The 56,664-nt window shown below is 70.7% G+C and carries 55 protein-coding genes and 1 pseudogene (1 of these 56 only partly in view); 34 read left to right on the forward strand and 22 right to left on the reverse strand.

The window, feature by feature from the left end:
* Nucleotides 1–103: 103 nt before the first annotated feature.
* Nucleotides 104–436, reverse strand: a complete 333-nt coding sequence (locus WFI52_RS07085) for a TIGR02391 family protein (protein WP_336626513.1) — start codon at nt 434–436, stop codon at nt 104–106.
* 41 nt (nt 437–477) lie between these two features.
* Nucleotides 478–1,218, reverse strand: coding sequence for a DUF5343 domain-containing protein (locus WFI52_RS07090; RefSeq protein WP_336626514.1), 741 nt, complete (start codon nt 1,216–1,218; stop codon nt 478–480).
* 92 nt (nt 1,219–1,310) lie between these two features.
* Here WFI52_RS07090 and WFI52_RS07095 point away from each other — a divergent pair, with 92 nt between their 5' ends.
* Nucleotides 1,311–2,210 carry a hypothetical protein gene (locus tag WFI52_RS07095; RefSeq protein ID WP_336626515.1) on the forward strand — a complete coding sequence of 300 codons (900 nt, stop codon included), beginning with the start codon at nt 1,311–1,313 and terminating at the stop codon, nt 2,208–2,210.
* Nucleotides 2,211–2,260: 50 nt separating this feature from the next.
* Here the strand turns inward: WFI52_RS07095 and WFI52_RS07100 are convergent, their stop codons facing one another.
* Nucleotides 2,261–2,638 carry a TIR domain-containing protein gene (locus WFI52_RS07100; RefSeq protein WP_336626516.1) on the reverse strand — a complete coding sequence of 126 codons (378 nt, stop codon included), beginning with the start codon at nt 2,636–2,638 and terminating at the stop codon, nt 2,261–2,263.
* Between the two features lie 335 nt (nt 2,639–2,973).
* Between WFI52_RS07100 and WFI52_RS07105 the strand changes: the two genes are divergently transcribed.
* A complete protein-coding gene (locus WFI52_RS07105; protein ID WP_336626517.1) occupies nt 2,974–3,843 on the forward strand; it encodes a hypothetical protein in 870 nt (289 codons plus the stop codon).
* An 85-nt stretch (nt 3,844–3,928) separates the two neighbouring features.
* Nucleotides 3,929–4,771, forward strand: coding sequence for a hypothetical protein (locus WFI52_RS07110; protein WP_336626518.1), 843 nt, complete (start codon nt 3,929–3,931; stop codon nt 4,769–4,771).
* Nucleotides 4,772–5,230: 459 nt separating this feature from the next.
* Here the strand turns inward: WFI52_RS07110 and WFI52_RS07115 are convergent, their stop codons facing one another.
* The 5 genes from WFI52_RS07115 to WFI52_RS07135 all read right to left on the reverse strand — a co-directional run bounded on the left by WFI52_RS07115 (nt 5,231) and on the right by WFI52_RS07135 (nt 8,795).
* Nucleotides 5,231–6,076: a universal stress protein gene (locus tag WFI52_RS07115; protein WP_336626519.1), complete on the reverse strand. Its 846-nt coding sequence runs from the start codon at nt 6,074–6,076 to the stop codon at nt 5,231–5,233.
* 93 nt (nt 6,077–6,169) lie between these two features.
* Nucleotides 6,170–7,579, reverse strand: a complete 1,410-nt coding sequence (locus WFI52_RS07120; protein ID WP_336626520.1) for an HNH endonuclease signature motif containing protein — start codon at nt 7,577–7,579, stop codon at nt 6,170–6,172.
* 75 nt (nt 7,580–7,654) lie between these two features.
* Nucleotides 7,655–7,834: a hypothetical protein gene (locus WFI52_RS07125; RefSeq protein ID WP_336626521.1), complete on the reverse strand. Its 180-nt coding sequence runs from the start codon at nt 7,832–7,834 to the stop codon at nt 7,655–7,657.
* A complete protein-coding gene (locus WFI52_RS07130) occupies nt 7,834–7,989 on the reverse strand; it encodes a hypothetical protein (protein WP_336626522.1) in 156 nt (51 codons plus the stop codon). The genes WFI52_RS07125 and WFI52_RS07130 overlap by 1 nt, the downstream gene beginning before the upstream one ends.
* Complete coding sequence (locus WFI52_RS07135; protein WP_336626523.1) at nt 7,986–8,795, reverse strand: HAD-IIA family hydrolase; 810 nt, start codon at nt 8,793–8,795, stop codon at nt 7,986–7,988. Before WFI52_RS07135 ends, WFI52_RS07130 begins: the two co-directional genes overlap by 4 nt.
* Nucleotides 8,796–8,837: 42 nt before the next feature.
* Between WFI52_RS07135 and WFI52_RS07140 the strand changes: the two genes are divergently transcribed.
* Nucleotides 8,838–9,794, forward strand: a complete 957-nt coding sequence (locus tag WFI52_RS07140) for an SDR family NAD(P)-dependent oxidoreductase (protein WP_336626524.1) — start codon at nt 8,838–8,840, stop codon at nt 9,792–9,794.
* A 161-nt stretch (nt 9,795–9,955) separates the two neighbouring features.
* On the opposite strand, the gene WFI52_RS07145 is transcribed toward WFI52_RS07140, so the two are convergent.
* Together WFI52_RS07145 and WFI52_RS07150 are read right to left on the reverse strand one after the other, a co-directional pair.
* On the reverse strand, nt 9,956–10,606 hold the full coding sequence (locus WFI52_RS07145) for a metal-dependent transcriptional regulator (RefSeq protein ID WP_336626525.1): 651 nt from the start codon (nt 10,604–10,606) through the stop codon (nt 9,956–9,958).
* A 9-nt stretch (nt 10,607–10,615) separates the two neighbouring features.
* The gene (locus WFI52_RS07150; protein WP_336626526.1) at nt 10,616–11,869 is read right to left on the reverse strand and encodes an Nramp family divalent metal transporter; all 1,254 of its coding nucleotides are present in this window, start codon (nt 11,867–11,869) and stop codon (nt 10,616–10,618) included.
* Nucleotides 11,870–11,947: 78 nt separating this feature from the next.
* Here WFI52_RS07150 and WFI52_RS07155 point away from each other — a divergent pair, with 78 nt between their 5' ends.
* Complete coding sequence (locus WFI52_RS07155; RefSeq protein ID WP_336626527.1) at nt 11,948–12,592, forward strand: TrmH family RNA methyltransferase; 645 nt, start codon at nt 11,948–11,950, stop codon at nt 12,590–12,592.
* 22 nt (nt 12,593–12,614) lie between these two features.
* Here the strand turns inward: WFI52_RS07155 and WFI52_RS07160 are convergent, their stop codons facing one another.
* On the reverse strand, nt 12,615–13,934 hold the full coding sequence (locus WFI52_RS07160; RefSeq protein ID WP_336626528.1) for an MATE family efflux transporter: 1,320 nt from the start codon (nt 13,932–13,934) through the stop codon (nt 12,615–12,617).
* A 56-nt stretch (nt 13,935–13,990) separates the two neighbouring features.
* Between WFI52_RS07160 and WFI52_RS07165 the strand changes: the two genes are divergently transcribed.
* From WFI52_RS07165 to WFI52_RS07180, 4 genes are all read left to right on the forward strand, one after another.
* Nucleotides 13,991–15,844 carry a lipase family protein gene (locus WFI52_RS07165; RefSeq protein WP_336626529.1) on the forward strand — a complete coding sequence of 618 codons (1,854 nt, stop codon included), beginning with the start codon at nt 13,991–13,993 and terminating at the stop codon, nt 15,842–15,844.
* A gap of 61 nt (nt 15,845–15,905) precedes the next feature.
* The gene (locus tag WFI52_RS07170; RefSeq protein ID WP_336626530.1) at nt 15,906–17,912 is read left to right on the forward strand and encodes a M13 family metallopeptidase; all 2,007 of its coding nucleotides are present in this window, start codon (nt 15,906–15,908) and stop codon (nt 17,910–17,912) included.
* Nucleotides 17,909–18,940 (forward strand): serine hydrolase, encoded by a 1,032-nt coding sequence (locus WFI52_RS07175; protein ID WP_336626531.1) that lies wholly within the window; start codon nt 17,909–17,911, stop codon nt 18,938–18,940. Before WFI52_RS07170 ends, WFI52_RS07175 begins: the two co-directional genes overlap by 4 nt.
* Nucleotides 18,937–19,338 (forward strand): DUF3054 domain-containing protein, encoded by a 402-nt coding sequence (locus tag WFI52_RS07180; protein WP_336626532.1) that lies wholly within the window; start codon nt 18,937–18,939, stop codon nt 19,336–19,338. The genes WFI52_RS07175 and WFI52_RS07180 overlap by 4 nt, the downstream gene beginning before the upstream one ends.
* A gap of 102 nt (nt 19,339–19,440) precedes the next feature.
* Here the strand turns inward: WFI52_RS07180 and purU are convergent, their stop codons facing one another.
* The 3 genes from purU to WFI52_RS07195 all read right to left on the reverse strand — a co-directional run bounded on the left by purU (nt 19,441) and on the right by WFI52_RS07195 (nt 23,674).
* Nucleotides 19,441–20,322, reverse strand: coding sequence for a formyltetrahydrofolate deformylase (gene purU, locus WFI52_RS07185; protein ID WP_336626533.1), 882 nt, complete (start codon nt 20,320–20,322; stop codon nt 19,441–19,443).
* 87 nt (nt 20,323–20,409) lie between these two features.
* Nucleotides 20,410–21,891, reverse strand: a complete 1,482-nt coding sequence (locus tag WFI52_RS07190; RefSeq protein ID WP_336626534.1) for a peptide MFS transporter — start codon at nt 21,889–21,891, stop codon at nt 20,410–20,412.
* A gap of 100 nt (nt 21,892–21,991) precedes the next feature.
* Nucleotides 21,992–23,674 carry a serine hydrolase gene (locus tag WFI52_RS07195; RefSeq protein WP_336626535.1) on the reverse strand — a complete coding sequence of 561 codons (1,683 nt, stop codon included), beginning with the start codon at nt 23,672–23,674 and terminating at the stop codon, nt 21,992–21,994.
* A 108-nt stretch (nt 23,675–23,782) separates the two neighbouring features.
* On the opposite strand from WFI52_RS07195, the gene WFI52_RS07200 reads away from it, so the two are divergent.
* The 8 genes from WFI52_RS07200 (at nt 23,783) to WFI52_RS07235 (ending at nt 30,575) form a co-directional block, all read left to right on the forward strand.
* Nucleotides 23,783–25,597, forward strand: coding sequence for a sensor histidine kinase (locus WFI52_RS07200; protein WP_336626536.1), 1,815 nt, complete (start codon nt 23,783–23,785; stop codon nt 25,595–25,597).
* On the forward strand, nt 25,588–26,241 hold the full coding sequence (locus WFI52_RS07205) for a response regulator transcription factor (RefSeq protein ID WP_336626537.1): 654 nt from the start codon (nt 25,588–25,590) through the stop codon (nt 26,239–26,241). The genes WFI52_RS07200 and WFI52_RS07205 overlap by 10 nt, the downstream gene beginning before the upstream one ends.
* A gap of 24 nt (nt 26,242–26,265) precedes the next feature.
* Complete coding sequence (locus WFI52_RS07210; RefSeq protein ID WP_336626538.1) at nt 26,266–26,979, forward strand: GNAT family N-acetyltransferase; 714 nt, start codon at nt 26,266–26,268, stop codon at nt 26,977–26,979.
* A complete protein-coding gene (locus WFI52_RS07215) occupies nt 26,979–27,368 on the forward strand; it encodes a hypothetical protein (RefSeq protein WP_336626692.1) in 390 nt (129 codons plus the stop codon). Before WFI52_RS07210 ends, WFI52_RS07215 begins: the two co-directional genes overlap by 1 nt.
* Nucleotides 27,369–27,489: 121 nt before the next feature.
* Entirely contained in the window at nt 27,490–27,900 is a 411-nt protein-coding gene (locus tag WFI52_RS07220; RefSeq protein ID WP_442927722.1) for a MarR family winged helix-turn-helix transcriptional regulator, read from the forward strand.
* Nucleotides 27,901–27,960: 60 nt separating this feature from the next.
* A complete protein-coding gene (locus WFI52_RS07225; protein WP_336626540.1) occupies nt 27,961–28,383 on the forward strand; it encodes an organic hydroperoxide resistance protein in 423 nt (140 codons plus the stop codon).
* A 133-nt stretch (nt 28,384–28,516) separates the two neighbouring features.
* Nucleotides 28,517–29,650: an o-succinylbenzoate synthase gene (menC, locus tag WFI52_RS07230; protein WP_336626541.1), complete on the forward strand. Its 1,134-nt coding sequence runs from the start codon at nt 28,517–28,519 to the stop codon at nt 29,648–29,650.
* A gap of 37 nt (nt 29,651–29,687) precedes the next feature.
* On the forward strand, nt 29,688–30,575 hold the full coding sequence (locus WFI52_RS07235) for a hypothetical protein (RefSeq protein WP_336626542.1): 888 nt from the start codon (nt 29,688–29,690) through the stop codon (nt 30,573–30,575).
* 3 nt (nt 30,576–30,578) lie between these two features.
* Here WFI52_RS07235 and WFI52_RS07240 read toward each other — a convergent pair whose 3' ends face one another.
* Nucleotides 30,579–31,946 (reverse strand): flotillin family protein, encoded by a 1,368-nt coding sequence (locus tag WFI52_RS07240; RefSeq protein WP_336626543.1) that lies wholly within the window; start codon nt 31,944–31,946, stop codon nt 30,579–30,581.
* A gap of 183 nt (nt 31,947–32,129) precedes the next feature.
* On the opposite strand from WFI52_RS07240, the gene WFI52_RS07245 reads away from it, so the two are divergent.
* Nucleotides 32,130–32,504: a DUF4870 domain-containing protein gene (locus WFI52_RS07245; RefSeq protein WP_336626544.1), complete on the forward strand. Its 375-nt coding sequence runs from the start codon at nt 32,130–32,132 to the stop codon at nt 32,502–32,504.
* Between the two features lie 12 nt (nt 32,505–32,516).
* Here WFI52_RS07245 and WFI52_RS07250 read toward each other — a convergent pair whose 3' ends face one another.
* Complete coding sequence (locus WFI52_RS07250; RefSeq protein WP_336626545.1) at nt 32,517–33,434, reverse strand: hypothetical protein; 918 nt, start codon at nt 33,432–33,434, stop codon at nt 32,517–32,519.
* A gap of 1 nt (nt 33,435) precedes the next feature.
* Complete coding sequence (locus WFI52_RS07255) at nt 33,436–34,455, reverse strand: SPFH domain-containing protein (RefSeq protein ID WP_336626546.1); 1,020 nt, start codon at nt 34,453–34,455, stop codon at nt 33,436–33,438.
* A gap of 87 nt (nt 34,456–34,542) precedes the next feature.
* On the opposite strand from WFI52_RS07255, the gene WFI52_RS07260 reads away from it, so the two are divergent.
* Nucleotides 34,543–35,226 (forward strand): NUDIX hydrolase, encoded by a 684-nt coding sequence (locus WFI52_RS07260; protein ID WP_336626547.1) that lies wholly within the window; start codon nt 34,543–34,545, stop codon nt 35,224–35,226.
* A gap of 8 nt (nt 35,227–35,234) precedes the next feature.
* Here WFI52_RS07260 and WFI52_RS07265 read toward each other — a convergent pair whose 3' ends face one another.
* On the reverse strand, nt 35,235–36,806 hold the full coding sequence (locus WFI52_RS07265) for a class I SAM-dependent methyltransferase (protein ID WP_336626548.1): 1,572 nt from the start codon (nt 36,804–36,806) through the stop codon (nt 35,235–35,237).
* 124 nt (nt 36,807–36,930) lie between these two features.
* On the opposite strand from WFI52_RS07265, the pseudogene WFI52_RS07270 reads away from it, so the two are divergent.
* Nucleotides 36,931–37,047: pseudogene (locus WFI52_RS07270) on the forward strand (aldo/keto reductase); the annotation flags it as partial.
* An 89-nt stretch (nt 37,048–37,136) separates the two neighbouring features.
* Complete coding sequence (locus WFI52_RS07275) at nt 37,137–38,525, forward strand: glycine--tRNA ligase (protein ID WP_336626693.1); 1,389 nt, start codon at nt 37,137–37,139, stop codon at nt 38,523–38,525.
* Between the two features lie 42 nt (nt 38,526–38,567).
* Here WFI52_RS07275 and WFI52_RS07280 read toward each other — a convergent pair whose 3' ends face one another.
* On the reverse strand, nt 38,568–39,152 hold the full coding sequence (locus tag WFI52_RS07280) for an HhH-GPD-type base excision DNA repair protein (RefSeq protein ID WP_336626549.1): 585 nt from the start codon (nt 39,150–39,152) through the stop codon (nt 38,568–38,570).
* 87 nt (nt 39,153–39,239) lie between these two features.
* Between WFI52_RS07280 and WFI52_RS07285 the strand changes: the two genes are divergently transcribed.
* Nucleotides 39,240–40,817 (forward strand): protoporphyrinogen/coproporphyrinogen oxidase, encoded by a 1,578-nt coding sequence (locus WFI52_RS07285; protein WP_336626550.1) that lies wholly within the window; start codon nt 39,240–39,242, stop codon nt 40,815–40,817.
* Between the two features lie 2 nt (nt 40,818–40,819).
* Here WFI52_RS07285 and WFI52_RS07290 read toward each other — a convergent pair whose 3' ends face one another.
* From WFI52_RS07290 to eccD, 3 genes are read right to left on the reverse strand one after another with little or no spacing between them, the layout of a single operon-like run.
* Nucleotides 40,820–42,157 (reverse strand): S8 family serine peptidase, encoded by a 1,338-nt coding sequence (locus WFI52_RS07290; RefSeq protein WP_336626551.1) that lies wholly within the window; start codon nt 42,155–42,157, stop codon nt 40,820–40,822.
* Nucleotides 42,154–43,479 (reverse strand): type VII secretion protein EccB, encoded by a 1,326-nt coding sequence (gene eccB / locus WFI52_RS07295; RefSeq protein WP_336626552.1) that lies wholly within the window; start codon nt 43,477–43,479, stop codon nt 42,154–42,156. Before eccB ends, WFI52_RS07290 begins: the two co-directional genes overlap by 4 nt.
* A gap of 5 nt (nt 43,480–43,484) precedes the next feature.
* Entirely contained in the window at nt 43,485–44,825 is a 1,341-nt protein-coding gene (gene eccD, locus WFI52_RS07300; protein WP_336626553.1) for a type VII secretion integral membrane protein EccD, read from the reverse strand.
* 102 nt (nt 44,826–44,927) lie between these two features.
* Between eccD and WFI52_RS07305 the strand changes: the two genes are divergently transcribed.
* The 12 genes from WFI52_RS07305 to eccCa all read left to right on the forward strand — a co-directional run.
* Nucleotides 44,928–45,350, forward strand: coding sequence for a YbaB/EbfC family nucleoid-associated protein (locus WFI52_RS07305; protein WP_336626554.1), 423 nt, complete (start codon nt 44,928–44,930; stop codon nt 45,348–45,350).
* Nucleotides 45,350–45,667: a hypothetical protein gene (locus WFI52_RS07310; RefSeq protein ID WP_336626555.1), complete on the forward strand. Its 318-nt coding sequence runs from the start codon at nt 45,350–45,352 to the stop codon at nt 45,665–45,667. Before WFI52_RS07305 ends, WFI52_RS07310 begins: the two co-directional genes overlap by 1 nt.
* A gap of 130 nt (nt 45,668–45,797) precedes the next feature.
* Nucleotides 45,798–46,115 carry a WXG100 family type VII secretion target gene (locus WFI52_RS07315; protein ID WP_336626556.1) on the forward strand — a complete coding sequence of 106 codons (318 nt, stop codon included), beginning with the start codon at nt 45,798–45,800 and terminating at the stop codon, nt 46,113–46,115.
* A 25-nt stretch (nt 46,116–46,140) separates the two neighbouring features.
* Nucleotides 46,141–46,431, forward strand: a complete 291-nt coding sequence (locus WFI52_RS07320; RefSeq protein ID WP_336626557.1) for a WXG100 family type VII secretion target — start codon at nt 46,141–46,143, stop codon at nt 46,429–46,431.
* A 128-nt stretch (nt 46,432–46,559) separates the two neighbouring features.
* Nucleotides 46,560–47,024, forward strand: coding sequence for a hypothetical protein (locus tag WFI52_RS07325; RefSeq protein ID WP_336626558.1), 465 nt, complete (start codon nt 46,560–46,562; stop codon nt 47,022–47,024).
* A complete protein-coding gene (locus WFI52_RS07330) occupies nt 47,021–48,268 on the forward strand; it encodes a S8 family peptidase (protein WP_336626559.1) in 1,248 nt (415 codons plus the stop codon). Before WFI52_RS07325 ends, WFI52_RS07330 begins: the two co-directional genes overlap by 4 nt.
* Entirely contained in the window at nt 48,265–49,737 is a 1,473-nt protein-coding gene (locus WFI52_RS07335; protein ID WP_336626560.1) for a hypothetical protein, read from the forward strand. The genes WFI52_RS07330 and WFI52_RS07335 overlap by 4 nt, the downstream gene beginning before the upstream one ends.
* Before the next feature lie 220 nt (nt 49,738–49,957).
* Nucleotides 49,958–50,332, forward strand: a complete 375-nt coding sequence (locus WFI52_RS07340) for an SseB family protein (RefSeq protein WP_336626561.1) — start codon at nt 49,958–49,960, stop codon at nt 50,330–50,332.
* Nucleotides 50,333–50,625: 293 nt separating this feature from the next.
* Complete coding sequence (locus tag WFI52_RS07345) at nt 50,626–50,850, forward strand: hypothetical protein (protein WP_336626562.1); 225 nt, start codon at nt 50,626–50,628, stop codon at nt 50,848–50,850.
* A 93-nt stretch (nt 50,851–50,943) separates the two neighbouring features.
* On the forward strand, nt 50,944–52,335 hold the full coding sequence (locus tag WFI52_RS07350) for a hypothetical protein (RefSeq protein WP_336626563.1): 1,392 nt from the start codon (nt 50,944–50,946) through the stop codon (nt 52,333–52,335).
* Nucleotides 52,332–53,996, forward strand: coding sequence for an FHA domain-containing protein (locus WFI52_RS07355; RefSeq protein ID WP_336626564.1), 1,665 nt, complete (start codon nt 52,332–52,334; stop codon nt 53,994–53,996). Before WFI52_RS07350 ends, WFI52_RS07355 begins: the two co-directional genes overlap by 4 nt.
* Nucleotides 53,993–56,664, forward strand: partial view of a type VII secretion protein EccCa gene (gene eccCa, locus WFI52_RS07360; protein WP_336626565.1) — the 5' portion only. 1,339 nt of this gene lie beyond the right edge of the window; only the first 2,672 of its 4,011 coding nucleotides appear in the window; its start codon is at nt 53,993–53,995; its stop codon lies beyond the right edge, outside the window. Before WFI52_RS07355 ends, eccCa begins: the two co-directional genes overlap by 4 nt.

A 56,664-nucleotide genomic window follows, 5' to 3' on the forward strand; every position in this document is an offset into this window, starting at 1 on the left:
GACGTGGATAAGCCAGAGCCCCGGCTGGCAGAACACGCACGCCCGCCCGCCGAAACAACTCAACGAAAAGCGAAACGCGGCTCAACCGAATCGCGACGGTGGATCAGGGCTGAGAGGATTTGGAGTTTCCAGCCGATATTCGCAGCAGTGGGTTGTTCGGCGAGAACACCGACGTCATCAGTTCGTCGCCGTCCTCAGTCCGACCTGTTCGTGCGCGCACAAGCTCGTTGAGAGCCTTGACTCCGGACTCAACGGCGTCCGCGTAGTGCTCGGTTACAAATCGACTTCGAGTCGCCGCCCGAAGGTCGGCGTCGAGAATCGTCGCGTCGTACGTGGCGTGCAGGTCACTTTCGGGAATCGAGTCAGGCGCTACCTGGCTCTCAGCCGGGGTGCTCGCTGGATCGATGAGGAGCAGGGTCAACTCCTGGCGAGCCATGGCGGCTCGCTCTGCAGCATCTCTTGCTATTGCAATCCAGCTCACTGTCGGTAAAGATGCTTGGCCATGCTCGCGAAGATCTGATCGATTTGATCGGCTGATGCCGCAGGCGGGATGTGCACCTGTATGTCTAGATGAATGGTCGGCGCAGAGTTGGCGCTTCCTGATCCAATCTGCGCATTCACCGAAGCTTCCTCGGGCTTGCGGTCCTCCGCCGCCCTCGACGACGTCGCGCCGGCAGGCGCCCGTGCCGCTCTGGGCTTCGCGCTGGCTGCCTTAGAACCGTTGGTCCCGGCGGGTGGCGAGGCGGGGGCCGGAGATTTCGAAGCGATCATCGCATATGTCGCCGCCATCTGTTTGGCGTTCGAGTCGCCTTGCCCCTGGTGCTGCAGCCAAGTCGCCACCTTCACGCGATCAGGCTGACCGCTGTCATCAGTAAGAGATCGCAACTCAGGCGGATAGACAGACTTCAGAATCTCTTCGCAGGCGTCCGCATACGAGGAGTCGATTCGCCACTTGTTTCCGCGATCGGTAAGTGCGCCGTCGTCCTCGATAAGTCCTAGTCTCCTTAGCGGACCAACGACATTGTCGGAGGCGCTCTTGGTGCCGGCCATCGACAGGAGAGCCGCGACCGTCGCCGGAGTGAATTTAGTCGAAGGAGCAGCGGCCGCCTTGGCGCGTAAAGCAAACCACGACTTCTCGCCCACCTTCGGGAGTGAGACAGATGCTGCCATTTCGTCACCTTTCGAGGAGAACGCAAGCGGTGAAATCATGGCAATCATGACACGCCTCGTCTCATCCGAGAGAGAGGAGATCACTTGGTCTGTTCGAGGCGCTCGTCGCGGAGGCGGGCAAGGTAGGACAGAATCGGCACGTGCCCCTCGCCGACTTTGCTGAGAAGACATTCGAGACCGCTTACGACATTGAGTTGGCGACGGGCATCGGTGGCAACCCCGCGGTGTTCGCGCCGTCGCAGGTCCTCGAGAAGCTTCTCGGATTCGATGCGGCCGCAAACCCCGACGCCAACCATGTGCTTTGGAGTGTACTGTCGGCATCCCGTCCGCCGGGATTAGTGCTTACGTCCGAGAGTTGGGCTGGCTCGGGGTTTGCCGCGCCCGAGCAGGTACACCTGCCCACATTTCCGATCAGCTACGTTGTCCAGTTCAAGCGTCCTGAGTATCTGAGGGGCAGTCGGGCTGCGCAATGGAAGTTGTGGCACGCGCCGTACTATCGGTTCCGGCGCGAGACGGACCAACAGAGGGTACTGAAACGGCTTGAGCTGAATCTTGGCAGCGAAGCGGTAGTCCGCTATGCCGCGCCCGCCTTTCATACGAACCCCCAGCTCGACGCAGCGCGCTGGGCGCGGACGATAATCTCACAGACTGGCCACGTGTCACCGACCACATTGGCTGATCACCAGGTCTGGACTTATCAAGCAGCCGGCCAACCCGGTCGCGGCAACCCGGCCGGACCACTTCGAAGCTTCGAGACGTTTGGCACGATCTTCCGATCGCTAGAGGCAATTCCAGGAGAGACTTCGCGCGATCTCATGCGAGGAGACGGGCTGGCTGCTCATGTCCGCGCGTTAGGACAAGTTGCGATGCTGCGTGAACCTCACCTTCGCCGAGTTGTCGGCGCTTGGGATGTGAGCCTCCGTGAGGCCGATGTGGGAGCGGGTCACCGTGCCAACGTGACGTCATTTGCAGCGTTCATGACACTTCTCACATGGCTCGGCGCGCGTTGGTGGCTACTCGACCGCGCCGCGCTCCGCTAGACCGCTTGCTTGATACTCTGTACTGCCTTCATGAGCTTCATTCCAGTGGTTCATGAGAGCTCGATGCCCTCGTAGTCGCAGCGATAGATATTTTGACGATCGGAGGGAACAGGTACTCGCTTGTCCCAAAGGAGTAAGACGAGCGTGTCATAGAGTACGAATGCCGCATCGATCTCAATGAGCACGTCCTGGTTGACGACGTACGACTCTGGGCCGGTGCCTTCCTCGGCGCTCGCACAGATGATTCCGGCGTTGGAGCGCCGCATGGCGCCGAACACCTTGTCGGGGACTGAAATCGCTGTCGACTCTTCTTCGACGGCGATCTCGACCTTGATCCCCGCGATCTCGAGAGTCGTCTTCACCTGGTCGACATCATCCGTGTTCTTCCCGTGGGATATGAAAACCCGGAGCTCTTCCTGCTCGATCACGACCTCTTGCGGCGCTGCTGGAGCCGATGGCTCAATCTCGGGAGCAACGGCAGTGGTCTCCGGAATCGGGGGTCGCCTGCTGCTCCTGCGTTGGATCCGACCCCCTCAGCATCTGTCTCCGCCGCCGGATCAACCCAGGGCGGCGCACGCCCACCTCTACCCGAGCGACTACGACGACCAGATCGCCCGCTTTGGGGTGTTCGTCCGGGCGTAGTTCACCCCGCCCCGGGCGAACCATTCAACTCAGTCAACTCGGAACTTCAACTCGCTGTCCTCGGTGAACTGTGTATACTGATAATTCAGTTGGAAAAGGACGATGAGTAGATGGGCGCGAGATGACCGATACGCAGGCCGAAGCCAGCATCGGCGAAGCTGAGAAGGTGAAGCAGACTCGTCGAGCCGCGGGGGTGGGCTTCCCCTCGATGCCGTTGGGCGATGCGGTTGCCCTGGTGAAGAAGATCGCCAGCTATGGCACTGTGCACACCGACGCTGCCGTTGCATCCTTCCTGGGGCACAGCACGGCGAACAGCGGCCCCTTCCGATCGAAGCTGGCAGCACTGAAGGACTACGGTCTGCTGAGCGGGAGGAGCACCGAGCTAGCGGTCACTCCGTTGGCGCTGGAGATCGTTCACCCCGGATTGGAAGCGGACCCGCACGAGTCGCTGAAGGCGGCCTTCCTGAAGTGCAAGGTCTTCGCTGCCGTGCTGGACGCGCTCCCGAAGGACCACGACCTGGAGGTTGCGGGACTCGCGAACACCGCAATGCACAACCACGGCGTGGCGCCGCAGTCCAAAGAGGTCTTCGCCGCGTCCTTTGTCAAGAGCGGGGTCCTCGCCGGTCTCATCGAAGAAGTAGATGCGGGCCGGATTCGGATTCCATCTGCTTCGGGTGGGTCATCGGCCGCGCCCACTCAGTTGGACGAGCAGAAGAATGGCGACACGGCGTCGGTTGTTCAGCCGAACCCCGCACCCAGCGGCGGAGTCTCACGGTCGATGCTGGCGGAGCCGACGAATGCTGTTGTCAGCCACAGCTGGCCTATTTCGGGCGGCGCAATTAGGTTCACGATCGAGAGTTCGGTGACGCTCCCGGCTTCGGCATACGCTGTCATCGGTTCCGTGATCGCAGCCGGGGACAAATTGGCGGAATTGCTGACCCCCGCGCCGGATTCCGACGCTACCGCGGGAGCGACCGCTGATCCCGAGTAAGGGGTGGGCGTCGTACGACGCGGCCATCCAATCCATCGGGGAGCTTCGTGGCGCTTCGGTAACTGACGAACTACATTTCCTCCGGGTGCTCGGACTTGCAGAGCAGTCGGACCCGCCGCGGTTGTCCGCTCTTGGCGCCACGTACTTCCAGGCCAAATTCGTTCGCGGAGACGAGGAAGCGGCAGTCGCGATCCTTCGTGATGCGTTGTTGACGCTGCCACCGGTCATCGCGGTCGCTCAACTTCTCGATGGAGTTGCAGGGCGAACCCGAGCGTCTATCGAAACGGTCCTACGAAGCCAGGGCTTCGGGAATGGGCTAAAGGATCGCGACGTCGGATTCTTCGTCGCGCTCCTGGCGCGAGCGGGGATCATCCGGTACACCAAAGCGACCGGTGCCGTGCAAGTCCTGGTCCACCCTGCAAGGGCGGAGGAAACGCCTCCCAGCGTCTTCATCAGTCCATCGACACCCTTTGGGAATCGGGTCTGGCTGCGCAGAGTGCTTGAGGAGGCGCGTGGTGACCTGCGCTGGTTGGACAAGCACTTCACCTCGGCAGCGTTTGAGCCGCTATGGGAGGCGGTCGACGGGAACAACGTTTCTCGTGTGCGAATCCTGTCGCTGTATCTCACGGACGCGCATGCCGGTCGCAAGGTGAAACGGGACTACGACGACCTCAAGACCGAGTTCGCTTCACGCGGGGTCGTGCTTGAGTGGAGAGCGATTGACAGTCGGCTGATTCGCGACACGCACGATCGGTGGGTGCTTGGCGACGCGACGGCCCGCAACATCCCGAACGTCAACGCGATCTTGTCGGGCCAGCACTCTGAACTTAACCAGAGCCAGCAGAATGAGGAGCTCGCTCGACTCTTCGAAGGCTACTGGACGCAAGCACAGCCGATCGAGGATGTCTGGGGCGGCAATAGCGCGTGACCGGCGACGCGGGGTTTTCGCGGGGGTTCTGTTGCAGGCCTCTCGGGGCGGTAGCCCGAGTTCCCCCAGAGGGCATGACGGGAATCGAACCCGCACCATCGGTTTGGAAGACCTGCTCCGCGGTGAGCGTCGGCTCTCGAAACGGCGGCGGGAATGGGTTGGCCACCGTTCGTCACCATGATCGTCCGCGGGTGGCCATGCCATGATCCACAAGCTTGAACGGAGGAGGGTCCTCTAACGTGCCCGTCAATCCGCTCGTCGGACCCGCGGGCCCGCTCAATCACGCGTGCCCGTATGACCCGACCCGGAGGATGCCCGCTGGACGGGCGCTCACCGGGCGGGCACCGAACTGCACCAGGCCGCGCCATCCTTCTGTGTGCGCAGGATCGCGGCCGATGCCGCACCAACGCCCGCTCGACGTCCCGGCCAGACACCCGGCGGCGCGCCCGCCGCAACCCCTCAGCGAACGACGGCGGTCACCGTTGCGAGGTGGGCGAGCACCTCCTGGCTGATCGAGCCGAGGAGGAAGCGGGCGATCGCGCCGCGGCCGTGCGTGCCCACGACCGTGAGCGTCGCGTGCTGGGCGTGCGCGTTGATCACCTGCGACGGGTAGCCCTGCTCGACGACCCGCTCGACCTCGAGGTCGGGGTAGTCGCTCGCGATGCCGGCGAGCGCCAGCGCGAGTACCTCCTCGGTGGCTGCCTGCATGTTCTCCAGGTAGAGGTCGGGGTACACGGCGAAGTCGTTCCGCGGCGCGACGACCGGCGTCCACACGCTCACCGCGATCAGCTTCTCGCCCAGACGGTCGGCCTCCGCGGCCGCGAAGCGCAGCGCGTGCTCCGAGACGGGCGACCCGTCGATGCCGACCACGACGCCGCTCCGGTCATCGGCGGCATCCACATCGGGAACCACCACGACCGGACAGTGCGCCCCCGCCGCGATCCGCACGCCGTGCGCGCCGCGCGCCGGCCCGGAGTGTGGCCCGCGGTAGTCGCTGCCGATCACCAGCAGCGACGCGAAGCGGGATGCCTCGATGAGAGCCGCGACCGGGTTCCCCGCCGCAGCGCGCGTCGTCACCTCGATGCCGTCGGCCGTGATGTCGCGGACCTTGTCGTCGAGCATCGCTTCGGTCGCGCGCAGCGCGTCGGAGATCACGGCGTCTTCACCCACCGCGCCGATCGCGCCCCCGACGACCGACAGCAGCTCGACCCGGCCGCCCCGGTCCGCCGCGCGTCGCACCGCCCAATCGATCGCCCGCTGCGAAACCGCGGCATCCGTGACGCCGACGATGATCGTGTCGTTCATGGCCCACCCCTCCGTCGGGAGTATCCGTACTCTCCACGATAGGCATTCACCGCTCCCCGCGCACCCGGTCGCGCCGTGACAAACCTGGCCGACTCACGTCGTCAGAATGCGCCTCTCGACCCGCTTCCGCAGACGCGTCGGCGACGTCGTCACCGCGCGCCACTCGCGGCGCGTGTCGTGCCACGGTGGAGCGAGCACCTCGGGGATGCCGTGGTTCATGCGGATGCGCCATCCGATCCGCTCGAGGAATCGATGGTGATACCAGCACAGCAGCACGCCGTTGTCGGTGTGCGTCGGCCCGCCCGACGCGTGCTCGGTCACGTGGTGGATCTCGCACCACCCGGCGGGTGTCCCGCACCCCGGGATCACGCATCCGCCGTCGCGCAGCGCGATCGCGCGCCGCTGGTGCCGGTTGAACACCCGCTCCTCGGTGCCGATCCCGACGATCCGACCCGCGCGCATCGCGACCCGCTGCACGACCCCGCCGCACGCGATGTGACGGGCGACCGCCACGCTCACGGGCTGGTCGCATCCCTGCGCGTGCGCATACCCTGTGCCGCGCGCGAGGTCGTCGGAATCCACCGACACGACGAGCGTCGGCGCGGCCCCGCCGATCGTCGGCAGGAGGCCCGAGGATGCCGCGACCTGCAGCGCCGCCGCGAGCGCGTCGTGCTGCCGCTGCGCCCGGGTGCGGTCGTCGCGCGCGGGGAGCGGGGCCTCGGCATCCGCCGCCGGGTCGTCGAACGCGACCTTCGGCGACAGCTGCGCGTCGAAGATCGTCTGCAGCTGCGCCGCCACCTCCGGCAGCAGCAGCCCCCGAACCGGCACCCCGTCGGGCGAGGCGACACCCATCACGACCGCGCGCTTGCGCTCGGCCGCGCGCTCGCGTGGCTCGGCGCCGTCCTGATCGAGCGCGAGCGCCCACGTCTGCGCGTGGATCTTCAGCAGGGCGGCGCATGCCGGCGGCGCGCCATCCGGCCCCTCGCCGCGCGCTTCAGCGACGACGATGTCGGCGGCGTCGCGCCGCGCACCCGCCGACACGCGCGGCGCCGTCGCCTGCAGCGGATCGGTGATCGCGAGGATGCCGTCGACGCCGATCGTGCCGTCGAGCATCGCCTCGCGCACGCTCGGGAACGGCGCGTCGAGCGCCTCGCCAGTCGTCTCGGACACGGCCGGTCGCACGGCGGCCGCCGCCCGCTGCAGGCGCGCGGCGATCTGAGGCCCGACGCGCGTCAGTGACTGGATGAGCTCGATCGTGTCGCGGCATCCGAGGTGCGACGTCATCCGCTCGTCGCGCACCGCCTGCGCGGAGCGCCGTGCCACCTCGCCGACCGCATCGATCAGGAGCGCCTCGGCGAGCCGGGCGAAGCCGGCGATCGCGGCCACTTGCGCTGCGAGCTCGGCCTCCGTGGCGCGCTCGAGCGCCCGCCCCGATGCCGCCTCGCCGACCAGCGTCGCGGCTTGCGCGTGCAGGTCGTCGAGCCGATGCGTGAGGAGGTCCATACCCCTCATTGTGACAGGGGGGTCGGACATCGAACGGGGTGAAAAGACCCGCTCAGGCGAGAAAAATCCGCCGCGTCAGCGGAACATCGGCAGCTGGGATGCCAGCGCCAGCAGCAGCCCCGCGAGGGTCAGCGCGAGGATGCCGCGGCCGTTCGGCAACGGGGTTCCCTGCGGGGCATCCTTGCGCCCCTGCACGAAGAGGGCGAGCGCGATGATGAGCAGGGCGAGGCCCGTGAGGATGAGGATGAGCGCCATCAGTCGCGTCCTCCCGAACCGTCTGAATCCGGCCCGCCGGACCCGCCTTCGCGCCGCCGCGACCGCACGTACTGCACGATGAACGTCGTCAGCGTCCCGAGCAGGATGACGATGCTCGTGAGGTACAGCGCGGTCTGCTCACCCGAGGAGATCACAGGCCCTCCGGCATCTCCGACTCGACCGGGTCCACCGACAGCAGGTCGGCGACGGAGTCGACGATCTCGTCGGGGCGGAACGGGTAGCGCTCGATCTCGGCGTCGTCGGAGATTCCCGTGCGCACGAGGATCGTGTGCAGACCTGCCTCGATGCCCGCCACGACGTCGGTGTCCATGCGGTCGCCGATCATGCCGGTGTTCTCGGAGTGCGCACCGATCCGGTTCATCGCCGAGCGGAACATCATCGGGTTCGGCTTGCCGACGACGTACGGTTCTTTGCCTGTCGCGTGTGTGATGAGGGCCGCGAACGACCCGGTCGCGGGGACGATGCCGGTGGGTGTCGGGCCCGTGGCATCCGGGTTCGTGATGATGAATCGCGCCCCGGCGTTGATGAAGCGGATCGCCTGCGTGATGCGGTCGAACGAATAGTTGCGTGTCTCACCGACGACGACGTAGTCGGGTTGCGTCTCGGTCATGACGAATCCCGCCTCGTGCAGCGCGGTGGTCAGGCCCGCCTCGCCGATGACGAAGGCCGTGCCGTGGGGGTGCTGCGAGCGCAGGAACTCTGCGGTCGCGAGCGCCGACGTCCAGATGCGGTCTTCGGGCACTTCGAGTCCCGACATGCGCAGCCGGGCGCTCAGATCGCGCGGTGTGTAGAACGGGTTGTTCGTCAGCACGAGGAACGGCGTCGCGGTGTCGCGCCATTGCGCGAGCAGTTCGGCCGCCCCCGGAATCGGCTTGCTCTCGTGGACGAGCACGCCGTCCATGTCGGTCAGCCAGCACTCGATATCGGCGCGTGTCCGCATGGGGCCCAGCCTAGCGGGGCGAATGCGCCTAGGGTCGGACACGTGGCACGCGACCGGTGGGATCCGACGCAGCTTTCCGACCTGGGCGGTAAGCGGTACCTCGTCACGGGGTCGACCGCCGGGCTCGGCTTCTTCTCGTGCCTGCAGCTCGCGAGTGCCGGAGCCCACGTCATCATGACCGGGCGCAATCCCAACCGCCTCGCCGCCGCCCGCGCCGCCATCCGGCGGCAGGTGCCGGATGCCGAGGTCGACACCCTCCTGCTCGACACGAGCAACCTCGGTTCGGTTCGCGCCGCCGCCGCCACCGCGCGCGGCCGCGCGGGGCTGCACGGCCTCCTGCTCAACGCGGGCGTCGTGCACCCGCCGCGGGAGCGCGAGACGACACCCGATGGGCACGAGGTCGTCTTCGCGACGAACGCCCTCGGCCACTACGCGCTCGCCGGCGAACTGCTGCTGCCGCTCGCCGCGGGACGCGGGCGCATGGTCTGGGTCGGCTCCATGTCGACATCGATGTGGCCCTACGACCCGATCGATCCCGAGCTCGAGAACGGGTACACGCCGTGGCGGGCGTACGTGCAGTCCAAGGTCGCCACGACGGCGCTGGGCTTCGAAGCCGATCGGCGGCTGCGAGCGGCGAACGTGCCGATCTCGAGCATCGTCGCGCACCCGGGGTACTCCGTGAGCGGTCGCACCCGGGGCATCCTCGGCGTCAACGAACCCTCACGCGCGACGCGCTTCTTCGGCAACCTGCAGGCGCCCATCACCCAGTCGAAGGAGCACGGCGCGTGGTCGCTCGTACGAGCCCTCGTCGACCCCGATGCCGAGAGCGGCTCGTTCTGGGGGCCGGCGCGGGTCGTCGGCGGCGCCCCGCGCCGTGCGGAGGCCGCGAAGATCACGCGCGACGAGCAGCTCGCGGCACGCCTGTGGAACTACTGCGAGCATGCGACGGGTGTCGAATGGCCCTATCTGAAGGCGAGCCGCAAGCGCCGGCGGAGGTGACCGGACCGCAGGCCGGGACATCAACTCCGCAGATGTGCGCGTACTCCGCATCCGTTCCCGCCCCGCCGTGCGGAGTTCGTGACATTCTGCGGAGTTCGTGACTCGGCTTTGCGCACCTGCGACGGTCCGCCCGAGCCCGAGCCCGAGCCCGAGCGCGCAGCTCAGGCGGTGAGCCAGACGGCGGATGCCGCGGCATCCGGCAGCCCGATCGACGACCCGCCGTCGACCTGCACGGCGCCTCTGCCCGTGACCGTGACGGAGTGACCGACATCGACGCCTGCCGCCTCGAGCGCGCGCAGGAGCGCCGGGTCGCGATCACTCACGCGCAGCACGCGCCCCGTGTGGCCGATGGGTGCGTCGCCGAGGAGCAGGAACGGGTCGCGGTCGACGGCACCCGCGGCATCCGGAATCGGGTCGCCGTGCGGATCACGTGTCGGGTGACCGAGCCGTGCCGAGATCCGCTCGAGCAGTCGATCGCTGATCGCGTGCTCGAGGACCTCGGCTTCGTCGTGCACCTCGTCCCACGCGTAATCGAACTCGCGCACGAGCCACGTCTCGATGAGGCGATGGCGGCGGATGATCGCGGCGGCGCGGAGCCTGCCGGCATCCGTCAGCGACACCGGACCGTACGGCCGGTGGGACACGAGGTCGGCCGCGGCGAGCTTCTGCACCATCTCCGTCACGGTGGACGGCGCGAGCCCCAGCGTCGCTGCGAGCTGAGACGGAGTCACCGGATCGTTCTGCCACTCGGTGTGGTGGTAGATCGTCTTCAGGTAGTCGTCGATCGCGGTCGAGGGGGCGGCGGCGGGCACGCGTCCAGGCTAGCCGCCGCTCAGCACCAGCCACAGAAGAACGGCGTTCAGCGCGATGAGCAGCACCGCCGCGACGGCGCCCGCCGCCGTCGTCCACCAGCGATTGCGGTGCGCGCCCAGGACGTCGGCGCGAGCCGTGAGCCAGACGAGCGGCACGAGAGCGAACGGGATGCCGAAGCTCAGGACCACCTGGCTGAGCACGAGCGCCCATGTCGGGTCAACGCCGGCTGCGAGGATCGCGATGGCGGGGACGAGCGTCACGAGCCGGCGCGCGAGGAGCGGAATGCGCACGCGCAGGAGGCCGTGCATGATCTCGGCGCCGGCGTAGGCGCCGACCGCGGTGCTCGCGAGGCCGCTCGCGAGCAGGCCGACGGCGAAGATAGTCGCGACGGTGGCGCCGAGCCCGGTCTGCAGGGCGGCGTACGCGCCTTCGAGGCTGTCGGTGCCGGGCACGCCGGCGAGGTTCGCCGCGGCCAGCAGCAGGATCGCGAGGTTCACGGTGCCCGCGATCGCGAGGGCGATCGTGACGTCCCACCGCGTGGCCGTGAGCAGCCGGCGTGTCCCGGCGGAGCGGTCGGCCGGTCGCGCCGTGTCGGCGGTGAAGCGGTCGCGGGCGAGGGCGGAGTGCGCGTAGATCGCATGCGGCATGATCGTCGCGCCGAGGATCGAGGCGGCGAGGAGCACCGAGTCGGTGCCGTCGAAGCGGGGGAGCAGTCCCGACGCCACCCCCGCGGGGTCGGGCGGGGCAATGATCACCCCGTACGTGAACCCGAGCGCGATGACCGCCAGCAGACCGATCACGACGAACTCGAAAGTGCGAGCGCCGCGCCGCTGCTGGACGAGTAGCAGCCCGATCGAGACAGCCCCGGTGAGGAGCCCCCCGATGGGGAGTGGCACGGCGAAGAGCAGCCACAACGCGACCGCCCCGCCGATCACCTCGGCGATGTCGGTGGCCATCGCGACGACCTCGGCCTGCAGCCAGTAGGCGCGGCGAGCCGCGTCGCTCCGGAAGCGCGCACCGAGAGTCTCGGCGAGACTGTGCCCCGTCACGATCCCGAGCTTTGCGGAGAGGTACTGGATGAGCCATGCCATCGCGTTACCGAGTACGACGACCCAGACGAGCAGATATCCGAAGCTCGCGCCGGCCGTCATGTTGCTCGCGACGTTGCCGGGGTCGAGGTAGGCGACGCCGGCGACGAGGGCGGGCCCGAGCAGCCACGCGGCGCGGGAGTGGTGCGTCGCGACGGCGGCTGTTTTCGGCATGCCGAAAAATATAGCAGTGTATTTTTCGGTGAACCGAAAACAGCGGGGTGGGCCGCTGTGCGGGGATAGCCTTGCGGAGTGGGGGAGAGCGGCCAGACCGGCGACACGACCGAGCCGGAACTGCCGGTCGGCGTCGGGCCGTGGCCCGAAGGGCCGGACGCATGGCCGGATGACCCGCGCTACGACCGCGACCTCCTCGCCGCAGGCGACCGCCGCAATGTCATCGACCGGTACCGGTACTGGACGATGGAGGCGATCGTCGCCGACCTCGACGAGCACCGCCACCCGTTCCACGTCGCGATCGAGAACTGGCAGCACGACATGAACATCGGGTCGATCGTGCGCAGCGCCAACGCGTTCGGCGCCGCGGAAGTGCACATCATCGGCCGGCGCCGCTGGAACCGCCGCGGCGCGATGGTCACCGACCGCTATCAGCACGTGCGCCACCACGACGACATCGCCGCCTTCGCCGCGTGGGCGGCGGATGCCGCGGTTCCGGTCGTCGCGGTCGACAACGTGCCCGGGTCGGTGCCGGTCGATCGCGCCAATCTCCCCGAGCGCTGCGTGCTGCTGTTCGGGCAGGAGGGGCCGGGCCTGTCCGCCGAGGCGGTGGCCGCGGCATCCACGGTCGTCGAGATCACGCAGTACGGCTCGACGCGCTCGATCAACGCCAGCGCGGCCGCCGCCGTCGTCATGTACGAATGGTGCCGCCGCTGGGCGTGAGCCGCCGGCGGACCGCGTCGCCTCACGCTCCGGCGGTGAGCCACTCCGAGCGCCGCACGCGCCAGCCGAGCGTGCCGAGGCGCGCGAGCATGTACACACCGAAGAAGGACGCGGCGAGCCAGGCGAGTCCCGTCGCCCCCGTCGGGTGTGTCAGCGCGACGATGACGAGTGCGGGCACGTACGGCACGAGGTTCAGCCCGCCCGCGAGTGCGAGGTAGCGGGCGTCGCCGGCGCCCATCAGCACCCCGTCGAGCACGAACACGATGCCGCACACAGGCTGCGCGATCGCGAGGACGAGCAGCGCCGGCTGGATCAGCGCGGCCACCTGCGGTGACCCGGTGAAGACGAGGCCGATCACCCCCGACAGGGCAGCGATGACGGCGCCCACGACGACTCCGAACCACGCCCCCCATGCCACCGTGCGTCCGAGCACGTGCCGCACGAACGGCTCGTCTCCCGCGCCGAGCCCGCGCCCGACGAGCGCCTGGGCGGCGATCGCCAGCGCGTCGAGCGCGAACGCCGCCGTCGAGAAGATCGTGAACGCGACTTGCCACCCGGCCAGTTCGTCGGTGCCGAGCCCTGTCGCGACGAACACCGTGAGCAGGAACGCCGCCCGCAGCGACACCGTCCGCAGGAACAGCCACCCGCCCGACGTCGCCGAGCCGCGGAGACCTGCGCGCTCCGGACGGAGCGATGCCGCGTGCGTGCGCGCCAGCCTTCCCACGACCACCGCGTAGGCGCCGACCATGCTCCACTGCGCGACGACCGTGCCGGCTGCGGATCCGGCGATCCCCCAACCGAACCCGTAGATGAACAGCCAGTTCAGCAACGCGTTGAAGCCGAAGCCGAAGCCTGCGATCCACAACGGGGTGACCGTGTTCTGCATGCCGCGCAGAAGCCCCGTGGCCGCGAACACGATGAGCATCGCCGGTAGCCCCCACATCGACAGCTGCAGGTAGATGACCGCCTGCTGCGTCACCTCGGGCGCGGCGCCGAAGAGCCCGGCCAGCCATGGCGTCAGCGCCGAGCCGACGACCGCGAGCACCACGCCCAGCCCGAGCGCGAGCCACAGCCCGTCGATGCCCGCCCGGACCGCGCCGGAATGCTCGCCCGCGCCGAAGCGGCGTGCGACCGCCGGCGTCGTCGAATAGGCGAGGAACACCATGAGTCCCACGATCGTCTGCAGCACGGCTGATGCGATGCCGAGCCCGGCGAGAGGAACGACGCCGAGATGGCCGACGAGCGCGGCATCCACGATGAGGAACATCGGCTCGGCGATGAGTGCGCCGAGCGCCGGGACCGCCAACCGGAGGATCTCGCGGTTGAGGGTGACGCCGGCCATAACTCGAGCCTACGGCCGCGCGCCGACACGGCCCTGCGCTCTCGTAGCCTGGAGGGATGGCCCGCGCAGACTGGACGCAGCGCCTCACCCTCGTGAGGCTCGCGCGGCGCATGCCCCCGTGGATGCGGATCACCCTGTCGATCCTCTCCATCGTGCTCGGCGCGGTCATCGTCCTGCGCCCGACGACCGCGCTCGACCTCCTCGCGCTGCTCGTCGGCGGCGGCATGGTGCTCACCGGCATCCTCGAGGCGACCGGCCGTGTCGACGAAGGCGAGCGTCGCTGGCGCGGCGCGCTCGCGATCGGATGGATCGTGCTGGGCGTCTTCGTCCTCGCCTGGCCGGGCCTGACCGTGCGCGCGATCGCCGTCATCACGGGGCTTCTCCTGCTCGCGGCGGGAGCGGCCGGCGTCACCGGTGCGTTCGCGAAGGGACGCGGCTGGGACTCCCGGATCGCGGATGCCGCGTTCGGCGGCACCGGCGTCATCTTCGGCATCCTCGCGCTCGTCTGGCCCGACATCACGCTGCTCGTCGTCGCGGTCGTGTTCGGCGCGATGCTCATCATGCGGGGGATCTCCGATCTCTGGCTGACTCTTCGCCGCCGGCGCGAGGGCCGCCGCGCCGCAGGGCCCGCGGCCGCCGCGAAGCCGCCGCGCCGCCGATGGGGACGTGCGGCGGTCGCCGTCTTCTCCGTCACCGCGGCGACCCTGTTCGCGGTCGTGACGGCGCCGCTGCACGAGGCATCCACGGTCGTCGACGAGTTCTACGCAGCGCCCCGTTCGATCCCCGATCAGCCGGGCCAGCTCATCCGCGCAGAATCGTTCACGCGCGAGGTGCCGCAGGATGCCGAGGCGTGGCGCATCCTCTACACGACGACCGGGATGGACGGGCGCATTCGCGTCGCGAGCGGGCTCGTCACGGTGCCGACGCCGTCGAAGAAACGCGGGCGCGGGCCGTGGCCCGTCATCGATTGGAACCACTCGACCACCGGGTTCGCACAGCACTGCGCGCCGACGCTGCAGGAGCGCCCGTTCTGGTCGGGCGGGCTCTACCCGGTGAAGAAGGTGCTGAAGGAGGGCTGGGCGATCGTCGCGACCGACTACATCGGCCTCGGCACCGACGGCGTGCACCCCTACCTGTTCGGCGAGGCGAGTGCCCGGGCATCCCTCGACGCGGTGCGCGCAGCACGTCAGCTCGAGGAGGCGAACCTCAGCCCCGCGACGGTCGTGTGGGGTCACTCCCAGGGCGGCGGCGCCGCGCTGTGGACCGGCGCTATCGCGAAGCAGTACGCCCCCGAGGTCTGGATCCGCGGCGTCGCCGCGTTCGCGCCGGCGAGCGACCCGCCGGCGCTCGTCGATCACGTGTCCGAAGTCACCGGCGGGCTGATCTTCGCGTCGTACGCTTTCGCGGCCTACTCTGCGATCTACCCGGACATCACCTACGAGCGCTACATCCGACCGGGACTTCAGCCCGTGCTGCGGGCGATGTCGGAGCGATGTCTCACCGATCCGACGATGGCCCTGTCGATCGCCGCGGTGGTCGGCACGAGCCTCGATCCCGACCTCTTCTCGACCGATCCCAGCTTCGGCGAGCTCGGGCAGCGCCTCCGCGAGAGCATGGCGCCGACCGAGATCGGACCGCCCGTGTTCCTCGGGCAGGGTGCGAGCGACTCGATCGTGCTCCCCTCCATGCAGGATGCCTACGTCGAACGCGTGTGCACCCCCGCCGAGCCCGCAGCGCGCCCCCAGCGGCTGGACTACCGGCGCTATGCCGGGTACGAGCACGCGCAGGTGATGGAGACGTATTCGCCGATGTTCGCCGACGCGATCGCGTGGACGCGCGACCGTTTCGCCGGCGAGTACACGGCTGGAGCACCCGCCTGCACGACCACCGACGTGGCGTGGAGTCGATGAGAATCCCCACAGAGTCTCGCTCTCGGCTGGCGGCGTCGGGAGCGCGGATTACTGTAGAGGAATGACCGAGAACCCTCCCCGCTCGGGTGTCGAGCTGTCCGAGCTGAGCACTGAGATCCGGCCGCAGGACGACCTGTTCCGTTACGTCAACGGCGCGTGGATCGAGCGCACGGAGATCCCCGACGACAAGGCCCGCTGGGGGTCGTTCCACCTCATCGCCGAACAGGCCGAGAAGGACGTCCGCGCCATCATCGAGGAGTCCGCGACCGCCGAACCGGAGAGCGAGGCGCGCAAGATCGGCGACCTGTTCACGAGCTTCATGGACACCGAGCGGATCGAAGCGCTCGGGGCCACCCCGCTCGCGGGCCAGCTCGCGCGCGTCGACGCGATCGACTCCGTTCCGGCGTTCCTGCGCACCGTGGGCGAGCTCGAGCGCGAAGGCGTCGGGGGGTTGATCGGCGCCTACATCGAGCCCGACCCGGGCGACCCGCAGCGCTACGTCGTCTTCTTCGTGCAGTCCGGGCTGTCGCTGCCCGACGAGAGCTACTACCGCCTCGAGAACTTCGCGGGGACGCGCACCGCTTTCCGCGAGTACGTCGCGCAGATGCTCGGTCTGGCAGGCGTCGAGGAGGGCGCGGCGCAGGCCGACCGCGTCCTCGCCCTCGAGACCGAGATCGCCAGTCACCACTGGGACAACGTCCGCTCGCGCGACGCCGTCGCGACCTACAACCTCATGCCGTGGGACGAGGTGCGCGAGCTCGTCGGCGTCGACCTCGACCCGTGGCGCGACGCGGTGGCCCCGGGCCACGAGGCCGGGTTCGCCGAGGTCAACGTCAATCAGCCGAGCGCCCTGACCGGCCTCGGCTCGCTCCTGACGGAGGAGCGGCTCGAAGACTGGAAGGCGTGGCTGCGCCTGCACGTCATCCGGGCGTCGGCGGCGTTCCTCTCGAGCGCCTTCGTGGACGCGAACTTCGCCTTCTACGGCACCGAGCTCACCGGCGTCCCGGTCAACCGCGAGCGCTGGAAGCGCGGCGTGAGCTTCGTCGAGGCGGCGATGGGCGAGGCCGTCGGCAAGGTCTACGTCGAGCGGCACTTCCCGCCGGCGGCGAAAGAGGCGATGGACGAGCTCGTCGCGAACCTCATCGAGGCCTACCGGCAGTCGATCGAAAGCCTCGAGTGGATGACACCGGCGACGCGCGAGCGCGCGCTCGAGAAGCTCGCCGCCTTCACGCCGAAGGTCGGCTTCCCCGCGAAGTGGAAGGACTACTCGGCGCTCGAGGTCGACCCGGCCGACCTCATCGGCAACGTCCTGCGTGCGAATGCGTGGGAGCACGACCGGCAGCTCGCCAAGCTCGGCGCCCCGATCGACCGCGACGAGTGGTACATGACCCCGCAGACGGTCAACGCGTACTACAACCCGCTCATGAACGAGATCGTCTTCCCCGCTGCGATCCTGCAGCACCCGTTCTTCGACCTGGAGCGGGATGCCGCGGCGAACTACGGCGGCATCGGGGCGGTCATCGGTCACGAGATCGGCCATGGCTTCGACGATCAGGGGTCGGCGTTCGACGGGACCGGCGCGCTGAATGACTGGTGGACCGATGCGGACCGCGCCGCGTTCGAAGAGCGCACGAAGGCTCTCATCGCCCAGTACGACGCGCTCGTGCCGCGCGGGCTGAGCGAGGACCACCACGTCAACGGCGCCCTCACGATCGGCGAGAACATCGGCGACCTGGGCGGCCTCGGCATCGCGCTGAAAGCGTACCGCCTGCACCTTGCCGCGACCGGCGAGGGCGCCGGCGCAGAGTCGGATGCCGCGGACGCTGACGGGCCCGTGATCGACGGGTTCACCGGCATCCAGCGACTGCTGCTCAGCTGGGCGCAGATCTGGCAGCAGAAGGGGCGGGATGCCGAGACGATCCGTCTGCTCACGATCGACCCGCACTCGCCGAACGAGTTCCGCTGCAATCAGATCGTGCGCAACGTCGAGGAGTTCTATCGGGCGTTCGACGTCACGGGCGACGACGCCCTCTGGCTCGACGTCGACCAGCGCGTGACGATCTGGTGAGCGAGAGCCTGCGCAGGCGTCACGGCGAAGCCGATGACGACCGCGCGCGCGAGGAGCGCCCACCGTCGTCGCGTGCGGGACGGCGGGCGACCTTCCGCGCAGCCGACCCGACCGCACCGGCCGGGCCGACGACGCTGCGCCGTGCGCGTCGGGGCGGTGCGTCCGGTCAGGGCGCAGCGCCGACGAGGTCGTCGCTGCGCGAGCGGTCGTTCCTCGGCACGCTCAAGGCACTCGACGTGCTGTCGTCGTCCGGAGCGCAGGTCTCCGTGCGGGTCGCCGACCTCGACACGGGCGCGGAGGCGCTCACGGGCGACGACCACCTCACCCTGCCGGTCGCGGGTCTCGGGGTCGTGCCGCTGCTGATCGAAGTCGCCGCGCAGATCGAGTTCGGACAGCTCGACCCGCTCGAGATCCTCGACCGGGGATCGACGCCCCCCGTCGGCGTCGCGGGCCTGTGGCAGCATCTCAAGGCGCCCGCACTGCCGGTCGCCGACCTCGCGGTGCTGGCGGCGGCGGCATCCGACGCCACCGCCGCGAACGTGCTTCTGAACCGGGTCGGACTCGCCGCCGTGCGTGCGCGCATGGACGACATCGGCCTGAGCAAGACCGCGCTGATCGATCGGTTCCGCGACGAACGCGGCCCCGACGACGCACCGCAGGTCGCGCTGTCGTCGGCGGGCGAGCTGTCGGCGCTGTTCGCCGCGATCGTCAACGCCCAGATCGTGTCACCCGCTGTCAGCGCCCAGGTCGGCGAGTGGCTGAACCTCAATCAGGACCTCGCCCTCGCGGGCGCGTCGACCGCGCTCGACCCGTTCGCGCACGAGGACGACCGTCACCGCATGCTCTTCGTGAACAAGACCGGCCGCGCCGACGGCATCCGCGCCGAAGCCGGTGTGATCGCGGGACCCGCGGGGGGAGCGGCCTATGCGCTGATCGTCGGGTTCGACGATCTGTCGATCGCCCACCGACTGCGCGCACACGACGCGTTCCGCGCGCTCGGCGCCGACCTCATGGAGTACGCGTTTTGAGCTCCCCGCTGTCGACGGCGGACGGCTCCGCGCGCGCGGTCACCGGAGCGGCGCTCCTGGACGCCGCCTTCGTCGTCGTCTTCGCCGCGATCGGTCGCGCAAGCCACGCGGAGGATGTCCTGGGAGGGCTCGCGGTCACCGCCTGGCCGTTCCTCGTCGCGCTCGCCGCGGGGTGGGCGGTGGCGCTCGCCTGGCGGGCGCCCGCGGCCCCGCTGCGGACGGGCATGCCCGTGTGGGCGCTCACGGTGGTGGGTGGCATGCTGCTGCGCGCGGCGAGTGGTCAGGGTGTCCAGGTCGCGTTCGTCATCGTGGCATCCCTCGTGCTGGGCCTGTTCCTCATCGGGTGGCGCGCGGTCGCTCTGCTCGTTCGGCGCGCACGGTCCCGCCGCCGGGTGTAGCCCGCGGCGCGGGCGGCGATGCGGCGCCGGTTCGGGTCCGTCGAGGCGAGCTCGGAGATGATGATCCGCGAACGCGGTGCGCGTCTCCCTGCCGGGCGAGCCTCAGAAGACGATCGTGTGATTGCCGTGACGGATGACGCGGTCCTGCGCGTGCCACAGCACGGCGCGCGAGAGCACCTGACGTTCGACGTCGGCGCCGCGGCGGGCGAGCTCGGCGGAGGAGTCGGCGTGCGTCACTCTCACCGTGTCCTGCTCGATGATCGGGCCCTCATCGAGGTCGCCCGTGACGTAGTGCGAAGTCGCGCCGATGAGCTTGACACCGCGCTCCTTCGCCTTGCGATAGGGCTCGGCGCCGATGAACGCGGGCAGGAACGAGTGGTGGATGTTGATCACCGGCACGCCGAGCTGCTCGAGGAAGTCGGGGGAGAGGATCTGCATGTACCGCGCCAGCACGACGAAGTCGACGTTGCCGACGAGGAGCTTCAGAATCTCCGCCTCCGACGCCGACTTGTCGGGGCCCGGAACCGACGGCACGTGGAAGAACGGCACCCCGAAGCTCCGCACGTCCTCGGCCGTCGTCGTGTGGTTCGAGATCACCATCGGGATCGTCACCGGCAGGTCGCCGCGGCGGTGCCGCCAAAGGAGGTCCAGCAGACAGTGGTCCTGCTTCGACGCGAGGATCGCCATGCGCTTCGGGATCGACTGATCGGTCAGCGACCACTCGAGCTCGAACTCGTCGAGGGTCGCGGTGATCTCGGCTTCGATAGCCGGGCGGTCGGCAGCGAAGTCGGCCCGGTGGAAGACCACCCGCTGGAAGTACGCGCCGCCGCGGTGATCGTCGGAGAACTGGTCGAACGCGACGATGTTGCCCCCGATGCGCGTGATCATCGCCGAGACGGCGGCGACGATTCCGGGCTTGTCGCTGCCGTGGACGATGAGGCAAGCGTGGTCGGCGGGCAGGTGGGCGGGGTGCACAGGTGGCATCCCTCGATTCTGCCGGATGCCGCGGCATCCCTCATCCCGATCGACGGCGCGGAGCGCCGCGCGCCGCGGGTGCGAAGAGGTCGGCGGTCAGCGCACGCCGCGCATGAGACTCAGCACGGGCTTCACAGATACGAGCAGCAGCACGCCCACGGCGATCGCGACGAAGCCGAGCGTCGTGAAGTACGGCACCTCGTCATCAGGGTTGTAGAGGGTCGCGAGCTGCCCGGCGATCGCCGTGCCCAGCGACACCGACAAGAAGAAGAGGGCGACCATCTGCGTGTGGAAGCTCTCGGGCGCGAGCTTCGTGGTGACCGACAGGCCGACGGGCGACAGCAGGAGCTCGGCGACGGTGAAGACGAAGAGGATGCCGATGATCGCGAGCAGCGGCGTCGAGTTCTCACCGCCGCCGGCGAACGGCAGGAAGAGCAGGAACGCCGCACCCATGATCATCGCCGCGAGCGCGAACTTCACGGGGGTCGCGGGCTGGCGGGAGCCGAGCTTGGTCCAGAGGGCGGCGAAGACGCCGGACAGCACGATGATGAAGATCGGATTGATCGAGTTGACCCACGACACCGGCATCTCCCAGCCGAAGAGATCGCGGTTCAAGCGCTGATCGGAGTAGACGGTCAGAACCGTGAACTGCTGCTGGTAGAGCGACCAGAACGCGACCGACGTCACGAACAGCGGGAGGAAGCCCCACACGCGACTGCGCTCCTCGCCTGTGACGCGTCGACTGGAGAGGATAACCGCGAAGTACGCGATCGCGGCCGCCACGACGGCGATGATGACGATGATCGCCAGGTTGTCGGCGCGGATGACGCCGACGAGGACGAGCGCCACGATCGCGACCACGGCTGCCACGCCGATGCCGATCATGAGGGGGTAGCGGGCTCCCGGCAGCGGGTTCGGCACCGCACTCGCCTGCGCCGGCAGACCCTTGCGACCGATCGAGTACTGCACGAGTCCGAGCGCCATGCCGACGGCCGCGAGCCCGAAGCCCCAGTGGAACCCGAGCGTCGATTGCAGCAGCCCCGTGAGCAGCGGGCCGGCGAACGCGCCGAGGTTGATGCCGAGGTAGAAGAGCGAGAACCCGGCATCCCGCCGCACGTCCTCCGGTGCGTAGAGGGTGCCGACGACGCTCGTCGCGGTGGCCTTCAGGCCGCCCGAGCCGATCGCGACGAGCACGAGGCCGACCCCCACGCCGAGGAAGCCGGGCAGGAGCGCGAGCGCGATGTGACCCGCCATGATCACGATCGCACTGAAGAACAGTACGCGCTCGGCGCCGAGAAGGCGGTCGGCGACCCACGCCCCGAGGATCGTCGAGAGATATACCGCACCGCCGTACGCGCCGACGATCGACAGTGCTGTGGACTGATCGACGCCGAGGCCGCCCTGGGCCGCCGAGTAGTACAGGTAGATCGCGAGGATCCCCTGCATGCCGTAGAAGCTGAAGCGCTCCCACATCTCCACGCCGAAGACGTGGGTCAGGGCCCACGGCTGGCCGAAGAAGCGCGTATCGCGGTCTCCGGTCCGCTCGGTCGTGGATGCCACGGGGTGTCGCGCGTTCATGTCGCCACGGTATCGCGCCGCCGGGCATCGCCGCGCGTGGCGGAGGCGGGCGAGAGGAGGTGCCGGGCCCCGTTGTCCCCAGTCGGGGCCCGGCCCCCGTTCATCCGACGCGGGTGAACACGCCGAGTCCGGACGGGTCCGGCACGGCCGGGTACCCGTTGAAGTAGGTGAGCGTGACCCCCGTCACCGCGCCACCCGATCGCGTGAACACCGCCGACGAGAGCGAGCCGACCGGCGCGTTCTCGCCCGTCGGCTCGAACGCCATCGTGTCGCCCTCCCACGGCGTGATCGCGAAGGTGTAGCCGCCGGCCGGTCCGAGCGCGCCCCGAAGCACTCCGTCCTTCTCGGTCACCGTGAAGGTGTCGAAGTAGGGGCTCGAGTAGGTCCCGACGTAGTCGGAGGCCGGGCCCGCCATCGTCGCCCCCGCGGGAGCGGTCTGCCCGGCGAGGTCGCCGACCGGGTGATTGAAGGGCTCCAGCCGGGCGCGGAACGCGTCGACCCAGTCGCGCGTCTGCGTGCCGTACATGACATCGTCGAGGAACGCCTGGTTGATCGCTTCGGGCACCCCGATCGGGGCTCCGTTGGTGAGCACCGTGATGCCGAGGTCGAGATCCGGCACCATCGAGACCGCGGTTCCGGTGCCCATCGAGAACGCGCCGGAGTGGCTCAGCACGACCCGGCCGCCGACGGCGGAGCCCACGTTGATGCCGAAGCCGTAGTGCCCGGGCCGCTGGTCGATCGACGAGTTGTGGGAGTTGATGACCTGCGCTGAGAAGGCCTCCGTGAGCGGGGCCGCGTCGATGAACGGCGCGCCGTCGTGCTGACCGTCCGCGAGCACCATCGCCATCCACTTCGCGACGTCGGTCGCGGTGGATGCCACGCCCCCCGCGGGGGCCTCGGCATCCGCATCGCGGTCGAACAGCGGCTCGAAGTCGTCGTCGCCGAGGCGCGCGTGCTGCACCGCGCGGTCGGCCGCTGCGAGGAACTCGGCGTGCGACGAGGTTGTCGACGTCATGCCGAGCGGGTCGAAGAGCAGCTCCTTCGCGGTCTGCTCCCACGTCTCGCCGCGCGCGGCGGCGATCGCCTCGGCGCCCGTCGTCAGGCCGAAGTTGGAGTACTGGTACGTCGTGCGGAAAGGGGCGAGCGGGATGTACTTCAGGTGGGCGAGGATGTAGTCCCGGTCGAAGCCGAGGTCCTCGAGGTCGTCGCCGCCGCCGGTCGGGATGCCGGTGCGATGCGCGAAGTAGTCGCCGACGGTCGCGTGGGCGGTGACATACGGGTCGCCCATCTCGAACGTGGGCAGCAGGTCGTGTACGGCGCTCGACCATGACAGGTTCGGATCGTCGGTGAGGGCTTTCGCGATCACGGTCGCGGAGATCGGCTTCGACATCGACGCGATCTCGAAAAGCGTGCTGTCGTCGACCTTGTCACCCGTTCGCACGTCTTTCACGCCGAAGGCTCCCGTGTAGACCGTCTTGCCACCCGAAACGACGGCGACCTGTGCCCCGGGGACCTTCGACCGCTCCATGGCGTCCGCGATGTGCTGGGGCAGCTTCTCGAGCGCCGCGGCGATGGCCGATTCGCGATCGGTGTACAGCGCGACGACATCCTGATTCGGTGCGTCGCCGAGATCTATGGGTGTGCTCGGCGCGGCGGACGGGCCCGCGCCGGGCGTGCCGCCCGTGCACGCCGTGGCGCCCGCGGTGATGAGGGCTGCGGCGAGTGCGGCGGCGGCGATCCGTGGCGCGCGCCCCGATCGCGGCTTGCTGGTGATCGACGTCATGGCATCCCCGTTTCTCTCGCCGATGAGAGAACGCTAAGGCGCGGCAGCGAACGCCAGAAGGGACCTGGGTCCCGTCAGGCCGTCGCGCGCTCCGAGTAGGTTCGTGCCATGACGTCGCACGGGCCGATCTCGCCGCTCACGAGCCCGACGCCGGCGCGCCTCCGCGGGGTCGGCACGGGGTCGCTCGAGCGCGCGCTGGCGGCAGTCGCGGTACTCGGCCTCGTGCTCGGCGGCACGCAGCTCGGTGTCGGGATCGCGGCGGGCCTCGACATCGGGATGGATCTCGTCATCTGGGCGGTGTGCGCCTTCACCGTGCTGTTCTGGATCTGGCTCGCCGCGGGCATCGTCGCCTGGGCGCGCCGCCCCGGTAACGGCATCGGGCCGCTCCTCGTCGTCGGGAGTGTGGCCGTCTTCCTCGGCGGAATGGCGAACATGCAGGTGCCCGTCCTCGACGTCATCAGCTCGATCTTCGCGACGAGCGTCCTCGCGATCACCGTCCACCTGCTGCACGCCTTCCCCTCCGGCCGCCTCCGCGGGGCGGCGTCGGTCGCGACCGTCGTGACGGCGTACATCCTCGCGATCGGCGGCGACCTCGTGACGACCCTCCTCGCGCAGGCGGGGGCGAGGGGCGGGGTCCCCGGGGCCGGTGAGACGGGCCCGGCCGCGCGGATCGATCAGGCCGTCGAGCTCGGTCAGACGATCGTCGGCATCACGGTGATGACGCTCACGGCCGTCATCCTCGCGCGCCGTCTCATCGCAGCCGACCGGCGTCACCGCCGCGTCCTGCTGCCGCTGTTTCTCTACGGCATCCTCGCCGTCCTCCTCATCCCGCTGACGCCGCTCGCCGCGCGCCTGCTCGGCGCGGAGCGCACGGTGAGCGTGGCGATCCAGCTGATCCTCATCGCGGGGCTGCCGATCGCGTTCCTCGTGGGCGTCCTGCGCGGCGGCTTCCGGCGAACCACCGCTCTCGAAGCGTTGAGCGCGTGGCTCGCGATCAGCGGGCCGACGCGACCGGCGGCGCAGCGGGCCCTGGCATCCACACTCGGCGACGACTCGCTGCGGGTCCTCTACTGGTCGGAGTCGGCGGGCGGCTACGTCGACGAGACGGGAACACCCACGCACCGTGCGACGGACGACCCGGCGCGGTCGTGGATCGACGTACGCGTCGACGGTCGGCTCGTCGGCGCGATCGGGTACGACACGCGTCTGACGGGGGATGCCGCTGCCGTGCGCCGCGCCGGCGAAGTGCTCGCGATCGCGATCGACCGCGAGCGTCTCACCGCCGAACTGCTCGCGACGAACGAGGAGCTCGTCCGTTCGCGGCTGCGCCTCGTCGAGACTGCCGTCCGTGAGCGCTCGCGCATCGCTCGCGACCTGCACGACGGACTGCAGGTGCAGCTCGTGCTGCTCGCGCTCCAGGCGCAGACGATCGCCAACTCTGAGGAAGCGACACCGCCCGTGAGCGCGGCCCTCGGGGGCCTCCGCCGGGGGATCGACGAGGCCGCGGCGGACCTTCGCCGGCTCGTCCACGACGTCATCCCGGCGACCCTCATCGAGCAGGGCCTCACCGCCGCGACCGAAGACCTCGTCGATCGCCTCGAGATGCCCGCGACCCTCACCTCCGACATCGATCACGCCGCGCTCTCGCCTGCCACGACCCACACGGCGTACTTCGTCGTCGCCGAAGCGCTCGCCAACGCCGTGAAGCACTCCCGAGCGGAGCGGGTCGAGGTGCGGCTGTCGATCGAGGGCGAGCGCCTGCGCATGGAGGTCGCCGACGACGGGATCGGTGGGGCGCGGCTGGATCGCGGGACGGGGCTCCGTGGGCTGGTCGATCGAGTGGACGTGCTGGGTGGAGCGATCGATGTCGCTTCGCCCGCCGGCAAGGGGACGACTGTGAGGGTGGAGCTGCCGTGCGCGTAGTCATCGCGGAGGATGAGGTGCTGCTGCGCGAGGGCCTCGGGCATGTCCTCGCCGGCGACGGATTCGACGTCGTCGCCGCCGTCGGCACTGCAGCCCAGCTCGAGCGGGAGGTCGCGCGCCACGTTCCGGATCTCGCGATCACCGACATCCGAATGCCGCCCGCGTACACCGATGAGGGACTCGTCGCGGCGCTGCGCATCCGGCATGCCCACCCGACGGTCGGCGTCGTCGTCCTCTCGCAGTACGTCCAGCGCCGCTCCGCGACCGAGCTGCTCGGTCAGGATCGAGGTGGCTTCGGCTACCTGCTGAAGCAGCGCATCGCCGATGTGACGACCTTCACCGCCGATCTCCGGCGCGTCGCCGCGGGCGGCACCGCACTCGACCCCGAGGTCGTGTCGGTCATGGTCACGCGGGCGAGCCGCGGCGACGGGGTCGTCGCGGGACTCACTCCGCGCCAGGTCGACGTGCTCACGCTGATGGCGCAGGGTCGCAGCAACGCCGCGATCGCTGCGACGCTGTTCCTCACCGAGAAGGCGGTCGTGCAGCACACGTCGAACATCTACGACGCGCTCGGGCTGCCGGTGGATGCCGACGACCACCGGCGGGTCCTCGCCGTCATCCGCTATCTGGAGGCCGCCGCGTAGGAGGCCGCCGCGTAGGGTGGGCGCATGAGCGACGTCCCGCCCGGATTCGAGATCCGCCCCCTCGACACGGTCGAGGAGGTCTTCGCGGCATCCGCCCTGCTCGACGAGGTGTGGGGGGACCGCGGAGGGATGCCCCCGAACCTTCTGCGTGCGCTCGCGCACTCCGGCAACTACGCGGTCGGCCTGTACGACACATCGGGCGACGCGGTGCGGATGGTCGGGGTATCCGTCGCGTTCTTCGCGGCGCCCGCCGCGCGGTCGATGCACTCCCACATCACCGGGATCCTCGCGCCCTACCGATCTCAGGGGCTCGGGCGCCTGCTCAAGCAGCATCAGCGCACGTGGGCCTTCGCGCGCGACGTCGGCCACATCACGTGGACGTTCGACCCGCTCGTCGCGCGCAATGCGCACGTCAACCTGCGGGTCCTCGGCGCGCGCGTCACCGAGTATCTCGTCGATCAGTACGGGCCGATGGACGACCTCGTGAACCGCGGCGACGAGTCCGATCGGCTGATGGTGTCGTGGGCGCTCGCCGCCCCGGCATCCGTCCCCGCCGAGCGGGAGGTCGTGACGTCGGTCGCCGTGCCGCACGACATCGAGACGCTGCGTCGTACCGATCCCGCCGAAGCGTTGGAGTGGCGGTACCGCGTGCGCGACGCCTTCGGCGGGCTCAGCGAGGACGGCTTCGTCGTCATCGGGTTCGACGAGCGCGGGTACCTGTTCGGGCGTCGGCCGTGATGGGCGGCGGTGTGCCGGCGGACTGGACGCCGCACCGGCGCGACGACGGGGAGGTCGTCGGATGGATCCGCCCCGATGGCGAGGAGTGGGCGGCGATCGACGTGCTCGGTCGGGAGGTCGCGGCGTCCGTCGACTGGCTGGATGCCGAGGCGGCGCTCGAGGACTCGGGGCTCGCCTTCCTCGCCGATCCGTGGATGCTCGAACGCGACGCCGGTCCGCCGCTGCGCGTGCGGCTCGTCGAGGTGACGACCGAGCGCATCGTCGTGAAGGCGGAGGACTACGGCGACGTGACGAGCGGGACGGAGCGCTTCGTGCTGCCGTGGCCGCTCCCCGCGCGGCTGCGGCCGGTGCGACCGGGCGATCCGGACGGGTTCACGCTCGAGCGGTGACGGCTTGGGCGATCATGCCGGCATCGGTACCAGTATACGCATTGTGCACAATTGAAGTGTGTGCAATGCTTTTGATGTGACGACAGCGACTCCCGCCCTCGACGACTTCGTGTGCTTCGCCATGTACACCGCCTCGCACGCGACGACGCAGGCCTACCGCGAAGTGCTGAAGCCCTGGAAGCTCACTTACCCGCAATACCTCGCCATGGTCGTGCTCGCCGCAGGGGAGCGCACCGTGGGCGAGCTGGGCGACCAGCTGAACCTCGACTCGGGCACCCTCTCGCCGCTCCTGCGCCGGCTCGAACAGCGTGGCCTCGTCGGGCGACGTCGCGATGGGGCCGACGAACGCGTCGTCCGCGTCGCGCTTACAGAGGAGGGTGCGTCGGTGCACGCCGAGGTGACCGCCGCGGCGGGATGCCTCGTGCCCGCGTTCGTCGACAGTGGGCGCAGTCTCGCCGACCTTCTCGCCCAGCTCGGCGCGATCACCGAGAACATGCGCGCGCTCGCGGCGGACCTCCGCGCCGCGGCCTGAACCCGGGCTCCGAACGCACTGGCCTCCTCAGCCTCTCCGACCTCCACGAAAGGAACCCCCATGGACATCCTCTACACCGCAGAAGCGCTCGCGACCGGCGGCGGCCGCAACGGCCACGTCCGCACGACCGACGGCATCCTGGACACGGACGTGCGCGTTCCGAAGGAGATGGGCGGCGCCGGCGGCGCGCCCAACCCCGAGCTGCTGTTCGCGGCCGGGTACGCGGCCTGCTTCCACAGCGCCCTGCAGTCCGTCGCGCGCGCCCAGAAAGTCACGATCGATGGGTCGAGTGTCGGCTCGCGCGTCGGCATCGGCCCGAACGGGCAGGGCGGGTTCGGTCTCGCGGTGGAGCTCGAGGTGAACATTCCTGAGGTGCCGCACGATGTCGCCCAGCAACTGGCGGATGCCGCCCACCAGGTGTGCCCGTACTCGAACGCCACGCGCGGCAACATCGACGTGACCGTCACCGTCGTCGACGACTGACTCCGCGCACCGCGCGTGCACTTTCTCAGGAGGGATGCGCCGCCGCCCGGCCGCGCTCCGCGCCACGGCGCGAGTACGCGGCGCGTAGCGAGGCAGGGCGCCTGAGAAAGTGCGCGCGGGCGTACGCTGAAGCATGCCGATCACCCGCCCCGCCGCGCCGATCACTCTCGACGCGGTGGAGCTGCGGGTGCTGCACCTGCCGCTCGTCTCGCCCTTCACGACATCGTTCGGCACCGAATCGGTGCGCGAGGTCATCGTGGTCCGTGCCCGCACCGCCGACGGCGACGGCTGGGGCGAGATCGTCACACAGGCCTCGCCGCTGTATTCGAGCGAGTACACGCGCGGAGCGTGGGATGTCGCGCAGCGCTGGCTCATCCCGGCGCTGCTCGACGCGGGCACGCTGAGTCCCGACGATGTCGGTGCGACGCTCGAGCCCTTCGTCGGACACCGCATGGTGAAGGCGGGGCTCGAACTCGCCGTTCTCGACGCCGCACTCCGCGCCGAAGGACGGCCGCTCGGGGAGTACTTGGGCGCGGCGGTCGATCGCGTGCCGAGCGGGGTGTCCGTCGGCATCCAGCAGAGTCCGGCGGCCCTCGTCGATGCCGTCGCCGGGTACCTCGACCAGGGCTACGTGCGGATCAAGATCAAGATCAAGCCGGGCCGCGACATCACCGACACCGCTGCGGTGCGGGACGCCTTCGGTGCCATCGCGCTGCAGGTCGATGCGAACTCCGCGTACACCCTCGCCGACGCTGACCTGCTCGCCGAGCTCGACCGCTTCGATCTCCTCCTCATCGAGCAGCCTCTGCAGGAAGACGACCTCGTCGACCACGCGACGCTCGCCCGGAGGCTTCGCACCCCCATCTGCCTCGACGAGTCGATCACGTCGCACAAGGCCGCGGCCGACGCACTCGCGCTCGGCTCGGCATCCGTCGTCAACATCAAGGCGGGTCGCGTCGGCGGCTATCTCGAGGCCGTGCGCATCCACGATCTCTGCCGGGATGCGGGGGTGCCGGTCTGGTGCGGCGGCATGCTCGAGACGGGTATCGGGCGCGCGGCGAACGCGGCCCTCGCGGCGCTGCCGGGATTCACCCTGCCCGGCGACGTCTCGGCGTCCGATCGGTTCTACCGCCGCGACATCGTCACTGACCCGATCGTGCTCGAGGACGGATACGTCCGGGTGCCCACGGGGCCGGGTATCGGTGTCGAGATCGACCCGGTCGCGCTCGAGGACGCCACGGTCGACCGGGTCGAACTGCGGCGGTGACGTGATGAGGGTGCGCGCAACTCAGGAAGATCGAGGCGTGCGCCGCCGCCCGCCGCGCCGACACGGACTTCTGCCTGAGTTGTGCGCCGCCCTCGCCCTGATCCTCGTGGCGTCGACGGCTGGATGCGCGGCGGGAGCGCCGTCGTCACCCCCGACGGCGCTCCCGCCGGGGGTGACGGTCGCGATCACGCAGCAGCGGTCGGACGTCGCGGCTCGTCAGGTCGAGGTGCAGGTCCACAACGGTGCCGCATCGCCCCTCCTCGTGAGCGAGGTCGCCCTGAACGACCCGCGCTTCGACGGCCCGGCGACACGCGTCGTCGACCGGACGTCGACCCTTGCGCCCGACGCGACGGTCAACATCCGCGTCCAGCTGCCCGAGGTCGTCTGCGGTGGAGGCGACGACGCCGCATCGACCGTGACGTTCGCGTACGAGCTCGACGGGCGCGCGGGCTCGGCGTCGGCCCCCGCGAGCGAGCTCTTCCCCTTCCTCACCGACCTGCACCGCCGTGACTGCGTCGCGCAGGCGGTGGATGCCGCGGCATCCGTCACGTTCGGCGACTTCGCCCCGGCAGCAGCCGGCGCGCCGGGGGCGCTCGACCTCACGATCGCGCCGACGTCGGGCCGAGGGCCGGAGGTCGTGCTGGTCGGTATCCGCGAGACGAATCTCCTCACCTTCACGGGCCTCGCCGACGGCGCTCTGCCGCTCGGGATCGACATCGGTGCGGCCGCGCGTGCGACGCGGACGATTCCACTGCCGCTCGTCCCGGCGCGGTGCGACCCGCACGCCGTGCAGGAGGACAAGCGCGGCACAGTGTTCGCCGTCGACGTCACGGTCGACGGCGAACCCGGTCAGTTCCTGCTCGCGGCCTCGCCCGATCTCCGAGGCCGGTTGCTCACGTGGGTCACGCAGTGGTGCGGCGGGTGAGCATCACGCACTCGGCTCGGCCGCAGGCGCTTCCTGCAGCCCCTGCGCCATGCCGCGGCCGGTCGCCTGCCCCTGGATGACCTGGCGCAGGTCGATGCCCGTCGCCGCCTCGATCGCGTCGAATGAGGCGCGCATGCTGGATGCCGACTCGGCGGCCATGTGCGACGACGCGCCCTCTCCGCCGAGAACCGTGATCGAGCCGACCTTGTCGAAGCCGCGGGCGAACTCGGTCATCATGGGCACGAGCGCCTCGAGCGCCCGCTGCGCGAGCAGCGCCTCCTGGTTCTTCGACAGCGCCTCGGCCTCGGCTTCGATCGCCGCCGCGCGTGCCTCGCCGACGAGGCGGACGGCGTCGGCCTCGGCCTGGGCGCGCAGGCGCGTCGCTTCGGCCTCCTGCGCGGCGATCTGCGCGCGCGCCTCGGCCGCCTTGACCTCGCCGTACGCCGCGGCATCCGCCGAACGCTGACGCTCGTACAGCGAGGCGTCGGCCACCTTCTTGATGTCGGCGTCGAGCTGCGCCTGCTTGTTCTCGGCGCCCTGCAGGAGCACCGCCTGCTCGCGCTCGGCGCGGGCGAGCGCCTCCGCCTGCTCGGCTTCCGCGCGTGCGCGGCCGACCTCGGCGGCGGCCGCGGCGGAGTTCTTGTCGAACGCGGTCTGCTCGACGAGGTTCGCTTCGTCGGTCGCGATCTGGCGGGCGCGCACCTCGCGCGCCGCGTTGATGCGGGCGACCTCGGCCTCGCGTCGCACGCGCTCGACCTCGGTCGCGCCGAGGGCGTCGATGTAGCCGTTCTTGTCGGTGACGCCCTGGATCTGGAACGAGTCCAGGATGAGTCCCTGGGCGAGCAGATCGCTCTTGATGCCTTCAGCGATCTGATCGGACAGTTTCTGGCGGTCCTTCATGAGCTGCTCGACCGTGAGCGTGGCGACGACGCCGCGCAGGGCGCCTTCCAGCTGCTCGGTCGTGAACTGCTCGATCGCGCCGTCCTGGCTGAGGAAGCGCTCCGCGGCGCGCCGCACGAACTCGGGGTCGGAGCCGATCTTCACGAGCGCGACGCCCGACACGTTGACGGTGACGCCATTGGATGCCTGGGCGGTCGGCTCCATCTTGATCTGACGCGCGCGCAGCGAGATCATCTCGGCGCGTTGCGTGAGCGGGTTGACGAGCGCGCCGCCGCCGGTGATGACGGAGATGCGCGAAGACTCGCCGGACGCGTTCTTCTGGCTCTTGCCGACCACGACGAGCGCCTGGTCGGCCTTCGCGACCTTGTACCAGGCCCGCACCATGATGAGCAGGAAGACGATGAGAATGATGGCGGCAACCACGGCGATCGAGACGATCACCAGGGCACCTCCGGTGGCGAGGATGTCCACGGCACTCCTTCAGAAGGGTTGGTCGGGGGTTCGTCGGTGGTCCTTCGACCGTATCGGGTCGGGATGCCGGTCCGCCTCCGCACTTCGGGGGAGATCGACGCCGAACCGCGGTCCCTGGGGGTGTCGGCGGAAGCGGGGGATAGCCCCCGGGTCGTCGCGCCGCGGCGCCCCTAGGCTGGACGCATGACGACTCCTCCTCCGCAGCAGCCGCCGTTCCCGCAGCCGGTTCAGCCGATGAATCCGTCCGACGAGAAGCTGTGGGCGACGCTCGTCCACATCGGCGGGATCTTCATCGGGTTCTGGTCGGCGCTCATCGGCTACCTCGTCCTCAAGGACCGCGGCCCGTTCGTCCGTGCGCACACCGCGACCGCGCTGAACTTCCAGCTGACGCTTCTGATCGTCGAGATCGTGGGCTGGATCCTCACGATCGTCCTCATCGGCTTGGTGATCGTCGGGCTCGCGTACGTCGTGCGGATCGTCTTCTCGATCCTCGCCGCGATCGCGGCGAACAAGGGCGAGTGGTACCGGTACCCGCTCTCGATCACCTTCGTCAGCTGACCGCGGCATCCGTCATCGCCCCGCGGCCCCGATGACGGTGCGGAGCGTCCGATCGGCGACAGTGACGCGCACGCGCTGCCCCCACCACAGCGTCAGTCGATCCGCCTCCATGCCGTCGCCGAAGGCGACGAGCTGATCCGACTCGACCCGGAGGTCCAGCGCGGCATCGTCGAGCCGACCGGCGATGAGCTCGGCGCCGGTGCTGGGTGATGGCCACGGCTCGCGGACGAACCACGCCAGCGCGCGGTCGGTCGGGCCGGGAAGGGGGAGGTCGGGTGCCTGGATGCGGGCGATCGACCGGCACCACCCGGTGGCGCCCGTGCCGGTGCCCACGATCACGCCCGACGACGACTGCCGCTCGTCGCGGCCACCGACCGAGAGTGCGTAGCGGGCGGATTGATGCCCGGCCTGCCCGATCATCACTTCGTTGAGTGCGATGAGCGTCTGGCCGTCGTCGGTGCGCACCTGCACCATTGCGCGCTCGCAGACGGATGCCGCGCCGGCGTAGGCGGCCTCGGCGAGGGCCGCCCCGGCTGCTGGCGCGTGGGGCACGAGGATGCCGGCGTTCCGGCCCGGGAGCGGGTCGATCCCGATCACGGGCTGCGCGTCGAGGTATTTCGCCGCGTTGGCGACGAGCCCGTCCTGCCCGACGACGAGGACCACGTCGCCGGGCTCGAACACGAAGCGGGCCAGATCGCCCCGCTCGACCGATGCCCGCCGCCAGTCGGGCGGGATACCCGCCGCGACGTCGGCGAGCGCCGCGCGGATGCGCTCGTCGCGTTCCTCGACGCCCGCGAGGCTCTGCCCGCGCTGATCGAGGAAGAAGGCGACCTGGCCGCGCGTCCCGTGGCGGGCGAGCAGTTCGGTCAGCTCGCTCGTGCGGTGCACGACAACGGCCCGAGGGGTCGCTGCCCTGCCGGACCCGGCCATCTCACCGGCCTCCGCCCGCGGCTCCGGCCCGCGCTCCGAGTCGACCGACGAGGTCGGTCAGAACGTCGGGTGTGAGCGTGAGGTGGTCGATGCTCGGCAGGCTTCCGGCGAGCTCGCGCAGGGCGAGGGCCGTGAGCACACCGACGGGAACGTCCTGCAACGCGGCCATGCGGGCGCGCTCGGCGGCTCCGGCGGCCTCGCCGAGCGCGCGGTCGGCGTCGGCGCGTGCCTGGGCGTTCGTGCGGATCCGCTCGGCATCTGCTCCCGCGGCGATTCCGGCCGCCACGGCGGCCTGCTCGGCCTCGATGCGGGCGTTCCGGCCGCGCGCCTCGACGAGCTCTTCCTGGCGACGCGCGAGTTCCACCTGATTCGACAGCTCGTTCTCGCCGATCGCGGCCTCGCGTTCGACGGCGAGGGCCCGCCGCGCGAAGGTCGCCTTGTCGGCATCCTGCTGAATGGACTCGCGCGCGGGTGTCTGCAGCGCACGCTCGACGTCGGGCTCGGCGCGAAGCACCGAGAATCGCACGCCGACGATCGCGATGCCGAGGTCGGCGAGGCGCGTGTCGGCGGCGAGCATCGCGGTCGCGGACGCGCCGAGATCGGCGAGGTCGGCGCGCAGTGCCGCATCGAGTGTCTGCGACTGGAGGAGGTGCACGACCGCCGCCGTCGCGGCGCCGTGCAGGGGCGCGGCGATCGCATCGAGCGGCTGTTCGGCCCAGATGCCCGTCGCCAGGTCGATGGAGAAGTCGATGCGCCGCGCGGCGAGCTCGGGGTCGACGATCCGATACGTCGTGGTCACGGGCGCGGACAGTTGCTGCAGATCGGCCGTCCGCAGCGTCACGACGATCGAGAGCTCGCGGTCGTCGAGGGGAACTTCGCTGATCGCCGCGTCGAGGGCGCGGAACCAGAAGGCCTGCCCCGAACCGGTGTGGCGCAGCGCGCCGCGCCGGAAGTGGGCGATGTGCATCGTGGGGTTCGTGCTGAGGTGCCGGATGAAGGGGCGCCGGGTGATGGTGGCCATGGTGTCCGCCTTTCTCGTTAGTGTCACTATGACGATAACTTGCTCCCGACTTATCGTCAAGATGACGATTTGCGGTAGTCTGGCGCGGTGAATCCCTTCTCCTCGGCGGTCGCCGTCGACCTCGTCGTGCTCACCATTCGCGATCGCGCGCTGCACGTCCTGCTCGTCGAGCGCGGCATCGAGCCGGATGCCGGCATGTGGGCCCTCCCGGGCGGGTTCGTCCTGAGCGGTGAGGATCTCGAGGCCGCGGCATACCGGGAGCTCGCGGAGGAGACGGGTGTGAGCACCGGCATCCACCTCGAGCAGGTGCGCACGTACGGCGCTCCAGGGCGCGATCCGCGCGGGCGCGTCGTGAGTGTCGCGTGGCTCGCTCTCGCGCCCGATCTCGCCGAACCCGCCGCCGGGTCGGACGCCCGCTCCGCGCAGTGGTGGCCGGTCGCCGAGGTCGAGTCTGCGCATCTGCGGCTGGCCTTCGACCACGTCGAGATCTTCGCGGATGCCGTGGAGCGCGCGCGCGCGAAGCTCGAGTACTCTGCGCTGGCGACGGCCTTCTGCGCGCCCGAGTTCACGATCGCGCAGCTGCGCGCCGTCTACGAGGCGGTCTGGGGCACGGGGCTCGACCCGCGCAACTTCCATCGCAAGATCACCGGGGCCGCCGGTTTCGTCGAGCCGACCGGCGGCACGGTGCGCGACGGCGGACGACCCGCGCAGCTGTTCCGTCGCGGCCCCGTCGGACAGCTCCAGCCCCCGTTCACCCGGCCGGAGGCTTGACGGGTCCCTCAGCCGTCGAGGGCGCGCCGCGCGACGAGGAGCATGTGCGTGTCGGGCCAGTCGAGCGGAGCGTCCCCCTCATCCAGGAGGGATGCCGCGGGCGCGAAGCGATTCTCGACGAGCCAGTCGTTGCGCCACGGCCCCGACCGCTCGTCGACCTCGAGCCCGACCGACGCGACCAGATCGCGCCAGTGCGTAAACGACAGCGCGCAGAAGCGCTCGTGCATCTCGGAGAGCCAGTTGCGGGTGTACGAGACGGTCTCGAGGAACTCCATGGCATCCGCGAGCCGCAGCTGAATGGTGCGCTCGTCGCAGACCTCGTAGTCCCAGCGCTCGCCGCTGAGCGCGGTGAAGTCCTGCGCGAACTGCGCGACGCGACTGCCGACGGGGAGGGCGTCGAGCACGGCCGCGATCTCGTCGTTCGTGCCCCGCAGCGTGCGCGCCGGCGTCGTCACGTCGCCGTCCGTCATGCGCAGGCGCACGATCCGGTCGGGGTCGTCCGGGCCGCACACGTCGGAGTTGATCCAGACGCCGCCGGGCATCGTCTGCGCCGCGATCGCCCGGGCGAACGCGCGCAGCGCGTTCATGCCGTCGCCGTACGAGTAGATCTCGTGCGTCAAAGCGAAGCTCATCGTCGTTGCGATGGTGCGGTCGGGGAAGAGTCCGCCGGCGAGGATGTTGCGGCGATAGAAGAACGTGTTCGGGTTCGCGAAGGCGCCCTCCGCCTTCTTGTGCTCGCACGCGGCGTAGAGCTCAGGGGCGACCTCGACGCCGATCAGGTCGGACTCAGCGAGCGCCGGGTCGCGCGCGGCGAGCTCGAGCATCGCACCGGTCGCGCAGCCGAGGTCCGCGATCCGCCCGGGGACGATCCACGGGCGCGCCTGAGCCCACTTGCGATCGGCGGCCTGCTCGAACGAACGGCTGTACGTGCGGTAGTCGCGGGTCTGCGTGAGTCCGCCGTCGTCGCCGATGACGGGGTCCGCCGCGATCGCCGTCGCGGAGGCCGCGAGCCCGTACCGGTCGATGATGTCGATGCTGGCCGGATGGGCGTCGGCACGCCAGGCATCGGAGCCCGCGGCGAGCAGATCGAGCAGCTCCCAGGGCGGGCGCGGCGCGTCGGGGTGGGCGTGCTCCATCGGCGCGATGCGGTAGCCGAGCGTGCGGTACATCTCGGCGACCTGCGGCGTCGAGGTGGCGACGACCGTGGTCGCGGGAGCCGGCAGGATGCCGCTCGTCAGGGCGTACGCGATCTCCTTCAGAGTGATCTCGGCGAAGCGCGGCGTCGGGGCGACATCCACGACCGGCACGACGAGCGACGGAAGGTCCTCGACATGGGCGAGGATCTCGATCGCCGCCTCCCGGCGATGGGCCGGGAACGGGTTCCGGCGCGTGCCCGCCTGATTCGCGCTGGTGACGGCCCACACGACAATGGCGTCCGGGGCGGCCATGATCTCGGCGCCGGCGTCGTCAAGCGCATCGCCTGCGAGCAGGCCCCGCAGGTACGACGCCTGGAACCGGGTGAGCAGGTGGTGCCGCCCGGGGACGATGACGTGCTGGACTTCCGATCGGCGCGCGCTCACCCCACCACGTTAGTCACGCCCGGCTTGCGGATCATCGACGGGTCCTCGGCCTCGACCGCTCCCGCGCCGGCGATTAGAGTCGACGGATGCCAGCCGTCAGAACCGTCCCGCTCGGATCCACCGCCACCTCGGCACGACCACGCCGCAGCGCGTCGCCGACGCGGCGCGGGGCTCGGACATCCCGCTGACGCGCCCGGAGTGGTACGAGCTGTTCCGCGCCTCGGGGCACCGCGTCCCGTGACGCCGCCCGGCTAGAATCGAGGGATGCCGCTGCCGCGCGGCATCCCTCTTCTCTTCCGCGCACTCGCGCACGCGACCATTGGAGCCACCGTGGCCGAGCAGTCCCGCCTCGACAAAGTCATCGCCCTCGCCCGCCACCGCGGGTTCGTGTTCCAGGCCGGTGAGATCTACGGCGGTTCGCGCTCGGCGTGGGATTACGGCCCCCTCGGCACCGAGCTCAAGGAGAACATCCGCCGGCAGTGGTGGCAGACCTTCGTACGTGGCCGCGCCGACATGGTCGGTCTCGACTCGTCGATCATCCTGCCCAAGCGCGTGTGGGAGGCATCCGGCCACGTCGCGACGTTCACCGACCCGCTCGTGGAGTGCCTGAGCTGCCACAAGCGCTTCCGCGCCGACAACCTCATCGAGGACTTCGAGGCGCGCAAGGGTCGCAAGGCGGAGAACGGGCTGGCCGACATCCCGTGCCCGAACTGCGGCACGAAGGGCCAGTACACCGAGCCGAAGGCCTTCTCGGGTCTCGTCAAGACTTATCTCGGCGTCGTCGACGACGAATCGGGTCTGTACTACCTGCGCCCCGAGACGGCGCAGGGCATCTTCGTGAACTTCGCCAACGTCCTCACCGCATCGCGCAAGAAGCCTCCGTTCGGCATCGGCCAGGTCGGCAAGGCGTTCCGCAACGAGATCACGCCGGGCAACTTCATCTTCCGCACACGCGAGTTCGAGCAGATGGAGATCGAGTTCTTCACGCCGCCCGCGGAGGCGCAGGAGTGGTTCGAGCACTGGGTGGCCGCCTGCTGGAACTGGTTCCTCGACCTCGGCATCGACCCCGAGAACATGCGCCAGTTCGACGTGCCCAAGGAGGACCGCGCCCACTACTCGGCCGGCACGATCGATGTCGAGTACCGCTTCGGCTTCCCGGGCAAGGAGTGGGGCGAGCTCATGGGCGTCGCCAACCGCACCGACTACGACCTGAACTCGCACATCGAGGCGTCGGGTCAGAAGCTGCAGTACTTCGACCAGGCCTCCGGCACGACGTATGTGCCCTACGTCATCGAGCCGTCGTTCGGCCTCACCCGTTCGATGATGGCCTTCCTCGTCGACGCCTATCGAGAAGAAGAGGTGCCGAACGCGAAGGGCGGCACCGACACGCGGACGGTCCTGAAGCTCGACCCGCGCCTCGCGCCCGTCAAGGTCGCCGTCCTGCCGCTGTCGCGCAACGAGAACCTGTCGCCGCTCGCGCGTCAGGTGGCCGACGACCTGCGCGCGCAGGGGTGGAACGTCGACTTCGACGATGCCGGCGCGATCGGACGGCGCTACCGCCGTCAGGACGAGATCGGCACGCCGTTCTGCGTCACGGTCGACTTCGATTCGCTCGAGGATGCCGCCGTCACCGTCCGCGACCGCGACACCATGGGCCAGGAGCGCATCGCCCTCGACGGGCTCGTCGCGTACCTCGGCGAGCGGCTGCGCGGGGCCTGACGCGCCGTCGCGGCACCTCGGGCGTCGGCCCGGGCGAGGCGATCAGCCCTTGGCGGCGGCCTTCGCGGCGCGCTTGAACTCGCGCACCTTCGTGAGCGATTCGGGCGAGACGATGTCGGCGACCGAGCGGTGGGACCCTTCCTCGCCGTACGGCGCGGAAGCCTCGCGCCAGCCCGCGCCCGTGAAGCCGTACTGCTTGCCGAGGAGCGCCAGGAAGATCTTGGCCTTCTGCTCGCCGAAGCCGGGGAGCGCCTTGAGGCGCTTCAGCACCGTCGCACCGTCGGGCGCGCCCTCCTGGTCCGCTGCAGGGCGGGTCCACAGCGCCGCGGCGTCTCCGCCCCAGTCGTCGACGAGCGCGTGGCACAGCGCCTGGACGCGCGCGGCCATCGAGCCGGGGAAGCGGTGCACGGCGGGCGTCTCCTTGAAGACGGCTGCCAGGTCGTCCGGCTCGTAGGCGGCGAGGGCCGCGGCATCCACCGATCCCGTGCGCTGCTCGATCTTCAGGGGCCCGGTGAAAGCCGTCTCCATCGCGATCTGCTGGTCGAGGAGCATGCCGATCAGTAGGGCCAGCGGGTTGTCGGTGAGCAGCGCATCGGCCGCGGCGTCGTCGGTGATGTGGAGGGCCATGGCATCCATCGTCGCACTTCCCCGGGCGACCGGCCGGGTGCGGGCGAGCGCGCGGCCGATGCGGGGCTCGATGCGAGGATGGATGCCATGGTCGATACGCCGCACGAAACCTCGGAGCCCGACGCGATCGCGCGGGTGCGGCGCATCCGCGTCGCGGTGATCGGCGGCGGCATCGCGGGACTCGTGGCCGCCCTCGAGTGGGCGCGGATCGGTGCCTCGGTGACCGTCTTCGAAGCGCAGGACAGGCTCGGCGGGGCGATCGAGACGCGAGAGCTCGACGATCTGCCGGTGGACGTCGTCGCCGACACGCTGCCGCTGCGCGACGCCACCGTGGTCGCTCTCCTCGCGGAACTCGGGCTCAGCGATGCCGTCGAGGCGGCGGCCGCCCACTCCGCCTGGGTTGCCGGGCTGCCGGGTGCGGTCGGCGCGGCGCCGTTGCCGGCCGACACGACCCTCGGGATTCCCGCGAACCCCTGGGCCGACGACGTGCGTCGCGTGATCGGGTGGAGCGGCGCCTGGCGCGCGTTCGTGGACCGACTGCGCCCGCCCCTCACGATCGGCCACGAGCGGAGCCTGGGTCGGCTCGTGCGCACGCGCATGGGCGATCGCGTCGTCGACCGGCTCGTCGCACCGGTGACGTGGGGTCTCTACGGCGTGCACCCCGATGACATCGACGTCGATGCCGCCGCGCCAGGTCTCAGTGCGGCACTCACGCGCGTCGGTTCGCTCTCCGGCGCGGTCACCGCGCAGGCCGCCGGCTCCGGACCTGACGCGGTGCCGGCTCCCGCGCCACCCTCGCGCGGCACCCTGCGCGGGGGACTCGGCCTGCTCGTCGACGCGCTGGCGCAGAGGCTCGCCGAGCTCGACGCCACCGCGGTCACGAGCGCTGCGGTTTCCGCGCTCACCCGCCGCGACGGCGTCTGGCGCCTCGACGTCGAACCCGGAGCGCTCACCGGCACCGACCGAGGAGACGTGCCGGGCGCACCGGGAGTGCCGGGCGCGCCGGACGCGCCGCGCCTCGCCGACGTGGTCGTGCTCGCGACGGGGGCGTCGGCGGCGGCTTCCCTCCTCGCGTCGGCGGGCATCGCCATCCCGGCGCCCCCCGCGCCGCCCGCCCGCGATGTCGTGACGCTCGTCGTCGATGCGCCCGCGTTGGATGCCGCGCCGCGTGGCCGAGCGGTGTATCCGGTCCGGACGCCCGGCGGGAGGGCTGCCGAACCGGCGGCGGCCGCGGTCGTGCACGCCACGGCCGACTGGCCCTGGCTCGCCGCCGCGGCCGGCCCCGGTCGCCACGTGCTGCGCGTCACGCTCGACGGCCCCTCGACCGCCTCCGACGATGCCGCGATCACCCGCGCGACGCGCGCGGCAGGAGACCTGTTGGGTGTCCCCCTGCCGGCACCGCGCGCCGCGACCGTCAGGCGCGCCGCGCCGGCGCTGCCGACATCCGTGATCGGTCGCGCCGAACGCGCCGAGGGTGCGCGCGCGGCCGCCGCGGATGTGCCCGCGCTCGCCATCGTGGGGTCCTGGGTCTCCGGCAGCGGCATCGGCCAGGTCGTCGGCGATGCGATCGCGCAGATCGATCGTCAGCGCCGATCCGTCCTGTGGAGCGACACGGCCGAGATGGACGACACGGGCGACGTCACCGGCAGCGACGCCGCGAGCTGAGGTCAGTCGTCCGACGGCTCCGGATCCTCGCGTTCGTCGCGGAACAACCCGCCCGCACGCACGGTCTCCGGTGCCGCCGGCTCCGCCCTCCGCCGTCGGAACACCCCGACCGTGCCCGCGACGCCCAACACCACCGCCGCAGCGACGCCGCCCAACACGCCCAGCACGAGCGCGGTGCCGTTCGCCGGATCGCGGTGCTCGACGACCGCCGGCGATGCCGACGGAGAGACGGGGGCGACGGATGCCTCGGACGGGAACGGGCTGTCCGGGCCCCGCACACCCGCGCCCGGCACCAGGATCATCGCGTCGTACGGCTGCACGAGGCCCCACCCGCTCGCATCGTCACGACTGTCGGGGTCGGCGCGTACCGCCGTGGCCTCGAGGCGGTACGCCCACTGCGCGGGCGATTCGCCCGGGTGGGCGGCGGCGACGAGGGCGGCGGCCGCCGCGACGTAGGCGGCAGCGAACGCGGGACTCGGATCGGTCGCGAAACGACAGTCGGCGCCGGCCGCCGAGGCCGTCAAGATATCGGAGCCGGGCGCACTGAGGCTCACGTGCGGCCCCTGGATGCTGGCGGCTGTCACGACGCCGTCGGCGTCGGTCGCCGCGACCCCGAGGGCACCGGGTGCTCCGGCGGGGTACCGCGCGCCGTCGTCCTCGTTCTGGTCGATGGACAGCTCGTGCGCGCGGCTGCCCGCGCTGGCGATGACGAGGCTCCCCTGGGCGGTCGCCGCCGCGACGGCATCCGTCAGCGCGGCGTCCGGTGCGTCGGTCGTGATCCCGACGAGGATGATGCGCGCACCGTGGTCGGCGGCGTATCGGATGCCCTGCGCGACGCGGTCCGCGCGCGGACCGATGCCCGCCTGTACTTGCGCCTCGGACGTCCCGGCGTACACCCGCACGGGCATGACCTGTGCGCGCGGAGCGAGACCGACGACGCCCGACTTCGGTACGCTCCGGGCGGCGATCTGACCGGCGAGCGCCGTGCCGTGCCCGTCGAGGTCGGTGGTCGCGCCGGCACCGTCGCCGACGAGGTCCGCTCCGGCGACCAGCGCGTCGGTGAAGTGAGGGTTCGTTGCCGCGACGCCCGAGTCGACGACCGCGACGACGATCTTCGATCCGCGCGAGCGGGTCCACGCGTTCTCGCTCTGCAGCACGCGGAACGCCGATGGCGCGTCGGCGATCCACGTCGACGCGGTGCATTCCTCGGAGGAGAGCGCGGACGGCACCTCCCGCGCGGCGGTCGCCCCGGTCGCGGCAGCGACACCGCCCGGGGCGAGCGCCAGCGCCGCGCCCAGCAGGGCGGACACGACGAGCGCCGCAGCGCCCGCGCGTCTCATCCGCCACCGCCGGAGGGGGTCTGCCCGGCGGCCTCCTCCGTGAGCGCGGGCCCGGTGCGCAGGAGCGCGATCCATGCCTGATCCGCTGTGCCGATGTCCCCGGTCGTGTACCCGAGGCGCTTGACGGTCTCGGCGGTCGCGCCGGGCAGGGCGTACGCGGTGCCCGTGGCATCGATGAGGGTGAGCAGCGACGCCGCCTGCGTGCCACGGCCGCCGGCTCGGACGAGGGCGCCGTGGCCCGCCTCCACACGCACCCCCGCGGATGCCTCGGCATCCGTCGGCTGCTCGGCGAGCGTCGTGCGGGCCCCGTCCCCGTCGCGAACGAGCAGAGCGCACGGCCGGGTGTCATCGGCCAGGGGGGTGAACGCATCTTTCGGCCAGTCGGCGCTCCCCACGGGGTCGCCGGTGGGCAGGCCCGCGACCTGCGCCGCAGTGACGTTGAGGACCGCGTCGGCACCGAGGCCGCTGCCGAGCTGATAGAGCTGCCACGCGAGCGGCGTGAGGGGCGAGAGCGTGCGGCCCTCACGGACCACGAACAGCTCGTCGGCGGCGTTGCCGTCGATGTGCACGACCTGACCCGCAGTGAGGTCGGTGCCGTCGAGCGGAGAACCCGCACCCGAGATCGTGAGGGGCGCGAGGGTCGTCCCCGGCGTGAAGAGGTTCAACCACGGTGCCGACACCGGGATGGGGTCCACGGCGCCGAGGCCGACGGCGCGGAGAACCGCATCGCTCTGCTTCGCGGTCACCTCGAACCGCTGGCCCGCCGCGACGACGTACAGGCGCCCCTCCGACGACACGACGGCGGCGCCGGTGGATGCCGTGGCCGCGGCATCCGCGCCGATGCGCACGTCGACGCCCGAACCCGCGACACAGGCGGTCCACCCGTCGTCCACGAGACCGCTCGGCGTCGGCAGTGCGTCCGGTGCGCCGACGATGCCGAGCGGAGAGGCGAGCGCGATGCCCGAGAGTGTCTGCTGGTCGGTCGTGATGATGGCGAAGTCGTCCGAGGGAATCAGGAGGCGCGCGCTCGCCGTGTTGATGACGGGGTGGAGCTTGCCGTCGATCGTGACGTAGCGGGCACCCGTGTCCGAGACGAGCACGAGGCGTCCGTTGTCCCATCCCTTGGGGAGTCCCGGGCTGATGATCCCCCAGAACACCCCGACGAGAATCACGGCGGCCGCGAGCGCGATCGCCGTGAAGACCGCGCGCAGAGGAGTCGCGGGTTCGAGCTCCTTGCCGCCGGGGGCGCCGCTGACGAACGCCGTCAGCAGGCGTCGGCGCGAGAAGCTCTGCGCCTCGATCAGGTCGTTCTTGGTCGCCATGGAGCTCAGGCCCAGCCGGCGGCGATGACGCCCAGCGGCAGCAGCAGGGCGATGGTCACGACCTCCGCCGTGTCGGCGAGGCGACCGAGACGGGCCCGTGCGCGCGGTGCGAGCAGGGTCACGGTGACGACGATCGCGGTCACGGCGATGAGGACGATCAGCAGCGGCACGCGCAGCTCGGGTTGCGCGAGGGAGACGGTCACGCCCGTCGCCGCGAGCCCGAGGGTGCCGAGGGAGAGAAGCGCGAGGACGTTGCTGCGCGCGAAGCTCTGCCGCGACGGGAACATCATCCCGACGAAGGCGAGCGCGCACAGGGCGGCACCGGCCGCATTCGCTCCCGCCACGAGGGGCGTCGCCGCGAGGGCGGTGATGCCGGTCGCGATGCGCACGGAGAGAAGGATGCGGTGACCCGCGGCCGCGCGGGCACGAACATCGTCGGCGTCGATCGGGACGGGCGCGGCGAACACGTCGGCGTCGCTCTGCGGAGAGATCACGCGGATCCGAGTGGAGCTCATCGCGAGCCACGGAAGCCCGTTGCCGACGGTCACGACGATGGCGATCCCCAGCGCGTAGGAGGCGACGGCGGCGCCGGGGAAGAGCGCGGCGAACAGGGCCATGACGCCGACGGCCCCACCCACCGCGATCGGGATCAGCTGGTACTCGGGTCGCTTCGGAGTGAGGGCGAGCGCCGCGGCACCCACGATCGCGGCGCCGAGACCGGCGGCGGCCAGTGGCCACCCCCAGAGCGCGGAACCGGCGGGCACGGCGAGGTAGCCCGCGACCCCGCCGAAGACGGCGGCCGCGAGCGCGAGGCCCTGGCCCGCCTCGGCCTGGCCGAGCCGTCCGACTGCGGCGGCGACGGCGAGGAGGACGATCGCGCCGCCGCCCGCGACGAACGCGCCGACGCCGAGCGAGGGGCCGGCGGCGACGAGGAGCACGGCGCAGATGCCGAGCAGGGTGAGGCTCGCGGCGAGTGCGGTGCGGGCGTTGTCCTGCGGGGTCCACGGGCGGTGCTGCTCCGCCGTGGCATCCAGCACGGCTTCGACGATGTCGTCGTAGACGCGCGGCTGCGCGAGCAGGCCGCCGCGCGAGAGGGTCAGCAGGTCGCCTTCGCGCACACCCTGTTCGATCGCGCCGCGCGAGGTGTCGAGCGCCGTGCCGTCCGCGCGCTCGAGCGTGTAACCCGCGTGCGTCATCGTCGCGTCGAGCACGCCGAGGCTGCGCGCGAAACCCGGCATGAGCTCGACGAGGGGGAGCTGCCCGGGGATCCCGATGTCGAGGCGCCTGCCCTCGGACTGCACGGACACGCGTACCAAAGCGCGGGAGGCGCTGACGGTCTGGCTCACGGTGCGCATTCCCCTCGTGGCTCGTCGGTCGGCCGGCGTCCTCGCGGGACCGTTTCAGTGTAGCCATGGGCGTCCCCGGTTGCCCTTGCTACGCTACGGCCCGTGAGCGATTTCTTCTCCGCGGACCTCGACGCCGACCTCGCCATCGCCCGCGTGCAGCAGCAGATCGCCGACGCACAGGCGACTGCCGCGAAGGCCCAGTCGATGCAGGCGGACATCCAGGCCATCCGCGGCACTGCGACGGCGCCGCGCCGCGAGCTCTCGGTCACGGTGGATGCCGCGGGCCGGCTCTCCGCCGTCGAGATCGCCGACGCCGCCTACGATCTCGAGCCGCGCGAGCTTGGCGCCTTGATCGTCGCGACGGCGAACGCCGCGCAGCGCCGGGCCGGTGAGCAGGCGCTCCAGATCGCTGCGGATGCCTTCGGCGAGGAGTCGTCGGTGGTCGCGCACCTGCGCGCGGAGGTAGACCGCGTGCCGCCGAGCGACGCCGATGAGATCTCCGGCGATCGGGGAGGGCAGCGCTGATGGCTGAGCGCATCGCGATCGACCACGACCTCATCGTTTCGCACGCCGCACGGGTGGAGCAGGTGGCATCCGACATCAAGGTCGCGCGCGACGCCGCCGCCTCCACGAATATGGGCGGCGGGGCATTCGGTGTGCTGTGCTCGTTCCTCGTCGCTCCGGCGACCGTGGCGGCGACGATCGCGGGGAACGCGATCTCGTCTGCGGAGGGCATGGTGCGTCGCAGCGCGACCGAAGTCCGCGGCGTCGGCACCGACATGGCGGCTTTCGAGGATTCTGCGGTGGCGGCGATCTCCGCGCTGAACTCCGACCTCGGATGAGAGATTTCTCATCTGTCAAGGGGGGCGCCCTTCGGGTTGATCTGGGGATTCTCCTCGTTTAGCGTGGGACGTCGGGGAGCGGCGGATGCCGCGTCCCGAGACCACGTCTCTGGACACGTTGGAGGATGTTGTGACGACTCAGAAGATCGGCGCACTCGAGGGGGCGCTGCTCAAGGGCGCAGATGCCGTGAACGAAGCGAAGGCCGGTATCGACGGGCGCATCTCGTTCGTGCGGGGCGAGCTCGAGCAGGCGCGCCAGTTTTGGACGGGGCCCGCGGGAACCGCGTTCGACTCGCTGATGCGGCGCTGGGACGACGAGACCACGAAGCTCAACAAGGTCCTCATCGACCTCGAGGATGCGCTGCGCGGCACGCAGGCCGACAAGAGCGCCCTGGAGGAGTCGACGGTGTCCACGATCACGGGCCTCGGCTCGATGATGAACTCCTGACCGGCAGAGACGAGGAATACACATCATGGATGCAACGACTTCTATCACTCCCGCCCAGGTGGTCGCCCTGGCCGAGCAGATCTCGAACGGTGCGAAGGGCATCCAGCAGAAGCTGGACGACCTGGACGCCAAGGTGAACACGCTGCGGGCGTCGTGGGACGGCGCCGCGCAGGAGGCGTACGACCAGGCACAGCTGAAGTGGACGAAGCAGCTGAACGACCTGAACACGCTGCTCGCGAAGATCGCCACGACGACCGTCGAGCTCTCGAACGGGTACGTCGACCGCGACAAGGCTTCCGCCGGCCGCTTCGCCTGACAATCGACCCGATCGTGGGCCGGCGCGCGGGGGTGTCCCGCCGGCCGGCCCACTGTCATCCGTAGCACCGGGTCATCCGCCGTCCCGGCTCACCCCGCCCGCGTCGCTGCCCACCCTGGAGAACGATCATGCCCGCATACCGCATCGCGATCGAAGAGGACATCGCCGAGAACCACCACGCCCGTCTGACCGAGGGTGGTGATCTCGTGCCCGCCGGCGACGTGATCGCCCTCGTCCACGGCGACGGCGCTGAGCCCGCGTCGAACGAGTTCCTGCAGCGGCTGAAGGACGCCGCGACGATGATCGGACAGCACACCGACGCGGTGCGCGCGGTGGTGAAGCAGAACGCCGATGCCCTGCGGCAGGCGGCCCGCGATCTGCAGGAGGCCGACAACACATCGGTGGCGGCGCTGTCGTCGACGACCGCGGTGATCGATCAGACCGCCGCGGACACGACGCACCAGGACGTGCAGGCGAGCCAGACCTTCCTCGCGAACGAGGCCGCGCAGCAGACGGCATCCACGGCCGAGTCCGCGGCTGCGGCGACGAACGCTGCTCAGGGCAAGCAGGCGGCGGGCGGAGACGCTCTGTGAGCTGCAGTCCTCGCCGACGCGCGCTGCGGCTGATCGCGGCTGCGGCGGTCGTGGCCGCTATCGCCGCGCCGACGGCGGCGTCCGCGGCAGCCGTCGACCGCAACTGGTGGTACGAGAAGTACGGGGTCGCCGAGGTGCAGGCCGAAGGCTGGAACGGCGCCGGCGTGAAGATCGCGGTGATCGACGCCCAGCTCAATGACCAGCTGCCGGCGTTCACCGACGCGTCGCTGACCGTGGCGCCCGCGCTCTGCAACAATCCCGCGACCAGTACCGAGGTGAACGACGATTCCGTCCACGGCTCGACAGTCACCGCGATCCTGGTCGGCAACGGCGAGGGCTACGGCGCGATCAGGGGGATGGCTCCCGCCGCCGATGTCACTTTCTACGCCGTCGGTGGGGACGCCACTATTTGTCGACTGCACGACGACCGCAGCGCGTGGGCCGTCGCACTGGATGACGCTGTCGCAGCGGGAGCAGACATCGTCACGATGTCCAAAGTGAGCTCCGATGCCTCCGACGAGGACATCCAGTCGGTCGCACGGGCTCTCGCGAGCGGCGTCATCTTCGTCGCGGGAACCCCCAATTACGAGGGTCAGGGAGCTCTGCCGGCTGCGATGAACGGCGTGGTGTCTGTCAACGCGTTCGACACGAACGGCGACCTCCTGGTGAGCACGGAGCTCGGTGTCCCGAACGTCCAGCCTGAGGTCACCGTCGTCGCCCCTGGCGTGGACGTCGCCCTCAGCACGTGGGATCGAGAACAGTACGGTGCCGGGTCGTCGTTCGCGACGCCGATGGTCGCCGGGATCCTCGCCGTTGCGAAGCAGAAGTATCCGGACGCCACGGCGAACCAACTGATCCAGTCGCTCATCCACAACACCGGCACAGAGGATCATCCGCTTGAGCGTGACACGACGGGTGGCTACGGCTACGGGCCCGCGTCGCTGCGTCACATGCTCGCGGTCGACCCCACGCAGTACCCGGACGAGAACCCGTTGATGGACAAGTCCTTCGGGGAGCCGACGGCCGCGCAGGTGGCGCAGGCCGCGTCCCCGGCGACGATGCCCACCGCGTCCGCGTCGACGGCAGTCGCCGATGGCGATGCCGAAGGACCTGCGGCGAGCGACGCCGTGCCGATGGGGTGGATCGTCGGCATCGGCGCCGCCGTGCTGATCGGGGCAATCGTCGTCATCGTCGTCGTGGCCGCTCGTCGGCGCGCCCAGCACACGAAGGGGGATTCCGCATGAGCGGTCCATGGGAGAAACGGCTGGACAACCTCGCGAACGGCGGGCGCGATTGGGCGCTGCCCTCGCACGCCGAGCTGACCGAGAATCTCGAGGCCCTGAACGGTGCACTCACGCGGGCGGCCTCGGAGCCCGGTCTCGTCGGCGCTTCGGGCGACGCGGCGACCGCGAGCCTCGACCAGGCAGCTCAGCGCGCGGCGGCGATCATCCAGACGGCGGATGCCGTGAAGCGCGCGACCGATAAGGCGAACGTCGTCCGTGCCAATGCGCAGTCCGCGCAATCGGCGTTGCCGTCGGGCGAGCTCAGCTGGGGTGAGAGGGCGCTCATCGGCGCCGCGGCTGCCGGATCGACGATCTTCCTCGGACCGTTCTCGCTCATCGCGGGTGCGGCGGCGATGAACAACGGCGACGCGGCGAAGGCGGCGATGCGCGAGGCCGCCGCGCGCAAGGCGGTGCAGGACGTGAGCGCGGATCTCGGGGCGATCGACCTGCCGACGGAGATCTCCGTCGATTCGAATGTCGCCGACTCCTCGAGCGACGCCTCGACGCCGGGGGGCGGCACCGGGCCCGAGGGCGGCAGCCGCCCGTCTGCGCGCGGCTCGCACGACGGCGGCTTCTCGAGCTACCCCGACTTCGATGTGGACCCGATCCAGGAGACAGGGCAGCGGCCCGGGGTCAGCGTGGTGCCGCCGGGGACGGTCCCGCCGCCGGGGAGCACGATCATCCCGACCGATCCGGGGCCGTGGCCGCAGGGCCCGACCGATCACGGATCGTCGGGTCTCGTGGGTTCCGGCGGAGCCTCCCTCGGCGGCATGCCGGGTGGATCCGGTGGTTTGCTGGGCGGCTCGAGCACCCTCGCCGCGGGCGTGGGCGCGGCCGCCGTTCTGGGCGTCGGGTCGAAGGCCGCGCTGGGATCGTTCGGCGCGCTCGGCGGTGCGGCCGGCAAGGGGGTCGCTGCCGGAGGCCTGACGGGCACGCCCGGGGCGAACGCGGGTACGGCAGCCGGGCGCGGTGCGACGACCGGTCCCCGGGCCGGCTCGGGAGGTCTTCTGGGCGGCGGCGGTCGTGCCGGCGCGGGTGCGGCCTCCGAGCGGACGGGATCGCGCGCGGGCGGGCGTGGACGCGGCGCGCGCCGCCTGCCGGCTGCCAAGGGAGCTCTCGTCGAGGGCGACGGTGTCAGCCGTGGGACCGGCGACGCGCGCGGCGCGTCCTCGGGGCGCGGCACAGGTGCTGCCGGTTCCGAGTCGGCGGGTCGGACCGGGGCTCAGGCCGCCGCCGGCGGACGGGTCGGCGGGGCGGCATCCGGTCGTGCGGGTGCCGACAAGCGTCGTCGCGGGCGGGGTCTTGCCGGGGCGATCGCGCCGTCGATCGAGGACGAGGTCGAGTACGGCCCGCGTTCCGAGGCTGCCCTCGCCGGTGGCCGTGAGCCTGCGGTCGACGAGGGCGCGGATCTCACCCCCGACGCGGACTGAGATCGCGTGAGCAATCCGTTGGTGGCGGGTCCGGTGGATACGGCGACGCCGTTTTCGGGTGCGGGTCTGTTGGATTCGGGTGCGCAGCTGGCGGATGCGATCAGTTCGGGGAACTGGATCGAGGGCGGCATTGCTATACGTGGTGGATCGGCGACGGCCACGCGGCGTGGGCGGTCTCCGAGGAGGACGCACGAGATCGATTCCCGATGGAGGTTCCTGAATGAACACGACACCTATCGTCGATCGTGCGATCACACGTGCGCGCGAGGGGAGATTGACGATGCAGAGCGTCCTGTGGACGTTCGCTGCCGGCACGGTTTACGTCCCCAGCGGCGCGGACCCAGGTCCTGACCGCGGCGGAATGCGCCCCGTGTACTACGAGGTCGAGGCGACGCGGATGCTCGCAGTGTTCACGTCTCCAGACGCTGCTGAGGTGATATCCGACCTTGCGCCGTTCATCGTCGCCCTCTCCGGCGAGGACCTCCTGACGACGATGCCGTCAACGGAAGGCATCGTGGTCAATCCTGGCTCCGGTTCGGGGTTCGACGTTCCGCCCGAGGGGCTGGCAGCCTTTCGCCAGGAACTGTCAGGGTAGAGATGACGCACGCTTGGCTTGATGTGGACTGATGCCACGCGAGCAATCCGCTGGTCGCCTGACCGGTCGACGCAGCGACGCCATTCTCGGTTTCGGTTCGGCTGGATTCAGGCTTACCCATGATGAACTACGACCAGCTCGTGGAGCGGCTCCGATCCGCGTATTGCGACCGAGAACTTCTCCGCTCCCGTCATTGCCGCGTTTTCGAGTAAGACGGGCCGTGACATCGCCGCGCTTTCCGCTCATCCCCGGAGCGCGAGGTGGTCCTGCCTCCGCAGATCCTGATTCGCACCTTGAGCGTGTCGACAACGCTCGACGGTGAGACGCCCCTTGTGGTGATCGAGCAACTCGCCGAGGCGTCGCGCGAACCGTGGTTGCCGCCGACGATCGACGGGCTCGTGGAACTGGTCCGGCATCAGCTCGCGACCGCCGCAGTCGAGCCGCAGCGTCGTCGCTACGAAGAGTACGTAGGTTCGCTCGACGGCAGTGGGTCGTCTCAGAAGCGTGAGGGAGATTGATGCCGGCCGGTGCCTGGATGCGCAGGTGCGGGATTGGCGTGACCGAGAGTCCGACGCTCGGCGTTCGGCGCGCCCGCATGCGAGGATCGTCGGGTGGCTACGAGTGAGGTGACGACGCGTCGACGGGTCGCCGTGCTCGACGGTGCCGGCCGGCACGAACTCGCACTCGCACCCCACGTCACGCTCGCTGACGCCGTGCGCTCCCTCGGCATCGAGCTGGAAGAGGGGCGGCGGCTCCTCGTCGGGCCGGGGGGAATCGAGGTGCCGGCCGATCGCCGAGCCGCGGATCTCGCCGACGGTGCCGTGCTCGCCCTCGTCGACTTGACCGAGCGCGTCGAGCGCACGCCCGGCGTCGGCGAGCGAAGGCGTGATGAGGATGACGCGCCGACGGCATCCGTCTGGTGGATCCTCGCCGGTGCGGGCGGTCTGCTCGCCACCGTCGCCCTCGTGGCCCCCGGCGCCATCGACGCGACGCTCCGGGTCGCACTGACGCTCATCGCGGCAGGAGGAGCTGTGGCGAGCGCCACCGTGTGGTCCCGTCGAGCGGGAGCTGCCGTGGGCGCGGCCGGACGGCTGGGCGCTGCGGCGGCATCCGGGCCCCTCGCGCTCGCCTTCGGGGCCGGCGTCGTCGCTGTTCCTCCCCTCCCCGCCGCGACGGGCATCCTCGCGGTCTTCACGGGGCTGTGCGTCGCGGCCGTACTCGCGGGCCTCCTCGCCGTCGTGGCTCGCTTGGGTATCGTCCGCGCGGAACTCGGGACGGTCACGCTCATCCTCCTCGCGCTCGCCGCGGTCTGGGGGCTCGCCCTGGCGCTCGACCTGCCGGCTTTCGCGCCGGCATCCGTCGCCCTCGGCGCTGTCCCCGTCGCCCTGCGCGCCCTTCCGACGACGCTCATCGACGTCGCCCCGGGGACCTTCATCGAGTACCGCCGGTTCCAGACCTCGCGATGGGCGGTGCGCCAGCAGCTGCCCGCCGAGGTCGGGCCCATCGAGAGCGCCGCGGCCCACGACCTGGTCGGACGCGCCTCGGCGCGCCTGCGCGGCGGCACGGCGCTTCTCAGCATCGTCGCGGCGGTGACGGCACCCTTCGCGCTGCCGGAGTTCGACCCGGCGGCGCCACTCGTCTTCGCCGGACGGATCGCGCTGGCGACCTGTGTCGTGCTCGCCCTGCTCTTGGGCGCCCGCCGCTCGTCCGCACCGGCGCTGCACTGGATGCCGCGTGCGGCGGCCCTGGTCGTCGCCGCTGTCGCCCTCGTCGGCGCTCTCCGTGCGGCCGGTCCGCTCTTCCTCACGGTGCTGGCGGGCGCGGCGCTCCTACTGGGCGTCGCGATCGCTGCGGCGATCGTGCCGGTGGGCCGCGGAGCGCGGTCGCTCGTGTGGTCGCGGGTCGGCGACGTGTTCGAGTGGCTGGCCGTCGTGCTGGCCCTCCCCGCAGGCCTCCTCGCCGCCGATACGATCGGTGTGCTGCGAGGGGTGATGGGTGGATGACGGTCGACACGACAGGGAGCGCGTCAGGCGGCGCGGTGCGCTGCTGGAACTGCGGCCAGGCGCTCGTCGCCGGAGCATCGACGTGCCTCTACTGCGGGCTCGCCCAGAACCCGCAGATGGGCAGATTCAACCCGCGCGGGGTCGCGAGTGCCGCGACGGTCATCGCTGAGGTCCCCGAAGGTCTGCGCCGCGACCGCCCGCTGCGCGCGCCGACGCTCGTCGATGCGCCGCCCGCGACCGGCACGGACGACGTGACGCGCCACGAGGATGCCGCCACGCGCGCAGCCGCGCCCGTCATCGCCGACCAGACCGCTCCGGGCCTCGGCCCCGAGTTCGTGGGAACGCCCGCCCCGGCGGGCCGTCGCGTCGCCTCGTTCTCGATCGACATGGCCGTCATGGCCGCTGTCGCCGTGACGACCGGCCTGCTCGCACACTCACTGCTGCTCGGTGTCGTCGCCGCGGTCCAGGTTCTCGGCATCCTGTGGATCATGCAGGCTCGTGCGGGCGTGAGCCTCGGCGCGTGGCTGATGGAGCTCCGTGTCTCCCGCGAAGATGCGCCGTTCTCACCCGGTGCGGTCCCCGCTCTGGTGCGCGGTGCGGTGACGGCCGCGGGCGGACTGATCCTCGCTGCGGGTGCCTGGGTCGTCGCGGCCTCATCGGCGTGGGACGGCTCCGGTCGTCAATCGGTCGCCGACCGCGTCGCCGGCACGGTCGTCGTGTCGGTGCCGCGGGATCGGCGGGGGAAGGTCGCGGCTCCGGCGCCCGCTCTGCTGGCCGCTCCGATCGTCATCGGCGAGGAGGTCGCGCCCCACGCAGCCCTCGCCGCGCCGGCGGCCACGGGAGGCCCGACCTCGGGAGCCGCTGCCGGAGGTCGCCGCCGTATCGAGCCCGTGGTCGACGCCGCGACCCCTGCCGTCGCGGGCGTACCGGACGCCGACATCACCCTCGCCGAGACGGCCGTCCCGGTGGAGGTCACCGCGCCGTCGGAGAGCACGGAGCCGCAGGCGCCCGCGTCGGCGCCGGACGCGGACGACGACGCCGGTGGAGCGAGGACGCTGAACCCCGCGGCGCCGGAGCTTCCGCCCGTGCCCTCCGTCCTCCCCGTCGACGACGGCGCGGCCGAGCCCCCTCGACTGCGGCGCCGCTCGACGGCGCCGGTGGATGCGGAGTCCGCCGATGCGCCCGGCCCGCGCCGCCGAGGCCTCGCGGGAGCGGACGCGCCGAGCGCATCCGACGCGCCGGCACAGACGGCACAGCCGGCCCAGACACGGGGCGCGATCCGACGTGCGTCCGCCGCTCCGGGGGACGGGGGCGCCGTCGTCCTCGTGCTCACGTTCGACACCGGCCAGCAGGAGACGGTGCCGCTCCCCGCGGCGGTCAATCTCGGACGCAACCCCGAGGCTTTCGAGCCCGGCGACATCCTCGTGCGCGTGCGCGGCAAGGACCTCAGCCTCTCCCGTACGCACGCGCGGCTCGAGCACCGGGAGAGCGGCGTCTGGGTGACGGACAACGGCTCGACCAACGGCACCGACCTGCTCGATGAAGCAGGCCGGGCGACACCGCTCGCCGCGGGCGTGCGCACCGAGGTGGAGGATGGCAGCCGCGTGCGCATCGGAGACCGTGTCTTCACCATCAGCCGGCTCGTGGGAGGCATGTCGTGACGAAGGGACCCCGGCTGGCTCCGCCGCGCGTGCCGAGCGGGAAGCTCATGGTGCAGGCGCCACCCGAGCTCGTACCGAACGACGGCGCCGGCGGCATCCTGACGTCGCTCCTGCCGATGATCGGGTCGGTGGGCTCGATCGTCATGATCTCCCTCACCAACACCGGACCGGCCGGCTACATCACGGGCGGCATGTTCCTCCTCTCGTCGCTCGGCTTCGTCGCCGTCAACGGCTGGCGCCAGCGCTCTCAGCGCAACGCCCAGGTGCTCGGCAACCGTCGCGAGTACCTCGCCTACCTCTCCGACCTGCGCAAGACGGTGCGCACCGCCGCCCGCCAACAGCGTCGTCACGGCAACTGGGTGAGTCCCGCGCCGTCGACGCTCCCCTTCCTCGCCGAGGAGCGCACCCGAGTGTGGGAGCGCGCGCCCGGAGAGGACGCCTACCTGCTCGCGCGCGTGGGAGTCTCCGACCAGCCGCTCTGCGTCACCCTCGAGGCCCCCGAGCTGCCTCCCCTCGCCCAGCTTGACCCGGTCGCGGCGTCCGCGGCGCACCGTTTCATGCTGACCCACGAGATCCAGCCGGCACTCCCGGCATCCGTCCGCCTCGACGACTACGGCCGCATCGAGATCACCGGCGGTGAGGAGGAATCGGTGCGTGCCCTGGCCCGTGCGATCCTCACCGGCGTCGCGACGCTGCACGACCCCGACAGCGTGCTGGTCGCCGTCCTCGCGGCGGAGGACCGCCTCCCGCACTGGGAGTGGGCGAAGTGGCTGCCGCACACCCAGTCCGCGCGAGCGGAGGACCGGCTGGGCGCGGAGCGAATGATCGTGTCGTCGCTCGACCGACTCGAAGACCTCCTCCCGCCCGAACTGCGCGAGCGTCCCCGGTTCGGGCGCGGCACCTCTCCGACGCCGCACATCGTGATCGTCGCCGACGGCGTCACCCTCCCGGTCGGACATCCCCTCGTCGGCGCCGAAGGCATGCTCGGCGTCACCCTCATCGATCTGCCCGACCGGTGGGGGGAGCTGAGCGACTACGGCACGCTGCGGATCGCGCTCCCGGGCGTCGGCGCCACGGGCGCGGATGCCGCGAAGGCGGAGATCATCGATCTTGCCGACCAGGCGCAGACCTTCACTCCCGACGCGATGTCGATCGCCGAGGCCGAGGCGACCGCGCGCCGTCTCCTGCCGCTGCGCTCGGGGCCCGCCGTGGCCGAGACGGGCAGCGGATCGGGCGTCCAGACGCAGCGCGAACTGGTCGATCTGCTGGGTCTTCCCGACGTGCGCGACATCGACTTCGCGCGGTCGTGGAGTGGGCGCCTGGAGCGCGACCGTCTGCGCGTGCCGATCGGTCAGGACTCCGCCGGCGCGCCGCTCGTCCTCGACCTGAAAGAATCGGCCCAGCAGGGCATGGGGCCGCACGGCGTGCTCATCGGAGCAACAGGGTCGGGCAAGTCGGAGGTGCTGCGCACGCTCGTGCTCGCCCTCGCCCTCACGCACTCGTCCGAGCAGCTGAACTTCGTTCTCGTCGACTTCAAGGGCGGTGCGACCTTCGCCGGGATGGCGGGGATGCCGCACGTCTCCGCCATCATCACGAACCTGGGCAGCGAGCTCGCCCTCGTCGACCGGTTCCAGGACGCTCTGCAGGGCGAGGTCGTGCGCCGTCAGGAGCTGCTGCGCGCCGCGGGCAACTTCGCGAGCGTCTCCGATTACGAGAAGGCACGCAAGGGCGGTCGCACCGATCTCGAGCCGCTCCCGGCGCTCCTGATCGTCGCCGACGAGTTCTCCGAGCTCCTCGCCGCCAAGCCGGAGTTCGTCGACAGCTTCATCAACATCGGCCGTGTCGGGCGTTCGCTCCAGGTGCACTTGCTGCTGGCATCCCAGCGCCTCGAAGAGGGCAAGCTCCGCGGGCTCGACACCTACCTCTCCTACCGGATCGGCCTGCGCACCTTCTCGGCCGCCGAATCGCGGACGGTCCTCGGCGTCCCCGATGCCTACACGCTCCCTCAGGAGCCGGGCGTCGGATTCCTCAAGGCCGACACCGAGAACCTCATCCAATTCCGCGCGGCCTACGTCTCCGGCGCGCCGAAGACACGGCGGCGGGCACTCGGCGCGTCGGTCGCGAAGGGCGGCGCGGGCCGCGCCTCGGACGTCGAGCTCTTCACCGCTCGCGCGCAGCCGCTCGACGAGGCGGATGCCGCGTCGCGGGCGCACGCGGACGACGTGGCCGAGTCGGTGCCGGCCGCCGAGCCCGACGACGCGACCACCTTTCAGATCGCGGTCGACCGGATGTCTGGGCACGGCCCCGCCGCCCATCAGGTGTGGCTGCCGCCGCTGTCGGACCCCGCCTCGCTCGACGCGCTCATGCCCGACCTCGCCGTCGTGGAGGGCCTGGGGCTCGTCTCGACCGCGTGGCGCGAGTCCGGCGCCCTCACGGTTCCCCTCGGCATCGTCGACGTGCCCCTGGAGCAGCGCCGTGAGCGCCTCACCGTCTCTCTCGGCGGGGCAGCCGGGCACGTCGCGATCGTCGGTGGACCGCTCAGCGGCAAGTCCACCTTCGCCCGTACGCTCCTGTCGGCCGTCGCGCTGACCGCGACGCCGCTCGAGGTGCAGTTCTTCGTGCTCGACTTCGGCGGGGGCAGTTTCGCCGGCATGCAGGCTCACCCGCA

Origin of the sequence: Microbacterium sp. MMO-20 (assembly GCF_037147735.1) — a bacterium.
Lineage (GTDB): Bacteria > Actinomycetota > Actinomycetes > Actinomycetales > Microbacteriaceae > Microbacterium.

Excerpts from the sequence above, each read along its gene's own strand:
- WFI52_RS07325 (WP_336626558.1), top strand. The coding sequence starts at position 46,560 with ATGCCCGCATACCGCATCGCGATCGAAGAGGACATCGCCGAGAACCAC.
- WFI52_RS07245 (WP_336626544.1), top strand. The coding sequence starts at position 32,130 with ATGACGACTCCTCCTCCGCAGCAGCCGCCGTTCCCGCAGCCGGTTCAG.
- WFI52_RS07200 (WP_336626536.1), top strand. The coding sequence starts at position 23,783 with ATGACGTCGCACGGGCCGATCTCGCCGCTCACGAGCCCGACGCCGGCG.
- WFI52_RS07085 (WP_336626513.1), bottom strand. The coding sequence starts at position 436 with ATGGCTCGCCAGGAGTTGACCCTGCTCCTCATCGATCCAGCGAGCACC.
- WFI52_RS07190 (WP_336626534.1), bottom strand. The coding sequence starts at position 21,891 with ATGAACGCGCGACACCCCGTGGCATCCACGACCGAGCGGACCGGAGAC.
- WFI52_RS07160 (WP_336626528.1), bottom strand. The coding sequence starts at position 13,934 with ATGGCCGGCGTCACCCTCAACCGCGAGATCCTCCGGTTGGCGGTCCCG.
- WFI52_RS07310 (WP_336626555.1), top strand. The coding sequence starts at position 45,350 with ATGGCTGAGCGCATCGCGATCGACCACGACCTCATCGTTTCGCACGCC.
- WFI52_RS07335 (WP_336626560.1), top strand. The coding sequence starts at position 48,265 with ATGAGCGGTCCATGGGAGAAACGGCTGGACAACCTCGCGAACGGCGGG.
- WFI52_RS07165 (WP_336626529.1), top strand. The coding sequence starts at position 13,991 with ATGGCCCGCGCAGACTGGACGCAGCGCCTCACCCTCGTGAGGCTCGCG.
- WFI52_RS07210 (WP_336626538.1), top strand. The coding sequence starts at position 26,266 with ATGAGCGACGTCCCGCCCGGATTCGAGATCCGCCCCCTCGACACGGTC.
- WFI52_RS07220 (WP_442927722.1), top strand. The coding sequence starts at position 27,490 with ATGTACACCGCCTCGCACGCGACGACGCAGGCCTACCGCGAAGTGCTG.
- WFI52_RS07150 (WP_336626526.1), bottom strand. The coding sequence starts at position 11,869 with ATGCCGAAAACAGCCGCCGTCGCGACGCACCACTCCCGCGCCGCGTGG.
- WFI52_RS07355 (WP_336626564.1), top strand. The coding sequence starts at position 52,332 with ATGACGGTCGACACGACAGGGAGCGCGTCAGGCGGCGCGGTGCGCTGC.
- WFI52_RS07285 (WP_336626550.1), top strand. The coding sequence starts at position 39,240 with ATGGTCGATACGCCGCACGAAACCTCGGAGCCCGACGCGATCGCGCGG.
- WFI52_RS07255 (WP_336626546.1), bottom strand. The coding sequence starts at position 34,455 with ATGGCCACCATCACCCGGCGCCCCTTCATCCGGCACCTCAGCACGAAC.
- purU (WP_336626533.1), bottom strand. The coding sequence starts at position 20,322 with ATGCCACCTGTGCACCCCGCCCACCTGCCCGCCGACCACGCTTGCCTC.
- WFI52_RS07280 (WP_336626549.1), bottom strand. The coding sequence starts at position 39,152 with ATGGCCCTCCACATCACCGACGACGCCGCGGCCGATGCGCTGCTCACC.
- WFI52_RS07340 (WP_336626561.1), top strand. The coding sequence starts at position 49,958 with ATGAACACGACACCTATCGTCGATCGTGCGATCACACGTGCGCGCGAG.
- WFI52_RS07125 (WP_336626521.1), bottom strand. The coding sequence starts at position 7,834 with ATGGCGCTCATCCTCATCCTCACGGGCCTCGCCCTGCTCATCATCGCG.
- WFI52_RS07105 (WP_336626517.1), top strand. The coding sequence starts at position 2,974 with ATGACCGATACGCAGGCCGAAGCCAGCATCGGCGAAGCTGAGAAGGTG.
- WFI52_RS07090 (WP_336626514.1), bottom strand. The coding sequence starts at position 1,218 with ATGATTGCCATGATTTCACCGCTTGCGTTCTCCTCGAAAGGTGACGAA.
- WFI52_RS07320 (WP_336626557.1), top strand. The coding sequence starts at position 46,141 with ATGGATGCAACGACTTCTATCACTCCCGCCCAGGTGGTCGCCCTGGCC.
- menC (WP_336626541.1), top strand. The coding sequence starts at position 28,517 with ATGCCGATCACCCGCCCCGCCGCGCCGATCACTCTCGACGCGGTGGAG.
- WFI52_RS07195 (WP_336626535.1), bottom strand. The coding sequence starts at position 23,674 with ATGACGTCGATCACCAGCAAGCCGCGATCGGGGCGCGCGCCACGGATC.
- WFI52_RS07250 (WP_336626545.1), bottom strand. The coding sequence starts at position 33,434 with ATGGCCGGGTCCGGCAGGGCAGCGACCCCTCGGGCCGTTGTCGTGCAC.
- WFI52_RS07225 (WP_336626540.1), top strand. The coding sequence starts at position 27,961 with ATGGACATCCTCTACACCGCAGAAGCGCTCGCGACCGGCGGCGGCCGC.
- WFI52_RS07135 (WP_336626523.1), bottom strand. The coding sequence starts at position 8,795 with ATGCGGACACGCGCCGATATCGAGTGCTGGCTGACCGACATGGACGGC.
- WFI52_RS07120 (WP_336626520.1), bottom strand. The coding sequence starts at position 7,579 with ATGGACCTCCTCACGCATCGGCTCGACGACCTGCACGCGCAAGCCGCG.
- eccB (WP_336626552.1), bottom strand. The coding sequence starts at position 43,479 with ATGGCGACCAAGAACGACCTGATCGAGGCGCAGAGCTTCTCGCGCCGA.
- WFI52_RS07170 (WP_336626530.1), top strand. The coding sequence starts at position 15,906 with ATGACCGAGAACCCTCCCCGCTCGGGTGTCGAGCTGTCCGAGCTGAGC.
- WFI52_RS07290 (WP_336626551.1), bottom strand. The coding sequence starts at position 42,157 with ATGAGACGCGCGGGCGCTGCGGCGCTCGTCGTGTCCGCCCTGCTGGGC.
- WFI52_RS07215 (WP_336626692.1), top strand. The coding sequence starts at position 26,979 with ATGGGCGGCGGTGTGCCGGCGGACTGGACGCCGCACCGGCGCGACGAC.
- WFI52_RS07115 (WP_336626519.1), bottom strand. The coding sequence starts at position 6,076 with ATGAACGACACGATCATCGTCGGCGTCACGGATGCCGCGGTTTCGCAG.